General features: G+C 74.0%; 52 protein-coding genes and 1 pseudogene. 16 read left to right on the forward strand and 37 right to left on the reverse strand.

What is annotated here, in order from left to right; genetic code table 11:
• Positions 1-388: pseudogene (locus tag AB0G11_RS34925) on the forward strand (FAD-binding monooxygenase); the annotation flags it as partial.
• Between the two features lie 25 nt (positions 389-413).
• On the opposite strand, the gene AB0G11_RS34930 reads toward AB0G11_RS34925, so the two are convergent.
• Together AB0G11_RS34930 and AB0G11_RS34935 are read right to left on the reverse strand one after the other, a co-directional pair.
• Entirely contained in the window at positions 414-1,613 is a 1,200-nt protein-coding gene (locus tag AB0G11_RS34930) for a cytochrome P450 (RefSeq protein WP_357590973.1), read from the reverse strand.
• Positions 1,614-1,776: 163 nt separating this feature from the next.
• A complete protein-coding gene (locus AB0G11_RS34935) occupies positions 1,777-2,703 on the reverse strand; it encodes a hypothetical protein (RefSeq protein ID WP_357590975.1) in 927 nt (308 codons plus the stop codon).
• Between the two features lie 374 nt (positions 2,704-3,077).
• Between AB0G11_RS34935 and AB0G11_RS34940 the strand changes: the two genes are divergently transcribed.
• Positions 3,078-3,479: a hypothetical protein gene (locus AB0G11_RS34940; protein ID WP_357590977.1), complete on the forward strand. Its 402-nt coding sequence runs from the start codon at positions 3,078-3,080 to the stop codon at positions 3,477-3,479.
• Here AB0G11_RS34940 and AB0G11_RS34945 read toward each other — a convergent pair.
• The 5 genes from AB0G11_RS34945 to AB0G11_RS34965 form a co-directional block, all read right to left on the reverse strand.
• Positions 3,472-3,984 carry an SRPBCC domain-containing protein gene (locus AB0G11_RS34945; protein WP_357590979.1) on the reverse strand — a complete coding sequence of 171 codons (513 nt, stop codon included), beginning with the start codon at positions 3,982-3,984 and terminating at the stop codon, positions 3,472-3,474. The genes AB0G11_RS34940 and AB0G11_RS34945 overlap by 8 nt on opposite strands.
• Positions 3,981-4,331 (reverse strand): metalloregulator ArsR/SmtB family transcription factor, encoded by a 351-nt coding sequence (locus AB0G11_RS34950; RefSeq protein ID WP_357590981.1) that lies wholly within the window; start codon positions 4,329-4,331, stop codon positions 3,981-3,983. The genes AB0G11_RS34945 and AB0G11_RS34950 overlap by 4 nt, the downstream gene beginning before the upstream one ends.
• Positions 4,328-4,762: an SRPBCC domain-containing protein gene (locus AB0G11_RS34955; protein WP_219516673.1), complete on the reverse strand. Its 435-nt coding sequence runs from the start codon at positions 4,760-4,762 to the stop codon at positions 4,328-4,330. Before AB0G11_RS34955 ends, AB0G11_RS34950 begins: the two co-directional genes overlap by 4 nt.
• Positions 4,763-4,852: 90 nt before the next feature.
• Entirely contained in the window at positions 4,853-5,752 is a 900-nt protein-coding gene (locus tag AB0G11_RS34960) for a cation diffusion facilitator family transporter (RefSeq protein WP_219516663.1), read from the reverse strand.
• Positions 5,752-6,165 carry a metalloregulator ArsR/SmtB family transcription factor gene (locus tag AB0G11_RS34965; RefSeq protein WP_219516661.1) on the reverse strand — a complete coding sequence of 138 codons (414 nt, stop codon included), beginning with the start codon at positions 6,163-6,165 and terminating at the stop codon, positions 5,752-5,754. Before AB0G11_RS34965 ends, AB0G11_RS34960 begins: the two co-directional genes overlap by 1 nt.
• 97 nt (positions 6,166-6,262) lie before the next feature.
• Between AB0G11_RS34965 and AB0G11_RS34970 the strand changes: the two genes are divergently transcribed.
• From AB0G11_RS34970 to eda, 3 genes are read left to right on the forward strand one after another with little or no spacing between them, the layout of a single operon-like run.
• The gene (locus AB0G11_RS34970; protein ID WP_357590983.1) at positions 6,263-6,904 is read left to right on the forward strand and encodes an NAD(P)H-binding protein; all 642 of its coding nucleotides are present in this window, start codon (positions 6,263-6,265) and stop codon (positions 6,902-6,904) included.
• 49 nt (positions 6,905-6,953) lie between these two features.
• The gene (locus AB0G11_RS34975; protein WP_357590985.1) at positions 6,954-9,071 is read left to right on the forward strand and encodes an alpha-galactosidase; all 2,118 of its coding nucleotides are present in this window, start codon (positions 6,954-6,956) and stop codon (positions 9,069-9,071) included.
• A gap of 28 nt (positions 9,072-9,099) precedes the next feature.
• A complete protein-coding gene (gene eda, locus AB0G11_RS34980) occupies positions 9,100-9,747 on the forward strand; it encodes a bifunctional 4-hydroxy-2-oxoglutarate aldolase/2-dehydro-3-deoxy-phosphogluconate aldolase (RefSeq protein ID WP_357590987.1) in 648 nt (215 codons plus the stop codon).
• Positions 9,748-9,788: 41 nt separating this feature from the next.
• Here the strand turns inward: eda and AB0G11_RS34985 are convergent, their stop codons facing one another.
• Complete coding sequence (locus tag AB0G11_RS34985; RefSeq protein WP_357590989.1) at positions 9,789-10,760, reverse strand: carbamate kinase; 972 nt, start codon at positions 10,758-10,760, stop codon at positions 9,789-9,791.
• 139 nt (positions 10,761-10,899) lie between these two features.
• Positions 10,900-12,216 carry an aspartate aminotransferase family protein gene (locus AB0G11_RS34990; protein WP_357590991.1) on the reverse strand — a complete coding sequence of 439 codons (1,317 nt, stop codon included), beginning with the start codon at positions 12,214-12,216 and terminating at the stop codon, positions 10,900-10,902.
• A gap of 212 nt (positions 12,217-12,428) precedes the next feature.
• Between AB0G11_RS34990 and AB0G11_RS34995 the strand changes: the two genes are divergently transcribed.
• Both AB0G11_RS34995 and AB0G11_RS35000 read left to right on the forward strand, forming a co-directional pair.
• Entirely contained in the window at positions 12,429-13,766 is a 1,338-nt protein-coding gene (locus AB0G11_RS34995; protein WP_357590993.1) for a HAMP domain-containing sensor histidine kinase, read from the forward strand.
• Positions 13,767-13,932: 166 nt separating this feature from the next.
• Positions 13,933-14,505: a hypothetical protein gene (locus AB0G11_RS35000; RefSeq protein ID WP_219516601.1), complete on the forward strand. Its 573-nt coding sequence runs from the start codon at positions 13,933-13,935 to the stop codon at positions 14,503-14,505.
• A 36-nt stretch (positions 14,506-14,541) separates the two neighbouring features.
• On the opposite strand, the gene AB0G11_RS35005 is transcribed toward AB0G11_RS35000, so the two are convergent.
• From AB0G11_RS35005 to AB0G11_RS35050, 10 genes are all read right to left on the reverse strand, one after another.
• On the reverse strand, positions 14,542-15,900 hold the full coding sequence (locus AB0G11_RS35005) for a glycosyltransferase (RefSeq protein WP_357590995.1): 1,359 nt from the start codon (positions 15,898-15,900) through the stop codon (positions 14,542-14,544).
• A complete protein-coding gene (locus tag AB0G11_RS35010; RefSeq protein WP_357590997.1) occupies positions 15,897-18,140 on the reverse strand; it encodes a glycosyltransferase in 2,244 nt (747 codons plus the stop codon). Before AB0G11_RS35010 ends, AB0G11_RS35005 begins: the two co-directional genes overlap by 4 nt.
• Positions 18,141-18,266: 126 nt before the next feature.
• Positions 18,267-19,730, reverse strand: coding sequence for a benzaldehyde dehydrogenase (locus AB0G11_RS35015; protein WP_219516583.1), 1,464 nt, complete (start codon positions 19,728-19,730; stop codon positions 18,267-18,269).
• On the reverse strand, positions 19,727-21,049 hold the full coding sequence (locus AB0G11_RS35020) for an amidase (protein ID WP_357590999.1): 1,323 nt from the start codon (positions 21,047-21,049) through the stop codon (positions 19,727-19,729). Before AB0G11_RS35020 ends, AB0G11_RS35015 begins: the two co-directional genes overlap by 4 nt.
• The gene (locus AB0G11_RS35025; RefSeq protein ID WP_219516566.1) at positions 21,036-22,067 is read right to left on the reverse strand and encodes a branched-chain amino acid ABC transporter permease; all 1,032 of its coding nucleotides are present in this window, start codon (positions 22,065-22,067) and stop codon (positions 21,036-21,038) included. Before AB0G11_RS35025 ends, AB0G11_RS35020 begins: the two co-directional genes overlap by 14 nt.
• A complete protein-coding gene (locus tag AB0G11_RS35030) occupies positions 22,064-22,930 on the reverse strand; it encodes a branched-chain amino acid ABC transporter permease (protein WP_219516550.1) in 867 nt (288 codons plus the stop codon). The genes AB0G11_RS35025 and AB0G11_RS35030 overlap by 4 nt, the downstream gene beginning before the upstream one ends.
• A gap of 1 nt (position 22,931) precedes the next feature.
• Complete coding sequence (locus AB0G11_RS35035; protein WP_219516541.1) at positions 22,932-23,663, reverse strand: ABC transporter ATP-binding protein; 732 nt, start codon at positions 23,661-23,663, stop codon at positions 22,932-22,934.
• On the reverse strand, positions 23,660-24,418 hold the full coding sequence (locus AB0G11_RS35040) for an ATP-binding cassette domain-containing protein (protein ID WP_357591001.1): 759 nt from the start codon (positions 24,416-24,418) through the stop codon (positions 23,660-23,662). The genes AB0G11_RS35035 and AB0G11_RS35040 overlap by 4 nt, the downstream gene beginning before the upstream one ends.
• Positions 24,418-25,713, reverse strand: a complete 1,296-nt coding sequence (locus AB0G11_RS35045) for an ABC transporter substrate-binding protein (protein ID WP_219516522.1) — start codon at positions 25,711-25,713, stop codon at positions 24,418-24,420. The genes AB0G11_RS35040 and AB0G11_RS35045 overlap by 1 nt, the downstream gene beginning before the upstream one ends.
• Before the next feature lie 210 nt (positions 25,714-25,923).
• A complete protein-coding gene (locus AB0G11_RS35050; protein ID WP_357591003.1) occupies positions 25,924-26,757 on the reverse strand; it encodes an IclR family transcriptional regulator in 834 nt (277 codons plus the stop codon).
• Between the two features lie 64 nt (positions 26,758-26,821).
• Between AB0G11_RS35050 and AB0G11_RS35055 the strand changes: the two genes are divergently transcribed.
• Together AB0G11_RS35055 and AB0G11_RS35060 are read left to right on the forward strand one after the other, a co-directional pair.
• Complete coding sequence (locus AB0G11_RS35055) at positions 26,822-28,342, forward strand: aldehyde dehydrogenase family protein (protein WP_357591005.1); 1,521 nt, start codon at positions 26,822-26,824, stop codon at positions 28,340-28,342.
• Between the two features lie 260 nt (positions 28,343-28,602).
• On the forward strand, positions 28,603-29,640 hold the full coding sequence (locus AB0G11_RS35060) for a nitronate monooxygenase (RefSeq protein WP_357591007.1): 1,038 nt from the start codon (positions 28,603-28,605) through the stop codon (positions 29,638-29,640).
• Between the two features lie 555 nt (positions 29,641-30,195).
• Here the strand turns inward: AB0G11_RS35060 and AB0G11_RS35065 are convergent.
• Positions 30,196-30,762, reverse strand: coding sequence for a TetR/AcrR family transcriptional regulator (locus tag AB0G11_RS35065; protein WP_357591009.1), 567 nt, complete (start codon positions 30,760-30,762; stop codon positions 30,196-30,198).
• A gap of 66 nt (positions 30,763-30,828) precedes the next feature.
• Here AB0G11_RS35065 and AB0G11_RS35070 point away from each other — a divergent pair, with 66 nt between their 5' ends.
• Together AB0G11_RS35070 and AB0G11_RS35075 are read left to right on the forward strand one after the other, a co-directional pair.
• Complete coding sequence (locus AB0G11_RS35070) at positions 30,829-31,233, forward strand: nuclear transport factor 2 family protein (RefSeq protein ID WP_357591011.1); 405 nt, start codon at positions 30,829-30,831, stop codon at positions 31,231-31,233.
• Positions 31,234-31,270: 37 nt separating this feature from the next.
• Positions 31,271-31,969: a helix-turn-helix domain-containing protein gene (locus AB0G11_RS35075; RefSeq protein WP_357591013.1), complete on the forward strand. Its 699-nt coding sequence runs from the start codon at positions 31,271-31,273 to the stop codon at positions 31,967-31,969.
• Here AB0G11_RS35075 and AB0G11_RS35080 read toward each other — a convergent pair.
• On the reverse strand, positions 31,937-32,593 hold the full coding sequence (locus AB0G11_RS35080; protein ID WP_357591015.1) for a class I SAM-dependent methyltransferase: 657 nt from the start codon (positions 32,591-32,593) through the stop codon (positions 31,937-31,939). The two genes, AB0G11_RS35075 and AB0G11_RS35080, sit on opposite strands and share 33 nt — an antisense overlap.
• Before the next feature lie 70 nt (positions 32,594-32,663).
• Complete coding sequence (locus AB0G11_RS35085; protein WP_357591017.1) at positions 32,664-33,362, reverse strand: histidine phosphatase family protein; 699 nt, start codon at positions 33,360-33,362, stop codon at positions 32,664-32,666.
• A gap of 161 nt (positions 33,363-33,523) precedes the next feature.
• On the opposite strand from AB0G11_RS35085, the gene AB0G11_RS35090 reads away from it, so the two are divergent.
• Complete coding sequence (locus tag AB0G11_RS35090) at positions 33,524-34,891, forward strand: MFS transporter (protein WP_357591018.1); 1,368 nt, start codon at positions 33,524-33,526, stop codon at positions 34,889-34,891.
• Positions 34,888-35,718, forward strand: a complete 831-nt coding sequence (locus AB0G11_RS35095; RefSeq protein ID WP_357591020.1) for a ChbG/HpnK family deacetylase — start codon at positions 34,888-34,890, stop codon at positions 35,716-35,718. The genes AB0G11_RS35090 and AB0G11_RS35095 overlap by 4 nt, the downstream gene beginning before the upstream one ends.
• 88 nt (positions 35,719-35,806) lie before the next feature.
• Here the strand turns inward: AB0G11_RS35095 and AB0G11_RS35100 are convergent, their stop codons facing one another.
• The 13 genes from AB0G11_RS35100 to AB0G11_RS35160 form a co-directional block, all read right to left on the reverse strand.
• Positions 35,807-37,264: an MDR family MFS transporter gene (locus AB0G11_RS35100; protein ID WP_308126095.1), complete on the reverse strand. Its 1,458-nt coding sequence runs from the start codon at positions 37,262-37,264 to the stop codon at positions 35,807-35,809.
• Between the two features lie 187 nt (positions 37,265-37,451).
• On the reverse strand, positions 37,452-38,672 hold the full coding sequence (locus tag AB0G11_RS35105) for an ROK family transcriptional regulator (protein ID WP_357591022.1): 1,221 nt from the start codon (positions 38,670-38,672) through the stop codon (positions 37,452-37,454).
• Positions 38,673-38,691: 19 nt separating this feature from the next.
• Complete coding sequence (locus AB0G11_RS35110) at positions 38,692-40,518, reverse strand: glycoside hydrolase family 9 protein (protein ID WP_357591024.1); 1,827 nt, start codon at positions 40,516-40,518, stop codon at positions 38,692-38,694.
• Positions 40,515-41,483 (reverse strand): BadF/BadG/BcrA/BcrD ATPase family protein, encoded by a 969-nt coding sequence (locus tag AB0G11_RS35115; protein WP_357591026.1) that lies wholly within the window; start codon positions 41,481-41,483, stop codon positions 40,515-40,517. Before AB0G11_RS35115 ends, AB0G11_RS35110 begins: the two co-directional genes overlap by 4 nt.
• Positions 41,480-42,712: a 6-phospho-beta-glucosidase gene (locus AB0G11_RS35120; RefSeq protein ID WP_357591027.1), complete on the reverse strand. Its 1,233-nt coding sequence runs from the start codon at positions 42,710-42,712 to the stop codon at positions 41,480-41,482. Before AB0G11_RS35120 ends, AB0G11_RS35115 begins: the two co-directional genes overlap by 4 nt.
• Positions 42,709-43,536, reverse strand: a complete 828-nt coding sequence (locus AB0G11_RS35125) for a carbohydrate ABC transporter permease (RefSeq protein ID WP_308126096.1) — start codon at positions 43,534-43,536, stop codon at positions 42,709-42,711. Before AB0G11_RS35125 ends, AB0G11_RS35120 begins: the two co-directional genes overlap by 4 nt.
• Entirely contained in the window at positions 43,533-44,474 is a 942-nt protein-coding gene (locus AB0G11_RS35130) for a sugar ABC transporter permease (RefSeq protein WP_219513192.1), read from the reverse strand. The genes AB0G11_RS35125 and AB0G11_RS35130 overlap by 4 nt, the downstream gene beginning before the upstream one ends.
• 1 nt (position 44,475) lies before the next feature.
• Positions 44,476-45,831: an extracellular solute-binding protein gene (locus AB0G11_RS35135; RefSeq protein ID WP_357591029.1), complete on the reverse strand. Its 1,356-nt coding sequence runs from the start codon at positions 45,829-45,831 to the stop codon at positions 44,476-44,478.
• Between the two features lie 137 nt (positions 45,832-45,968).
• Entirely contained in the window at positions 45,969-46,601 is a 633-nt protein-coding gene (locus AB0G11_RS35140; protein WP_357591031.1) for a hypothetical protein, read from the reverse strand.
• A gap of 168 nt (positions 46,602-46,769) precedes the next feature.
• Positions 46,770-47,552, reverse strand: a complete 783-nt coding sequence (locus tag AB0G11_RS35145; RefSeq protein ID WP_357591033.1) for an HNH endonuclease family protein — start codon at positions 47,550-47,552, stop codon at positions 46,770-46,772.
• Between the two features lie 182 nt (positions 47,553-47,734).
• A complete protein-coding gene (locus AB0G11_RS35150; protein WP_219513208.1) occupies positions 47,735-47,986 on the reverse strand; it encodes a hypothetical protein in 252 nt (83 codons plus the stop codon).
• Between the two features lie 23 nt (positions 47,987-48,009).
• Entirely contained in the window at positions 48,010-48,255 is a 246-nt protein-coding gene (locus AB0G11_RS35155; protein ID WP_219513210.1) for a hypothetical protein, read from the reverse strand.
• Positions 48,256-48,426: 171 nt separating this feature from the next.
• Positions 48,427-49,677: a beta-ketoacyl-[acyl-carrier-protein] synthase family protein gene (locus AB0G11_RS35160; protein ID WP_357591035.1), complete on the reverse strand. Its 1,251-nt coding sequence runs from the start codon at positions 49,675-49,677 to the stop codon at positions 48,427-48,429.
• A gap of 331 nt (positions 49,678-50,008) precedes the next feature.
• Here AB0G11_RS35160 and AB0G11_RS35165 point away from each other — a divergent pair, with 331 nt between their 5' ends.
• Both AB0G11_RS35165 and AB0G11_RS35170 read left to right on the forward strand, forming a co-directional pair.
• Positions 50,009-51,019: a beta-ketoacyl-ACP synthase III gene (locus tag AB0G11_RS35165; protein ID WP_357591127.1), complete on the forward strand. Its 1,011-nt coding sequence runs from the start codon at positions 50,009-50,011 to the stop codon at positions 51,017-51,019.
• A 627-nt stretch (positions 51,020-51,646) separates the two neighbouring features.
• A complete protein-coding gene (locus AB0G11_RS35170; protein WP_219513214.1) occupies positions 51,647-52,153 on the forward strand; it encodes a response regulator transcription factor in 507 nt (168 codons plus the stop codon).
• A gap of 82 nt (positions 52,154-52,235) precedes the next feature.
• On the opposite strand, the gene AB0G11_RS35175 is transcribed toward AB0G11_RS35170, so the two are convergent.
• Both AB0G11_RS35175 and AB0G11_RS35180 read right to left on the reverse strand, forming a co-directional pair.
• Positions 52,236-53,198, reverse strand: coding sequence for an alpha/beta fold hydrolase (locus tag AB0G11_RS35175; protein WP_219513230.1), 963 nt, complete (start codon positions 53,196-53,198; stop codon positions 52,236-52,238).
• A gap of 55 nt (positions 53,199-53,253) precedes the next feature.
• Positions 53,254-55,737: an MMPL family transporter gene (locus AB0G11_RS35180; protein WP_357591037.1), complete on the reverse strand. Its 2,484-nt coding sequence runs from the start codon at positions 55,735-55,737 to the stop codon at positions 53,254-53,256.
• 184 nt (positions 55,738-55,921) lie between these two features.
• Between AB0G11_RS35180 and AB0G11_RS35185 the strand changes: the two genes are divergently transcribed.
• The gene (locus AB0G11_RS35185; protein WP_357591039.1) at positions 55,922-56,200 is read left to right on the forward strand and encodes a phosphopantetheine-binding protein; all 279 of its coding nucleotides are present in this window, start codon (positions 55,922-55,924) and stop codon (positions 56,198-56,200) included.
• Positions 56,201-56,236 lie beyond the last annotated feature (36 nt).

Here is a 56,236-nt window from a genome sequence, read left to right on the forward strand (position 1 = left end):
CGGCCCGATCCCGGTCGGCGGCGTGCTGCGCCGGCTCGCGTGCCCCGCCGGGCTGCTCGTCGGCGACGCGGCCGGCGCGGTGTCGCCGCTGACGGCGGGCGGGCTGGACCCGTGCCTGCGGATGGCGGCCCTGGCCGCCTCCGTCACCGCCGCCTACCTGCGCACCGGCGACCGGCGCGAGCTGGAGCGGTACGACGGCGCCGCGCTGCGCGCCCGGTACCGGACCCGGCTGATGCTGCGCCGCGCCTTCGCCGGCATCCGGTCGCCCGCCGCCGCGGAGGCCGCCGTGACCGCCCTGCGCGGACGCGCCGGGCGCGCCCTGGCGGCCCGCATCCTCTTCGGCGACGGCTCCTTCCCGAACGTGGAACCGGCGCCCGCGACAGGCTGACGCGCGCCCCCGCTCGCGCTGGAGGTCAGGCCAGGGCGAGACGGCGTACGCCTGTCATGGTCGGGGCCGGCATCAGCTCCGGCGGGTCGTCCGGGTCGGTGCGCAGGGACGGGAGGCGGTCGAGCAGGATGTTCAGCGCGACCCGCCCCTCCAGCCTGGCCAGCGGCGCGCCCAGGCAGAAGTGGATGCCCCGGCCGAACGCCAGATGCGGGTTCGGGTCGCGGCCCGGGTCGAACATGTCCGGATCGGGGAACTGCCTCGGGTCCCGGTTGGCCGACCCCAGCCACGCCATGACGAGCTGGTCGGCCGGGATCTTCACGCCGCCCAGCTCCACCTCCCGGGTCGTGGCACGGCCGAGCGCGGCGAACGGCGTGAGGTAACGCAGCGACTCCTCGATCACGGCCGGGATCGTCGACCGGTCGGCCCGCGCCCGATCCTGCTGCTCCGGGAACGCGTCCAGGCAGAGCACCGTGTTGCCGAGCAGCATCGTCGTGGTGACGTGCCCGGCCAGCAGCAGGACGATCGCGAAGTTCACCACCTGGGTGTCGGGCAGGCGCTCGCCGTCGACCTCAGCCTCCACCAGCAGGCTCAGCAGGTCGCCGCGCGGCCGGGCCCGGCGCTCGGCCGCGTGACCGGCGAGGTAGTCCGACATCTCCTTCCACGGGCGCAGCGACTCCTGCCGTTGCGCGAGCTGCCTCTCGTCGGGCTCGGTGAGCGAGATCTTGGTGTCACGCTGGAACAGCGCGTCGGCCCACCGCTTGAACAGCGCCCGGTCGGTGGCGGGCACCCCGAGCAGCTCGGCGATGACGATGACCGGCAGCGGGTAGGCCAGGTCGGTCACCAGCTCCAGCCGGCCGCGCTCGCGGGCCGCGTCCAGCAGCTCGTGGGTGAGGGCGGCGATGCGCGGCTCCAGATCCGCGACGATCTTGCGGGTGAAGGCGCTGCTGACCAGCCTGCGCAGCTTGCCGTGCGCCGGCGGGTCGATCTGCGTGATGAAGCCGTCGAGCGAGAACTCCTCGACCTCGGGCACCAGGCCCTTCGGCACCACCCGCATGGTGTCGGAGGAGAAGGTCGCGGGGTCGCCGAGAACCTCGTGCAGCTCCGGGTAGCCGTAGACGTTCCACATCCCCGAGGCGGGGTCGAACTCGACGGGCGGGCCCGAGCGCGGGCCGTGCAGCCAGAAGTGCTGTTCGGGGATTCCGTACCGTTCGGCGAAGTCGGCCATCGCCTCTCCTTGGTCGTAGATCCGCGTCGGCGTGGGGCGGCCACCCCAGGTCCCTACCCCGCCTTGGCAGCCGGGGCCCCTGCTCGTGCGGGGTGTTTTCGCGTACGTACGAGATCCGCGCGGTCGTTAACGGAAGGGCGGTCGCTCACGGAATCGCGGTCGTTCACGGGAAGGGGAGGAGGCCGGACAGCGGGGCGGACGGTGAGGGGGCGGGCGGCGGCGGCTCGGTGGGCTCGGCGCCGGTCGGCGGCGGCGTGGCGGGCCGGTCCGTGGGCTCCTGGGCGGGCGGCGCGGCCGGCTGATCGGTGCGCGCGTCCGTGGGGGAGGGCGCGGTGGCGGTCACGGTCGCGGACGCCGACGGCGTGGCCAGCGGGCCGGTCGCGGACGGCGTGGGCGACGGGGTGCCCGGCGGCGTCGGCGAGACCGGGAACGGGCGGGAGTGGCGCAGGGCGGGTTCGGTGCGGCGGTCCTTGGCGGCGTCCCGGCCGGCGGGCTCGGCCTTGCCTTCCGTCGCGCCCTTGAGCTGCTCGGACACCGTCTGCCCGGCGATCGCCTGGTAGATCAGGATGCCGCCGAAGCTGAGCGTGAACACCAGCGCCGCCGCCCCGCCCAGCCGGAGCCACCCCACCCGCCCCCGCCCCGCCCGCGCCTGGTCCGAGACATGGGCCGGGCGGGAGGGGCCGGCCTGGTCCGACGGGCGGTGCCGCCTGCCGGTGACGGTGTGCTGCCTGACCTTGGCGCGGGTGCGGCGCAGGTAGTGGGTGTACAGCTCGGTGCCGACCGTGGTGGCCACGCTCATCACCGCCGCGCCGATCACGGTGCCCGCCACCCCGAGCCACGAGGCCGCCACCGCCGCCGTGAGCGCGGCCATCGCGCCCCCGGCCACCTGCACGACGCTCACCCGCCCCCGCCACTTCCCGGGCGCGTCCGGATCCGGGACGGCATCCGCGCGGACGGCCGCGCCCGTACGCGCCCCGGCGACCGCGCCGGTGGCCGCCTCGGTGGCCGCGTCGGTGGCCACGCTGGGGGCCGCCCCGGTGGCCGCGTCGGGGGTGGTGAGGTCGGTCGGGGTGTGTCGCCTGCCGGTCATGCTTACGCTGGCCAGCCTTCCTCGTGGTCGGGCGCGAGCGCGCCGCGGGTGTGGGATCGTGATCCGCCGAACCGGGCCCGGCCACGAGCGTGGCGCGCGGCGCGCCGGTCAGGGCCTGGGACGGCCGAGCGACGGCCTCCCGGGGGGCGGCTGCTGGGACGAGTCACGATGGCATACCCGGGCAAAGCCGGTCAGCGCGCCACGCGGCGTACGGCGACCTTCTGGGAAGGACATTGCCATCTCCGACCACACCCCTGACCTGGCGGAAAATGAGCGATATGTGACGCATTTATGGACTTATGGTCACAGCCCGGTGATTGATAGGTTGCGCGAGAAAAAGTTGCCATTGATCGTCGGGGGAATGCGCGGTGGGCATGAACGTGCGCGCGAAAGGGCAGGGCCTGGCTGGGGAAATCCAGGCCGAGCTCGCCCTGTGGACGGACCGTACCGGCTCGGCGGCCGAGGTGTGGGCGCTGCCGGCCGGGGCCGTGCCGCCGCGCGCGAGCCAGGCGGTGCTGTCGGTCGTCCGCCCGGTGCTGTCCGCCGCCGAGGCGCACGACCCGGTCCCCGTGGTGTCGCTGGCCGTCACGCTGTCGGCGTCCGGGCTGCGCCTGACGGTCAGCTTCGAGGCGAGCGGCGCGGCGGACGGGACGCCGCTGCCCGAGGCTCGGATGCGTGCCGCGTTCGCCGAAGCGGGCGGCACGCTGAAGGTGGCGGTGTCGCAGTCCGGCGGCGTCACGGTCAGCGCCGCCGTCGCCGCCGATCGGCTCAGGTGACGGCGGGCGAGCCCAGCAGGGCGGCGTCGATCCGGGGGCCGAGCACGTCGGCGCCGTCGGTCACCTCGTTGGGCCGCCCCACGCCGGTGGTGACGAGCTCGCGCAGGCTGTGGCCCACGTAGAAGCCCCAGCTCCGGTGGCAGACCTCGTAACACTCGAACTCCGGCAGCAGCCCGACATGGGTGAAGCGCAGCTCGGCCGGGCCGTCGCCGGGGCCGGAGATCTCGAAGCGGATCTCGGTCCCGGTCCACTCCGCCTGGTCCTCGGTGAAGGAGAAGGCGTTGTCGAGGACGCGCCAGACCACGCGCCGGCCGGGGACGACCTCGGTGAGCCGGATGCGGCACCGGTGGACGCCGGGCACCTCGTAGCCGAACTCGTCGCCCTCGGCGGCGGTGGCGCCGGTGACGTTCCTCGACCACCAGCCGCGCACGTCGAGGACGGCGGCGAACACCTCGGCGGGCGGCCGGGGCAGCTCCAGGGTGATGGTCGTGCCCTGATCGGTCATGATCCCTCCGTACGGTCCGCGGTGCGCTGGATCTCCTCGGCGATGCGCTTGACGCGCCGGAGCCTGGCGTCCCATGCCGCGCCGACGGAGGAGAGCTGGGCGACGGCTCGGGCCAGTTGCGCCTCGTCCACCCGATACTTCCTCTCCCGCCCGGCGGGTGAGGCGTGCACCAGCCCGGCTCGGTCCAGCGTGCCGAGGTGCTTGGTGATCGCCTGGCGGGTCACGGGCAGCCGCTCGCTGAGGCTGGTGGCGGTGCCGTGGCCGTCGGCCAGGAGCAGGTCGAGGATGCGCCGCCGGGTCGGGTCGCCGACGGCCGACCACAGCTCGTCGTCGACGGCCGCCGTCACGGTGTGGCCACCAGGCGCGTGACGTACTCGCCGAGCCGGGGCACGAACGTGTCCCAGCCCTGGCTGTGGTCGCGGTGGCACTCCGCCAGCTTGGCGGCCTCCCAGCCCAGCTCGCGGAAGCCGGTCTCGGTGAGCCGGATCCGCGTGCCCGCGCCCGCCGGGGTGAGCTCGAAGGTGACGAGCAGCGAGGCCGATCCGGTCTCGCACCAGCGGAAGGCGAACAGCCGGGGCGGCTCGGCGGTCACCACGGTGATGGGGGCGACCTGCTCGCGGTCGCCCCAGATCAGCTCGCCGGTCGCGCCGGGGACGGGCTCGATCGAGGCGTCGTCGCTCCACCAGCGGGAGATGTGCTCGGGGCGGCTGACGACCTCGAAGACGACCTCGGGGGTGGCGTCGACGTGGATCTCGCGTTCGATGCTGCCGTACTCCATGCTGAACTCTCCAGACCTTACGTGCAACCTTTGGTTGCGTGTAAGGCTAGCGCGTACGGCCCGGATCGCGCAACCAAAGGTTGCGCATGTTCACCAGCCGACCTCGTCGCAGCCCCGGTGGTCGGCGGGCTCGACCTGGAGGGTCGCGTGGGCGATGTGGTGACGCCGGCTGAGCACGTCGCGCGCCTGGTCCAGGACGGCGTGGTGGTCGGCCGGCTCGGCGGTGACCAGGTGGGCGGTGGCCACGTTCATGCCCGAGGTGAGCGTCCACAGGTGCAGGTCGTGCACGTCCCGTACGCCCTCGATGGCGGACAGGTCGGCGGCCACGGCGTCGGGGTCGACGCCCTCGGGCACGTGCTGGCCGAGCACGGCGAAGACCTGGCGGCCCAGGGAGACGGCGCGCACGGCGACGAACAGGCCGATGGCCAGGGCGACGAACGTGTCCCAGAACGGCTGGCCGGTGGCCGACACCAGCCAGCCCGCGACGATCACGCCGACCGAGCCGGCCGTGTCGGCGACCACCTCCAGGTACGCGCCGCGCACGTTGAGGCTCTCGCCCGCGCCGGAGCGCAGCAGGAACAGCGCCACCAGGTTGACCAGCAGGCCGATCGCACCGACGATCATCATTGGCCCGGACGACACCTCGGCCCGCTCGCCGATGCGCCCGATGGCCTCGATCACCACGTAGAGCGCGACGCCCAGCATCATGACGACGGCCAGCAGCGAGGCGAACACCTCGGCCCGGTAGGAGCCGTAGCTGCGCCGGCCGGTCGTGTCGGGACGGGTGGCGATGCGGGTGGCGACCAGCGCCGCGCCGAGCGTGACCACGTCGGCGGCCATGTGCCCGGCGTCCGACAGCAGCGACAGCGAGCCCGACAGCAGGCCGAAGACGAGCTCGACGACGAAGAAGACGCCGATCAGCACGAACGAGACGGCCAGCCGCCAGCGGTGGCGGCCCGCCGCGTGCCCGTGCCCGTGGCCGGAGCCCATCACGACCTCCCGTCGCGCTCGGGGTGGATGGCCTCGGTGTGCTCGGTGTGCGCGAGCGCCACGTCGAGCAGCATCCGCACGTGCGGGTCCTCCAGACGGTAGTACGCCATCCGGCCGGAACGGCGTGCCGCCACGATGCGGTGCGCGCGCAGCAGCCGCAGCGCGTGGGAGACGGCCGACTCGCTCTGGCCGGTCACCGCCGCCAGGTCGCACACGCACAGCTCGCCGTCCAGGAGCGCGACCAGCAGCCGCAGCCGGTTGGGGTCGGCCAGCAGGCCGAAGACGTCGGCGGTGTCGGTCACGTCCTCGGCGGCCGGCATCCGCTCCCGCACGGCGCTCACCCGGTCGGCGTCGACGACCTTGACGGCGCACCCGTCCACCATCAAGATGCCTTCATCTGAAGAGGTGTTCATATGTACAAGATAGCGAAGAGCGCGGAACGACTGTCAACCCCCGGTTCGCCGCAGCGCATTTCACCGGCCGATGAATCGGTTGGCTAGCATCGTCGGCGTGAGGATCACCGTCTTCGGCGCCACCGGCGGCACCGGCAGAGCCGTCGTCCAGCGCGCCCTGGCCGCGGGCCACGAGGTCGTCGCCGCCGTCCGCGACCCGGCCAGGCTGCCGCTCTCCCACCCCGCGCTGGAGATCGCCACCGCCGACGTCTTCGCCCCGCGCACCCTCGAACCCCTCCTGACCGGCAGCGACGCGGTCCTGTCCGCGCTCGGGCCCAACAGCCGCAACGACACCTCGCGGGTGTGCTCGGCCGGCATCGCCGCCATCCTGACGGCCATGGACGCCACCGGCGTCCGCCGCGTGCTCGCCCTCAGCGCCCAGCCGGTGCTGCGCACGGGCGCGGGGGAGTCGCTGCTGTGGCGCAGGCTCGGCATGCCCGCCGTCCGCGCCGTCTTCGGCACCGTGTACGCCGACCTCGAGCGCATGGAGCGGACCCTGGCCGCGAGCACCGCCGACTGGACCGTGCTGCGGCCTCCCCGGCTGACCGGCAAGCCCGCCACCGGCCGCTACCGCAGCGCCGTGGACGCCAACGTGCCCGGCTCCATGACGCGCGGCGACCTGGCCAGGGCGATGCTCGACATGCTGCCGGACCCGTTCACCGTGAGGCGGGCCATCGGGGTCGCCGGGCCGCGCCGCTGACGTACGATCTCCGCACGTCCAGCAGGCACCGTCCAGCAGAAAGCGCCCCATGCACCTCCACCACTTCAGGGCCGCCGGCGTGTCCGTGGTCCTCGAATGCCCTCCCGACGCCCTGCCCGCGATCCTGCACTGGGGGCCCGACCTCGGCCCGCTCGCCGACGACGCCCTGGAGCACCTGGCCGCCGAGCTGAGGCCGCGCCCCGACCAGACCTCCGACGCGCCGATCCGCACGGCGCTCGTCCCCGAGGCGCGCACCGGCTGGGCCGGCCTGCCCGGCCTGTCCGGCCACCACCAGGGCGAGAACTGGTCGCCCGCGTTCACCGCCGTCACCTGCGAGACGGCCGGGCGGCGCCTCACCGTCACCGCCGCCGACCCGCACGCCCGCCTCGCCCTCGCCCTCACCGCCGAGCTCGACCCGTACGGGCTGCTGCGCGCCCGCGCCGAGCTGCGCAACGAGCACGACCTGCCCTACACGCTCGACGCGCTCAACCTGGCCCTCCCGGTCCCCGGGCACGCCACCGACGTGCTCGACCAGGCGGGACGCTGGTCCAAGGAACGCGTCCCGCAACGCCGCCCGCTCACCGTCGGCGCCCACCTGCGGGAGAACCGGCGCGGACGCACCGGCGCCGACGCCGCCACCGTCCTGTTCGCCGGCACCGCCGACCTCGGCTTCCGGCGCGGCGAGGCGTGGGGGCTGCACGTCGGCTTCAGCGGCGGCCACCGCCACTACGCCGAGCGCACCGCCACCGGCCGCACCCTGATCGGCGGCGGCGAGCTGCTGCTGCCCGGCGAGATCGTCCTCGCCCCCGGCGACACGTACCGGACGCCCTGGATCCACGCCACGTACGGGCGCGGCCTGGACGAGGCGGCCCGCCGCTTCCACGACCACCTGCGCGCCCGCCCCGCCCACCCGGCCTCGCCCCGGCCCGTGGTGCTCAACACGTGGGAGGCCGTCTACTTCGACCACGACCTGGACCGGCTGCTCGACCTGGCCGCCCGTGCCGCCAGGGTCGGCGTGGAGCGGTTCGTGCTCGACGACGGCTGGTTCCTCGGCCGCCGCCACGACCGCGCCGGCCTCGGCGACTGGCACGTCGACCCGGCCGTCTGGCCCGACGGGCTGCACCCGCTCGTCAAGCGGGTCAGGGAGCTCGGCATGCAGTTCGGCCTCTGGTTCGAGCCCGAGATGATCAACCCGGACTCCGAGCTCGCCCGCGCCCACCCGGACTGGATCCTGCGGACCGGTGACCGCCTGCCGCCCACCGCCCGCCACCAGCAGGTGCTCGACCTCACCAACCCCGCCGCGTACGCCCACATCAAGGAACGGCTGCTCGCCCTCGTCGGCGAGTACGAGCTCGACTTCGTCAAGTGGGACCACAACCGCGACCTCGTCGACGCGGGGTCGCCCCACCGGCAGGGCCGCGCCGCCGTGCACGCCCAGACCCACGCCGTCTACCGGCTGCTCGACGAGATCCGCGCCGCCCACCCCCGGCTGGAGATCGAGTCCTGCTCCTCCGGCGGCGCCCGCGTCGACCTCGGCATCCTCGAACGCACCGACCGCGTGTGGGCCAGCGACTGCATCGACCCGGCCGAACGCCGCCAGATCATGCGCTGGACCGCCCAGCTCCTGCCGCCCGAGCTCATCGGCAGCCACATCGGCGCCGGCCGCTCCCACACCACCGGCCGCCGCCACGACCTCGCCTTCCGCGCCGCCACCGCGTTCTTCGGCCACTACGGCGTCGAATGGGACCTCACCGCGCTCACCGACGCCGAGCTCGCCGAGCTCGCCGGGTGGATCGCCCTGCACAAGGAGCACCGCGAGCTGCTCCACGGCGGCGTCATGGTCCGGCTCGACGACGTGCCCGACGGCGTGGAGGCGCACGGCGTCGTCGCCCCCGACGGGCGCGCGGCCCTCTTCGAGATCGCGCTGCTCGACCGCCCCGCCACCTGGCCGCCCGGCCTCCTCCGCCTGCCCGGCCTCGACCCCGGCACCCTCTACCGCATCCGGCCCCTGGTCCCCGTCGACTCCCACGGGGCCGCCCCCGCCTGGACGTCCGGCGGCGCCGTGCTGCCCGGCTCGGCGCTGGCCGCCTCCGGCATCGCGGTGCCGCCCCTGTTCCCGGACCGCTCCGCGCTGCTCCACCTCACGGCCGTGGACGCGCCGCGATGACCGGGGCCGCGGCTTCCGGGGGCGCCGCGTGACCGGGCTGGAGGAGGCGCTGGCCGCCGTCCCGGTGATCGCCGTCGTCCGGGCCGCCGCCTCGCGCCGCCTGGCCGCCGTGCTGGCGACGCTGGCCGGCGGCGGCATACGGGCGGCCGAGGTCACGATGACGACGCCCGGCGCGCTGGAGGCGATCCGGTGGGCCGCCCGGGGCGGGACCGAGGGGGTCGCGGTGGGCGCGGGCACCGTGCTGACGGCCGAGGCCGCCCGGGAGGCCGTCGACGCCGGAGCGGGCTACCTGATCACCCCGGCGGTCCTGCCCGAGGTGATCGAGGAGGGACGCAGGCTCGGCGTCCCCGTCGTGCCGGGCGCGTTCACGCCGACGGAGATCCTCCAGGCGTGGCGGGGCGGGGCGGCCCTGGTCAAGGTGTTCCCCGCGAGCGCGGCGGGCGGCCCCGGCTACGTCAGGGACGTGCTCGCGCCGCTGCCGGAGGTGCCGCTCGTGCCGACCGGCGGCGTCCGGATCGAGGACGTGCCCGCCTACCTGCGCGCGGGCGCCCGCGCCGTCGGCATGGGCGCGCCGCTGCTCGGCGACGCCTGCGCGGACGGCGACCTGGCCGCCCTCGCCTCCCGCGCCCGGCGGCTGATCGGCGTCGTAGCGCAGCACCTGGAGGAGCAGGGCTGAGCCTCAGGAGGAGCGCTGAGCCTCAGGATCGCGCGAGGCGGTCAGCCGCCCGGCTCGCCGACGCCGTGCGACGTCGTGACCGCCGGCCCGCAAGCGCCGGGCGAGGCTGTGATCGTGGTCCCGGCCTGCCCGGCGAGCACCGCCGCCGCGTCCCGCAGCGCGCCGATGGCCGCGGGCCGCCCGGTCGCGGTGACGAACCGTACGCACGCCTCCGCCTTCGGCCCCATCGACCCGGCCGGGAACCGCATCGCGCGCAGCTCGCTCACGTCCACCGACGACAGCGGCCGCTCCCGCGGGGTGCCGAAGTCGCGCCGGACCGCGTCGACGTCGGTGAGCACCACGAGCCGGTCGGCCCCCAGCTCGATCGCCAGCAGCGCCGCCGTGAGGTCCTTGTCCACGACGGCCTGCGCGCCCTCCAGCCGCCCGCCGGGCCGGGGCAGCACGGGCACCCCGCCTCCGCCGCCGCAGATCACCGACGTGCCGGCGGCCACGAGACGCCGGATGGTCGGCAGCTCGACGACGCGGCGCGGCGCCGGGGACGCGACGACCCGCCGCCACGCCCCGCCCTCGCCCTGCCGGGCCACGGTCCACCCGTGCTCCACGGCCAGCCTGCGCGCCTCGGCCTCCGGGTAGCTCTGGCCGACGAACTTCGTGGGCGCGGCGAACGCCGGATCGTCCGCGCCCACCTCCGTCTGCGTGACGATCGTGACCACCGGGCCGGGCAGGCCCGCGTTGGCCAGCTCCTGCGCCAGCCAGTAGCCGATCATGCCCTGCGTCTGGGCGCCGAGCGTGTCGAGCGGGAACGGGTGGGCCAGGTCCGGGTCGTTCGCGCTCTCGACGGCCAGCATGCCGATCTGCGGCCCGTTGCCGTGGCAGAGCACCAGCGTGTGCTCGGCGCCCAGCGGGGCGAGCGCGCGGGCCGCTGCCCGCACGTGCCGCCGCTGCACCGCGGCGTCCGGGCGTTCGCCCCGTTCCAGCAGGGCGTTGCCGCCCAGCGCGACGACGAGCAGCATGTCACTCTCCCAGCGCCGCGACGAGCACGGCCTCGACGGTACGGGGCGCTTCTCCGCAGGGTGCCACCCGAGAAGGCGCCCGGGCCAGCCCGGCACGCCGGACGTTCCCGGCCGGGCGGAAGCCGTTCGGCCGGGGGACTCAGCCGGTCGTGGCCTTGAGGGCGGCTTCGAGGATGTCGACGCCCGTGTGCAGGTCGTCCTCGCCGATCGTGAGGGGCGGGGCGATGCGGAAGATGCCTCCCATCCCGGGCAGCTGGACGATGTTCATGTGCAGCCCGCGTTCGAGGCAGGCGCGGGTGACGGCGGCGCCGAGCGCGTCGGCGGGGGCCTTGGACGACTTGTCACGGACCAGCTCGACGCCCTGGAGCAGGCCGCGGCCCCGGACGTCGCCGACGACCTCGTAGGCGTCGCGCAGTGCGAGCAGCCGCTCGGTGAGCTGGTCGCCGAGCCGGGCGGCCCGCTCGACGAGGCGCTCGCGCCCGATCACGTCGAGCACGGTCAGCGCGACCGAGGCGGCCAGCGGGTCGGAGACGTGCGTGGTGTAGAAGAGGAACCCGCGCTCGTGGCAGACCCGCTCGATCTCCGTGGTGGTGACGACGGCCGCCACCGGCAGCCCGGCCCCGAGGGTCTTCGACAGCGTGAGGATGTCGGGCGTGACGCCGTCGCGGTCGAAGGCGTACATCGTCCCGGTGCGGCCGAGGCCGGTCTGCGCCTCGTCGAGGACGAGCAGCATGCCGCGCTCCTCGCACAGGTCCTTGAGGCGGCGCAGGTAGCCGGGAGGCAGGTCGATGATCCCGCCCGAGGACAGGACGGGCTCGACGAGGCAGGCGGCGAGGCTGCCGGAGGACTGCCGGTCGACCAGGGCGAAGCCGTAGGCGAGCTCGGCCTCCCAGTCGTAGGAGCCGTCGGGGGAGCGGAACGGCGACCGGTAGGCGTTGGGGGCGGGCAGGGCGAGGTTGCCCGGCGTGGGCGGGCCGTAGCCGCGCCGCCCGGCCGAGTAGGTCGCGGCGGCGGCCCCCTGGGTCATGCCGTGCCAGGAGCGGTCGAAGGAGACGATCTCGTAGCCGCCGGTGGCGAGCTTGGCCATCTTGATCGCCGCCTCGTTGGCCTCGGCCCCCGTGGTGAGCAGCAGCATCTTGCCGAGCTCGGGCGGCAGGGTGGCGGTGAGCCTGGCGGCCAGGTCGAGGACGGGGGCGCTGAGCATGCCGCTGTAGAGGTGGTCCAGGGAGGCGACCGCCGCCGAGACGGTCGCGACGATGTCCGGGTGCGCGTGGCCGAGGATGGCGCTCATCTGCCCGGAGGTGAAGTCGAGGATGGGCGTGCCCTCGCGGTCGTAGACGTACGAGCCGGAGGCCCGTTCGATGAGGCGCGGGGTGAAGGCGGCTCCGTAGCGGATGAGGAGCCGGTCCGCGTCCTCCAGGAAGGTCGTGTCCAGGTCCATTGTGTCCATGTCCATTGACGTCGTCACCCTTTCCCACCGGGCGTACGCCGATGTATTCGCCCGGCGAAACGGAGCATATGCCGGAAAGAGGATCAAATGGAGGGGCGGCGGCGCCTTGACCGAATGCTGGGTTATTCCACGGTGAAGGCGAGGAACGTTCACCGGGTGTATCCGGCGGCGCGTGGGCGGCGGCGGGCGTGAGGGCCGCGCCCGCCGGCAGGTTGTCCGTGCAGGCGACGCTGGCGCTGGCCGCCGGCGTGTTCTCCCTGGTCGTGCTGAGCGCGATCGGCGTGCTCGCCGACGTGGCGATCCGCGCCGCCATCGAGCGCGGCGTCTTCGAGGAGACCGAGCGGGCGGCGACCGACTGGATCGGGTCGATGACCACGAGGCGGCCGTCGCCGCCGGTCACCGCCTCGGACGTCGACCTGATGCAGCTCGTCGACTCGTCCGGGAACGTGGTGTCGGCCAGCCGGGCGGCCGCCGGGCGTCCGCCGCTCAGCGCGTTCTGGCCGCGGTCGGAGGACCGGATCGAGCACCGGACCGAGTGCTCGCCGGCCGGGTGCGTCATGTTCACCGCCACCCGGCCGTCGCCCCAGGAGGAGCAGGTGCTGTGGGGCGGCGAGTCGCACGTGGTCTACGCCGGGCGGATGCAGCCGGAGATCCTCGCCACGCACCGGCTGGAGCTGTTCCTGGGCGCGGGCGTCCTGGCGGCGAGCGCCCTGATGGTGGGGGTGGCCTGGGTCCTGACCGGCCTGGCGCTGCGGCCGGTGGAGGCGATGCGGCGCCGGCTGGCCGAGGTGACCGTGACGGACCTGAGCCTGCGCATCCCGGAGCCGCACGGCAGTGACGAGTTCGCCCGGCTGGCGCGTACCGCGAACGTGACGCTGGCCCGGCTCCAGGCGGCGGTCGAGCAGCAGCGCAACTTCTGCTCGATGGTGTCGCACGAGCTGCGCACGCCGCTGACCGGGATACGGACGCAGCTGGAGGAGGCGCTGCTGTATCGGGAGGTGGACCCGCACCAGGCCATCCGCGACGCGCTCGGCACCGCCGACCGCTGCCAGTCGATCATCGACGAGATGCTGATGCTGGCCCGGGTCCGGGCCGCCCCGCACGGCGCGGAGCGGGTGGACCTGGCCGAGCTGGTGCGCGGGGAGGCGGCGGCGCGGCGCTCGGGGGTGCCGGTCCGGGTCCGGGTCGAGGAGGGCGCGGAGGGCGTCCGGGTGCGCGGGAACACCGTCCAGATCTGCGAGGTGCTGGTCAACCTGATGGCGAACGGGCAGCGTCACGCCCGGTCGGGTGTGGAGGTCAGCCTCGCCCGGGTGGACGGCCAGGCGGTCGTCACGGTGCTCGACGACGGCGACGGCATCGCGGAGGCGGACCGGGAGCGGGTGTTCCAGCCCTTCGTCCGGCTGGCCGAGGCGCATCGGCGCGACCCGAAGGGCAGCGGTCTCGGCCTGGCCATCTCCCGTGCCATCGCCGAGGCGCACCAGGGTTCGCTGAAGGTCGGGGACTCGGAGGCGGGTGCGGCTTTCGTGTTGCGGCTGCCGCTCGCCGACGCCGATTGAGCCGTTCTTCCTTTCCCTTTTCTGTCAGGGAAAGGCGTCATGGCGTTTTTGGCAAGTGGAATACCCCAGGCTGGGGGGCGGCTTGTGTGGCGGGTGAAAGTGTTTCTTCGGCGGAGACGAGCTTTTCTCGTCCGGTCAACCCAATTTCCCGGAGGAATCCTTGAAAATGGCGAAAAACACCAATTTCGTCACCAGGAGCGCCGGAGCGCTCCTGGGCGCCCTGCTCGCGGTCTCGGCCGCCATACCCGCCGCCATGCCCGCCGCCGCGGCGGACACGCTGTCGCGGCCCGGCACCGACCGCGGGGACGTCTTCTACATCGTCGCCGAGCACAGCCGCCAGGCGATCACCGCCCAGACCCACGGCCCGCGCCCGCTCGGGATGATCCAGGTGCCCGTGCGCGGCCTGTCCACGCAGCAGTGGCGCGTCGTCCGCTGGGACCACGCCTGGCTCCTGGTGAACCGCCACTCCGGCCTGTGCGCCGCGATTCCCCGCGAGCGGCACGCCCGCCTCGTCCAGGACGTCTGCGGCCGGTTCGGGCACGTCAACCCGCGCGCGCTGTGGAACGCCGACCGGCCGGGCGCGCTGTCCGGCAGGCCGGTCATGTGGCGCTCGGCGTACAACAAGGAGTGCATCGACGTCTTCGGCCACTCCCACGACCACTACACGGTCGTCCAGCACCACCGCTGCCACGGCGGCGAGAACCAGACCTTCCGCCTGGTGCCGGTCGCCGACTCCTGACCGTGGGGCGGGGGCGCGTGATTCGCGCCCCCGCCGTCACGTGACGCCGGGGGAGTCGGGCACCAGCCCGTGCTCGGTCAGCTCCCAGTGGAAGCGGCGGCTCGGCCGCGCGAGCTGCACCAGCGCCCGGAACGCCGCCACGCTCATCAGCGCCCAGTAGAGCGGCACCAGCAGCATCGTGCGGACCGCCTCGTGCACCGAGCGTTCCAGGCAGCCCGCCATGTGTGCGAGCATCAGCAGCAGGTTGCCGGCCACCATGACCATCGTGCCCAGATAGAGCGCCACCCCCGGGAACAGCGCCTCGACCGCGCTGGGCCCCGCCACCAGATAGAGCGCCGTGAGCGCCCACAGCACCGGGTTGAGCAGCGTGCACAGCACCGAGAACCCGACCGTGAACTGGAAGCTCCAGAACCCGCGCGCCCCCAGCTCCCGCCACAGCCGCCGAGGCGAGCGCATGTGGACGAGCCACGTCTGCATGTAGCCCTTGATCCACCGGCTGCGCTGCCGCACCCAGTTGCCCAGCCGGCTGTTGGCCTCCTCCTCGGTGACCGAGTCCATCATGCGCACGCTCCACCCGCGCCGCGCGATCCGGATGCCCAGGTCGGCGTCCTCCGTGACGTTGTACGGGTCCCACGCCCCCAGCTCGCGCAGGGCGTCCGCGCGGAAGTGGTTGGAGGTGCCGCCGAGCGGGATCGGCATCCGGTAGCGGTCGAGCCCGCGCAGGAAGAGGCTGAAGTTCAGCGCGTACTCGGCGGTGAAGCACCGGGTGAGCCAGTTGGTCCACGGGTTCCAGTAGTGCAGCTCGGCCTGGACGCACACCACCCAGCGGGGCGCCCCGGCGAACGCGGCGACCGCCTTGCGCAGCTGCGACGGCTCGGGCCTGTCCTCGGCGTCGTAGATCACGCAGAACTCGCCGCGGGCCCGCTCCAGGCCGACGTTGCACGCCTTCGGCTTCGTCCTGGGCTCGCCCGCCGGGATCAGCACGAGCTCGAAGCCCGGGGGCAGCTCGCCGGGCAGCGCGGCGGCGGTGTCCTCGTCGTCCTCCTCGACCAGGAGCAGGACCTGCAGCCGGTCGGCCGGGTAGTCGAGCGCGGCCAGCCGCCGCAGCAGCGCGGGCACGACGCGGCCCTCGCGGTGCAGCGGCACGAGCACCGTGTAGGGCGGCAGGTCGTCGTCCCCGGGCAGCTCGGCGAAGCGCAGCACGTCGCCGCCCCGCGCCTGGAAGATCAGCCACAGCTTGTAGCCGACGCCCGCCGCGTACAGCAGGGTGACGGTGACCATGCAGGCGGCCAGCACCGTCACCACCCCGGTCAGCGCCATCGCCCCGGCCAGCACGAGCGCGCCCGCCCCGGCGGTGATCCGCTGCCCGCGGCTCAGCGTGACGTGCGCGCTCACCGGGCCGCCCCCGCCCGGTAGACGACGCGGTCGCCGTCGTCGTAGACCGGCGTGTAGCCGCGCAGAGCCGGGGCGCCGTTCAGCGCCTTCCACACCCGGTCGCGGTCGCCCGGCGTGCGGCGCATGTGGATCCACCGCACGCCGCTGCCCGCCGGGTCGTCCAGCGCCGCCCGCCACTGCCGGAAGCTGCCCTCGTACAGGATGGACCCGGTGGGCACCCGGGAGTGGAAGGTCAGCACCTCGTTGCCGAACGACTGCATCAGCACCCTGCCGCCGTCGTAGTGGGATCGGAGCCAGGCCGCGGCCCGCAGCCCGGACCGGACCGCCTCGCCCGACCGGAACGCCTCGGCCTCGCGCCGCACGTCCAGCTCGCCGGTGGCCAGCGGGCACACCAGCACGGCGACCGCGCCGGCCAGCGCGGCGACCGGCCGCCCGGCCCGCGCCGCCTCGGCGGCCAGTCCGCCCGCGAGCAGCGCCACCGGCAGGATCACGATCAGGCCGAAGCGCACGTTGTACAGGTCGCCGGCGATCTCCTCCACGTGCAGCGGACGCTGCCCGGCGTAGAGCGCGTAGACGAAGAACACCGCCAGCAGCAGCGGCGCCAGGCACACCGGATCGCGCCGCCGCAGCACGTGCGCCACCAGCCCGGCCAGCGCCAGCACGGGCAGCACCGGACCCAGGTTGCCCACCACCGCGTAGCCGTACGTCCTCAGCGACGTCCCCCAGTCGCCCACGGTCAGCTCGTCGCGCGACACCCACAGCGACGGCTTGGCGTACTCGCCGGCGTAGAAGTAGAGCGGGTCGCCGAAGATGACCACGTTCCACAGCAGCCACAGCGCCATCCCGGCGAACGCGAGCGTGCCGTAGAAGATCACGTGCGCCTCCGCGCGGGAGCGCCGGCGCGGGCGCGGCGAGCGCCGCCACACGGTCCAGCCCACGATCAGCGCCGCGACGGCGGCGATCACCCACCCCTCGTAGCGGGTGAGGGTCGCGAGCAGCGCCGCCGCCCCGGCCGCGGCCAGGCTCCGGTAGTCCTCGGTACGCCGCCACGCCGTGAGGTGGTAGACCGTCGCGGCCAGGCACGCCAGCAGCGGCAGCTCGGTCATGGGCGTGCTCTGCAGATACAGCACGGCGGGGCAGAGCGCGAGGACGGCCGCCGCCGTGACCCCGGCCCACCGGCTGCCGCTGAGCAGCAGCGCCGTCCGGTAGAGGTAACGGGTCGCCAGCACGTACGCGATCATCGAGACGACGGTCGCCGCCGTGCCCGACCGGTACCAGCCGTCGATCCACACCAGCGGCAGCGTCAGCAGGTGCGGCAGCGGCAGCCAGACGCCGCCGAGCTGCGCCAGGCCCGGCGTGGGCGAGCTGATCACCCGGCGGGAGATGAGCAGGTGCGAGATCGCGTCCGGGTACGCCAGCCGCGCCGCGCCGAAGTGCTGCCAGGCGACCATCGACAGCACGGCGGCCAGCACGGTGAGCACGGCGAGGACGGGGTCGCGCGGCCGGACCAGCCGGTGCGCGGCCCGGCCCACAGGGGTCGCGGGCGACACCTCGGCCCACAGCGAGAGCAGGCTGCGCAGTGACCGCAGCGCGACCGGCAGCCGGCCGCCGCTCTGCTCGCCGTGCAGCCTCGGGAAGTGCTCCACCGGCCGCTGGATGATCCGCGCGCCCAGGCCGCGGGCCTTGGCCAGCAGCTCGGGGGAGATCGTCGCGGCGTCGGCGCGCAGGTCGAGGCGTTCGAGCACGCGCCGGTCGAACAGCTTGTAGGCGCAGTCCACGTCGCGGGCCCTGATCCCGAGCAGCAGCCGGTTCAGCCACGTCCAGGCCCCGCCCGCCAGCCGGCGCCCCAGCGGGTCGGCGCGCGGCAGCCGGTAGCCGATCACCACGTCGGCGCGCTCCCGCTCGGCGTCCGCGACCAGCTCCGGCAGGCCGTGGGCGCGGAACTGGCCGTCGGAGTCGGTCAGGAAGATCCGCCGCGCCCCGGTCTCCGCCAGCGCGTGCGCGATGCCCGTGCGCACGGCCGCGCCGTAGCCCAGGTTGGCCTGGTGGTGCACGACCTTGACCCGGCCGGGGAAGCGGCTCGCCAGCCGGTCGGCGACCTCGCCGGTGCGGTCGGGCGAGCCGTCGTCGACGACGACCACCCAGTGCTCGTCCTCCTCCAGCGTCGTGAGGAAGTCCTCGACGGTCGCCGCCAGATTGGCTTCCTCCCGGTAGGCGGGCATCACCACGGCCACGCTCACGCGAGTCCCCCCATACGCGAAAGAAAGATGCCCTGACCAGCGGAAACTGGAGAATCACCGCCGACAGTACGCACCAGGCACGCAGGGTGTCAGGGAACACGCCGCAGGTTTTCCCCCAGAAGGGGTTCAGAAGGGGTAACGCGGCGGCTCGCCCCGCATGGTGATCCACCGGGTCTCGGTGAACGCCTCGATGTTGGCCGCCGCCCCGCCGAACCGCGACCCGGTGCCGGACGCGCGCACGCCGCCGAAGGGGGCGTTGGCCTCGTCGTTCACCGTCTGGTCGTTGATGTGCACGATGCCGGTCGGGATGCGCTCGGCCACGGCCAGCCCGCGCATCGCGTCGCGGGTGACGATGCCCAGCGACAGGCCGTACTCGCTGGCCGCGGCGATCTCGGCGGCCTCCTCGGCCGACGAGACGCGGGTGACCGGCGCGACCGGCCCGAAGACCTCGTCGGCGAAGGCCGGCGCGGTCAGCGGCACGTCGGCCAGCACCGTCGGCCGGTAGAAGAGGTCCTCGTAGGAGCCGCCGGAGGCGAGCCTGGCGCCCTGGCCGACGCTCTCGGTGACCAGCCGGTGGATCTTGTCGCGCTGCCCGGCGTCGATGACCGGGCCGAGCGCGACCTCGCCGGTGGCCGGGTCGCCGACGGTGAGCCCGCCCGCCTTGGCGGCCAGGCGCTCCACGAACTCGTCGTAGAGGCGGCCGTCGACCAGGTGGCGGCCGGTGGTCATGCAGATCTGGCCCTGGTGGAAGAACGAGCCCCAGGCGGCCAGGTTCACCGCGGACTCCACGTCGGCGTCGTCCAGCACCAGCAGCGCGGAGTTGCCGCCGAGCTCCAGGTGGGCCCGCTTGAGATGGCGGCCGGCCAGCTCGCCGATGCGCCGGCCGACCGGGGTGGAGCCGGTGAAGGAGATGACGCGCACGTGCGGGTCGGCGATCAGCGCCTCGCCCACGTCCGCGCCGCCGGGCAGCATCTGGAGCACGCCCGGCGGCAGCCCGGCCTCCTCGAACACGCGCGCCATCAGCGTGCCGCCGGTGACGGCGGTACGCGGGTCGGGCTTGAGGAGGACCGCGTTGCCGAGCGCCAGCGCCGGGGCCACGGACCGGATGCCGAGGATGATCGGCACGTTGAACGGCGAGATCACCGCCACCACCCCGGCCGGCATGCGCCGGGCCATCGACAGGCGCGGCTGCTCCGAAGGCAGCACCTCGCCGATCGCGCGGCCGGGCAGCGACGCCGCCTCGTAGCACTCCTCGGCCGCCACGTGCAGGGCGAACCCGGCCATGCCGGGCACCGCGCCCACCTCGCGGACGTTCCAGCCGCTGATCTCCTCGGCGTGCCGCTGCCACAGGTCACCGGCCCTGCGCAGCACGGCGGCCCGCGCGGTGTGCGGCAGGGCGGCCCACTCCCGCTGCGCCTCGGCGGCGGTGCGGGCGGCCTCGGCCACGTCCTCCGGGGAGGCCAGGCCCATGCGGCCGAGCTCGCCGCCGGTGGCGGGCTCGACGACGGCGTAGTCGCCGCCGCTCCCCGGCGTCCACGCGCCGGTCTTGAAGATCTTTCCTTGCCAGTCGGTGCCGTCGAGCAGTGTCACGGCCGTTCCCTTCTGTGTGAGTGTGGTGGTGCGGGCAGGGGCGGGGTCAGCCGCTCGACCAGGCGGGCGGCGTCGAGGACCAGGTCGTCCCGCCCGGCCGCGCCCGCCAGTTGCAGCCCGACGGGCAGTCCGCCGGCCAGCGCCACCGGCACCGAGACGGCCGGCAGCCCGGCGGCGTTGAACGGCGAGGTCAGCCGGGTCAGCAGCAGCTCGATCGGCCACTCGACCGGCCCGGCCGGCCCGGCGACCACGGCGGTCATCGCGCCGATCGGCGGCGCGGTGATCGGCACGGTCGCGCTGACCAGCACGTCGCAGGAGTCCAGGGCCCGCTCCAGCCGGGCCGTCATCCGGCGTATGGCCGCCTCCTGCCGTCCGGTCTCCTCGGGCGCGGGCGGCGGCATCCGCATCAGCTCGGCCACGTCGGCCCCGAACAGGGCGGGCTCCCGCTCGAACGCCCGCCGGTGGAACGCGCCCGCCTCGCGCACGATCCTGGCCAGCACCGCCTCGGGCATCAGCGGCTCGTCGGGCACGGCGACGTCCTCGACGGGCACGCCGTGCTCCTCCAGCCGCGTCCGGGCGGCCGCGAGCGCCGCCCGCACGCCCGGCTCCAGGACCGCGTCGAAGTAGCCGCCCAGCCAGCCCACCCGCGGCGGCCGGGACGGGCCCGGCCCGAGCGGGGCGGCCAGAGCGCTCATCAGCCGTGCCGCGCCGTCGACCGTCGGGGCGAGCACGCCGAGATGGTCCAGCGACGGCGCCAGCGGCAGCACCCCGTCGAGCGGGACGCGCCCCCGGGCCGGCTTGAACCCGACGCACCCGCTCAGCGCGGCCGGGATGCGCACGCTGCCCGCCGTGTCCGAGCCGAGCGCGCCGAGGCTGCTCCCGGCGGCGACCGAGGCCGCCGACCCGCCCGACGACCCGCCCGGCACGTGCCCGTGACGGTAGGGGTTGTGGGTGGGCCCGAAGAACGCGCTGTCGGTGCGCCCGCCCCAGGCCAGCTCGTGCGTGGCGTGCTTGCCGAGGATCACCGCGCCGGCCTCGCGCAGCGCGCGCACCGCGCTCGCGTCCCGCTCGGGCACGTGATCGGCGAACCGCGGCGAGCCGTACGCGGTCCGCACGCCCGCTGTGTCGATCAGGTCCTTGATCCCGATCGGCAGGCCGTGCAGCGGCCCGCGCACCGGCCCGGCCTCCAGCTCGGCGGCCCTGGCGCGGGCCTGCCCGGCCGTGACGAGGGCGTACGCGTTCAGGTGCGGCTCGGTCGCCTCGATCGCCACCAGCATGCGCTCGGTCAGCTCGACCGGCGACGGCTCACTCGCGGACATCGGGCCTCCTCACGTGATAGCCGACGGGGAACAGGCTCAGCCCCGTACGGGAGCGCACCAGCCCCCACAGCCCGCCGGGCAGCCAGAGCGCCACCGCGATCCCGACCGCTCCCAGAACGACCAGATACCAGGAACCGTAGTCGGCGAGGAACTGCTGCATCGTGAAGAACACCAGCGCGCCGATCAGCGGGCCCTCGATGAACCCGATCCCGCCGATCACCACGATGAAGATCATGTACGCGGACCACTGCACACTGAAGATCGCGTCGGGGTTGACGCTGAGCGAGCTGACCGTGATCACCCCGCCGGCCGCGCCGCACCCGGCCGCCGAGACGAGATAGACCAGCCGCTTGGCCCGCCCCACGTCGATCCCCGCCGAACCGGCGGCGGTCTCCTCGTCCCGCACCGCCATCAGCGACAGTCCCAGCCGGCCGCGCAGCAGCAGGTAGCAGCCCGCGATCGTGGCCAGCGCCAGAGCCAGCGCGATCCAGTACGTGAGCGCCCCGCGCAGCGTCTGGTCCAGCCCCGACAGCCCGGTCAGTCCCTTGCCGCTGCCGCCGCCGAGGCTGTCCACCCGCACCACCAGGAGCCGGTAGACCTCGGCGATCACCCAGGTGCCGACGGCGAAGTAGTCGCCGCGCAGCCGGAACGCCAGCCACGACGTCGGCACCGCGAACACCGCGCAGGTCAGCGCCGCCAGCGGGACCGCCAGGTACGGCTGCACGCCCAGGTCGGCCAGCGCGATGACCGTGTAGGCGCCGATGCCCACGTAGGCCTGCTGGCCCACCGACACCAGCCCGCCGAAGCCCGCGAGCAGGTTCCACATGCTCGCCAGCGCGACCAGCACGAACAGGTTGACCAGCGTGTCGGTCACCGTGCTGAACACCAGGAACGGCAGCGCCGCCAGCAGGGCCGCGCCGGCCGCCATGACCAGGCCGGACAGCCGGGAGGCGCGGGCGGCCCGGCTGACGTGCGGCCCGCCCGCCGCGCGGGCGGTCACGAAATCGGAGAGCGTCATGCGGTCCGTCCAGCGAGCAGGCCCTGCGGCCGGAAGGCCAGCACGGCGAGGAAGACGAGATGGCCGGCGAGCAGGGTCAGCGCCGGGTCGGCCTGCGCGCTCAGCGACTGCGTGATGCCGAGCACCATGCCGCCGAGCAGCGTCCCCCACAGCGACCCGAGCCCGCCGATGACCACGGCCTCGAACGCGAAGATCAGCCGGGACGGGCCGATCGACGGGTCGAACGAGGAGCGGATCGCGAACATCAGCCCGGCCAGCGCGACCGTCGCGAACGCGATGGCCGTGGCGATGCCGTAGACGTGCCGGCTGTCGGCCCCCATGAGCCTGGCGGTCTCCGCGTCGTCGGACGAGGCGCGCAGCATCCGGCCCAGCCCGGTACGCGACAGGAACAGCTGGATGCCGATCAGCACGGCCCCGGCCAGCACGAACGTCGTCAGCGACAGGTAGCCGACCGAGATCGCGCCGGACAGCTCGAACGAGCCCGTGGCGAACGCGCCGCCGTCGAGCGTGCGCGTGTCGGCCGAGAAGATCTCCAGCAGCACGTTCTGCAGCACGATCGACAGGCCGAACGTGACCAGCAGCGTCGCCAGCGGCCCGGCCGCCAGGCTCCGCTGCAGCAGCACCCGCTGCGTCAGGTAGCCGAGCAGCGCGAACAGCGGCACCGTCACCACCAGCACCACCCACAGCGGCAGCCCCGTGCCGCCGACCAGCGCCAGCGCCAGGAACGAGGCGACCACGGCGAGGTCGCCGTGCGCCAGGTTGACGATGCGCATCACGCCGAACATCAGCGACAGGCCGGTGGCGAACAGCGCGTACAGGCCGCCCAGCAGGATTCCCTGGACGACGGCGTTGAGCCAGCCCATGTCAGTCGTGTCCTTCCTGGCCGGCAGGCCGGGCGTCGAGGCCGAAGTAGGCGTGTTCGACCTGTTCGGCGGTCAGGTCCCCGGGCCGCCCGTGCAGCACGGACCGGCCTTCGAGCAGGCAGTGCACCCGGTCGGCGACCCGCATGGCCTGGGAGACGTCCTGCTCGACGATGAGCGCGGTGGTGCCCGCGCCGACGATCTCCGGCAGCGCCTCGTAGATGCGGCGCACGATCACCGGCGCGAGGCCGAGCGACAGCTCGTCGATGAGCAGCAGGTCGGGGTTGGCCAGCAGCGCCCGGCCGATCGCCACCGCCTGCTGCTCGCCGCCCGAGAGCTGGGCGGCGTTCTGGCCGCGCCGCTCGGCCATCCACGGGAACAGCGCCTGCACGGCGCCGAGCGTCCACGGGCCGGGACGGCGCCGGTAGCCGCCGGCCAGCAGGTTCTCCTCCACGGTGAGGGAGCGGAACAGCCTGCGCCCCTCCGGCACCAGCGCGATCCCCGCCGAGACCCGCCTGTGGGCGGGCAGCCGGGTGATGTCGCGGCCGGCGAAGCCGATGGTGCCGGACGTCGGCAGGATCAGCCCGGCCAGCGCGCGCAGCAGCGTGGACTTGCCCGCGCCGTTCGCGCCGATGATCGCCAGCACCTCGCCCTGCCGTACCTCCAGGCTGAGGGCGTCCACGGCGCGCAACTGCCCGTGGTGGACGGTGAGGTCGCGGATGGACAGCAGGGTCACGGCCGCTCCTCCTCACCGGTGGTCGTCTCGGTCTCGGGTCCGCCGCCCAGGTAGAGCTCGCGCACCTTCGGGTCGGCCAGCACCCGCATCGGCTCACCGTCGGCGACGACGGCCCCGCCCGCCAGGCACACCATCCGGCCCACGGTCTTGACCAGCGCGTGCACCACGTGCTCGATCCAGACCACGGCCAGCCCGTCGGCGTGCAGGCCGCGTACGACCGCGACCAGCTCGGCCACCTCCGGCTCGGTCAGGCCGCCCGCGACCTCGTCCAGCAGCAGGAGCCGGGGCGCGGTGCCCACGGCCCTGGCCACCTCCAGGCGCTTGCGCTGCAACAGCGTGAGCCGCCCGCCCGGGGTGTTGGCCAGCGCGGCCAGCCCGGTGCGCTCCAGCACGTCCATGGCGTGCGCCTGCGCCCGGCCGCCGCGCAGGCCAGCGCCCTGGTGGGCGCAGACCAGCACGTTCTCGAACACCGTGAGGTGCTCGAACGGCCTGGGCACCTGGTAGGTGCGGCCGATGCCCGCCCGGGTGCGCGCGTACGGCGGCGCGCCGGTGACCTCCCGGCCGCCGAACCACACCGCGCCCCCGTCGGGACGCAGATCACCCGAGATCATCGCGAACAGGCTGGACTTGCCCGCGCCGTTCGGGCCGACGATCCCCAGCGCCTCGCCCGCCTCGACCGACAGCGTCAGCTTCTCGGCGACGGTCACCCTGCCGAAGCTCTTGGTGACGCCGTCCAGCCGCAACAGCGCCGCCATCACGGGTTGGTGGGCAGGAGGTCGCCGCCGACGGGAACGTCCTTGTTGGCGGAGTTGTCCACGATGACCACGTCCCACGGGAAGCGCTCACCCTTGCGCCACTGGCCGCCCACCGGGTGCTGGATCGCGATGCCCGGCTGCGGCCCGGCGGTGAAGTCCAGCTTGCCGCTCATGCACTCGATCTTCATGCCGCGCAGCTTCGCCGCCACCTCGTCGCGGTCCTTGGGGTCGTCCGCCTCCTTGAACGCCTGCACCGCGATCTCGAACAGCGAGTACACCGAGCCCAGCGCCTGCGTCCACTGCTTGCCGGTCGCGGCGGCGAAGTCGTCGGCGAGCTGCTTGGCGCTGCGGCCGTCCAGCGTCGAGGCGTACGGGTGCGCCGGGCTCCACCAGAAGTCGGTGGCGATGTTGTCCGTCAGATCGCCCAGCGCCTCCGCCTCGGACGGGAACAGCATCACCTTCGCCACCGTGGCCAGCTTCGGCCTGAACCCCTGCTGCCTGGCCTGCTTCCAGAACGTCTGGAAGTCCGGCGGGATCGGCGCGCAGGTGAACAGCTCGGCCTCGGCCTCCTTGAACGCCGCGATCTGCGCGGTGAAGTCGGTGGCGCCGTTCTGGTACGCGCCGCCGTCGACCGGCGTGTAGCCGGACTTCTTCATCATCGGGCCGAGCCCCTGCCGGAAGGCGTTGGCGTCGGTGTCGTTCGGCCACAGCGCGGCCACGTTCTTGCCGGTCACGCCCATGCGGTCCCACATGGGGAAGAAGCAGTCGGCGAACTCCTTCATGCCGAAGAAGAACAGCGTCGTGTACGTGAACCCCTCGCCGTCCTTGCCGCCCCGGCCGTGGAACCACGCCTCCCAGGGGGCGATCGTGGTCACGTTCGGGATGCCGTTGGCCTCGCACTGGTCGGCGACCGGGTTGGTGGTGTCGGGCGTCGACGAGCCGACGATCAGGTCCACCTTGTCGCTGTTGATGAGCTGGCGGGTGACCTCCGTGGCGCGGTTGGCGTTCGACTGGGTGTCCTTGACGACGATCTCGATCCGCCGCTTCACTCCGCCCGCGGTGAAGCCGTTGCGCAGCGCCTCCTGGATCTGCTTGACCACGAAGTTGTCGGCGGTGGCGAACCCGGCCAGCGGACCCGTCTGCGGGCTCACGTACCCGATCTTGAGGACGTCGGAGGACGAGCCGCCGGTGCCCTTCAGCCCGCCGCACGCGCCCACCAGGGACGTCCCGCCGAGCGCGGCGGCCGCTCTGAGGAAGGAACGGCGGTTCAGGCCGCCCGTTGAGGTGTCGCTCACGCCAAACTCCTTGTGTCGACGGTGCTCGGCGGGCATGAGGGGGCCGCGAGCACCGCGCTCGCTCTGGGGGTGGTTCGCTCGGCCACCTCGTCGCCGGGGGACGGCGCTGACCTGCGGTGGCGGGAAGTTGAGGCGACCGTACGGCCGCGTCAGCACCAGAGCAACACTCTGTTTCACGGGTTCGAACGCGATTTTCCTGGTCCGAACGCGCTATCCGTTCGGGCGGTACCCCAGGCGGCGGGAGATCTCGGCCGCCGTGCGGCGCAACGGCGGTTCGAGCCGCCCCGACAGCGTCTCCAGCGTGGTCGGCGCGATGGTCAGGTGCACCGCGACGTTCACCGCCGCCACCACCTCGCCCGTCCGGTCACGCACCGGCGCCGAGAACGACCGCAGCCCCGGCGCCAGCTCCTCGTCGTTCACCGCCACGCCGCTCTGCCGCACCTTGGCCAGCGCCGCGATCAGCTGCTCCCGGTTCGTGATCGTCCTCGGGCCGCGCCGCGCCATCTCCGTCCGGTCCAGAATCTGCCGCAGCGCCGCCGGATCCTTGTACGCCAGCAGCACCTTGCCCATCGACGTGCAGTAGGCGGGCAGCCGGGAGCCCACGTGCAGGTTGAGATCCATGGCCAGGGCGCTGCGCCGGCCGCTGCGCCTGCGGTCCACGTACACGACGTCCGGGCCGTCGCACAGGCCCATGCTCACGGTGCAGCCCGTCTCGTCGGCCAGCGCCTGGAGCAGCGGCGCGGCCACCCCCGTGAGCTCCATCGAGTCGATCGCCGCGAATCCCAGGTCCACCACCCTGGGGCCGAGGAAGTACTTCTTGCTGTCCGGGTCCTGGCGGAGATACTCCAGCTTGACCAGGGTCGTCACGTACCGGTGGGTCGTGCTCTTGTTCAGCCCGACGACCCGCGCCAGGTCGGCGATGCCCAGCACCGAACGGTCCGCCGTGAAGGCGGACAGGATGCGCAGCCCGCGCTCCAGGGACACCGAGAACGTGGCGGAGGCGCCCGTGGCGGCCCGGGGGCGGGCGGAATCGTCAGCGGTCACGGTTGGAATATAGTTCCAGCGTTTCGCAGGTTCGAACACATCCGAGCAAGGAGAGCGGGGCTCCATGCACAGCGAGAGCGCCCGGCCCGCCCAGGGCACCGGCACCGGCGGTCCCACGGGCGACGGCACGGGCGGCTTCACCGGTCATTTCATCGACGGCGAGTGGGCCGCCGCGCGGTCCGGCCGCTCCTACCCCAACCGTTCGCCCTGGACGGGCGAGGTGCTCGGCGCGGTCGCCGCAGGCGACGCCGACGACGCCGACCGCGCCGTCGACGCCGCCCACCGCGCCTTCCCCGGCTGGTCCCGCCTGCCACCCGCCGAACGCCAGCAGATCTTCCTGCGCGCCGCCGACCTCCTGCTCGCCCGCCGCGCCGAGGTCGCCGCCGCCCTCGCCGCCGAAACCGGCTGCGGCCGCCACTTCGGCGACGTCCAGATCGACTTCTCCGTACGGCTGCTCCGCCAGGCCGCCCAGCTCGCCTACCGCCCCACCGGCGAACTCCTGCCCTCCGACCTGCCCGGCACCCAGGCGATGGCCGTACGCCGCCCCGTCGGCGTCGTCGGCGCCATCGCGCCGTGGAACTCCTCGCTCGCCCTCGGCGGCCGGGCGAGCATCGGGCCCCTCGCCCTCGGCAACACGGTCGTGCTCAAACCCTCCGAGGAGTCACCCCGCACCGGCGGCGCCCTGTGGGCCGAGATCCTGCACGAGGCCGGGCTGCCCGCCGGCGCGTTCAACGTCGTCACCCACGCCCCCGGCGAAGCCGCCGCCGTCGGCGACGCATTGCTGGCCTCCCCGCACGTCAAACGCGTCAACTTCACCGGCTCCACCGCCACCGGCCGCCGCCTCGCCGAGAAGGCCGGACGCCACCTCAAACGCCTCGTCCTCCAGCTCAGCGGCCAGAACCCGCTCATCGTCGCCGCCGACGCCGACCTCGGCCACGCCGTCGACGCCGCCATCTACGGCGCCTTCGTCCACCAGGGCCAGGTGTGCATGTGCGCCCGCCGCGTCTACGTCGAACGCCCGCTCGCCGACGCCTTCACCGCCCGCTTCGCGGCCAGGGCGGCGGCGCTGCCCACCGGCGACCCGGCCGACCCCGCCACCGTCGTCGGCCCCGTCATCAACGAATGGGCGCTGGCCCTGCTCGACCGCCGCGTCAAGGAGGCCGTCGCCCTCGGCGCCCGCGTCCTCGCCGGCGGCCACCCGCGCCCGCCCTGCTACCCGGCGACCGTCCTCACCGACGTCCCCGCCGAGGCCGAGCTCGCCCAGGCCGAGACGTTCGGGCCGGTGGTGATCCTGGAGGTGGTCGACACCGCCGAAGAGGCGGTCGCCCGCGCCAACGCCTCCGACCTGGGCCTGGCCGCCTCCGTCATCACCGCCGACCCCCGCCGCGGCCTCCGCCTCGCCGCCGCCCTGGAAGCCGGCATCGTGCACGTCAACGACCAGCCCGTCAACGACGAGCCGCACATGCCGTTCGGCGGCGTCAAGGACAGCGGCTGGGGCCGCTTCGGCCTCGGCTTCGCCGCCGAGGAGTTCTGCGACCTCCAATGGATCACCACCCGCGACACCCCCCGCCCCTACCCCTTCTAACCCCACCCTCGCCGGGCCCGCCTCGCCCGGGTCCGCTCCCGCTCGGGCCGTCCCCACGCCCGGGTCCGTCCCCCTCGCCTCCGACTGCGCTCTCCGAGGCCAGGGCCGCCTTCGCCCTCGGAATCCGCCGCCGGAACCGGCCTTCGCCCGGCGCCCATGCCCGCCTCAACCCCCGACTCCGCGCCCGCGTTCGCGCCACTTCGGAGCGGGGCCTGACCCCCGGGCCTGGGGTTGGGGGGCGGTGCGGGGACAATGCGGGCATGAGCGCTCTGCTGTCCCACCTCGGAGCCGGCCTGCCGATCCTCGCCGCGCCGATGGCCGGTGGACCGAGCACCCCCGACCTGGTGGTCGCCGCCGCACGCGCAGGCGGCCTCGGGTTCCTCGCCGCCGGCTACAAGAGCCCCGACCTGCTCGCCACCCAGATCCAGGCGGTACGCGCGGCGGGCGTGCCGTTCGGCGTCAACGTGTTCGCCCCCAACCCGGTCCCCGTCGACCCGGCGGCCTACCGCGCGTACGCGGCCGAGGTGCGGCGCGAGGCCGACCCGTACGGCCTCACCCTGCCCGCCGACCCGATCGAGGACGACGACCACTGGGCCGACAAGCTCGACCTGCTCGTCACCGACCCCGTCCCGTGGGTGTCGTTCACCTTCGGCCTGCCCGGCAGCGCGGCCGTCACGGCCCTGCGCGACGCCGGGACCACCGTCCTGCAGACCGTCACCACCGCCGACGAGGCCCGCGCAGCCGCCGACGCGGGCGTGGATGCGCTCATCGTCCAGGCCCCCGCCGCCGGTGGCCACTCCGCCACCCTGACCCCGGCCACCCCGCCGCCGCCGCCGCCCGTCACCCTCCCCGACCTGATCGCCCAGGTACGCCAGGCTGTCGGCGGCCTCCCGATCATCGGTGCGGGCGGGATCGCCACCGCCGCCGACGTGGCCGCCACCCTGCGCGCCGGAGCCGAAGCCGTCATGGTCGGCACCGTCCTGCTGCGCACCCACGAAAGCGGCGCCTCCGAACCGCACAAGAACGCCCTCACCGACCCGGCCTTCGACGGCACGGTCGTCACCCGCGCCTTCACCGGCCGCCCCGCCCGCGCCCTGCGCAACCATTTCACCGACCGCTACGACGCCGTCGCCCCGCCCGGCTACCCCGCCCTGCACCACCTCACCAGCCCGCTCCGCAAGGCCGCCACCGCCGCCGGCGACACCCGGCTCATCCACCTCTGGGCGGGCACCGGCCACCGCCACGCCCGCCCGGAACCCACCTCCGAAACCCTCACCCGCCTCGCCGCCGCGCTCTGACCCCTCCGCACGGGCCCGAACGCTCGTCCCCCGCAGCTTCCCCGCCGAGGCCACCAGCCGCCCGCCCTCCGTAGGCCGTCCCCCCGGGCTGGGCGCACCCGAGCCGGGCGCACCTGTGCGGGGCGCATCCCGCGCCGGGCCCGCCCTGAGCGGGGGCCCACCCCGTGTAAGGGGCGCACCCCCCGTGCAGGGTCTTCCCGTGAGGGGCCTTCCCGTCAGGGGGCTCCTCACCCGGGCCTCCCAGGGCGCAGCTTCCCCGCGTGGGGCCTTTCTCGTGCGGGCCTCCCAGGCCGGAGCTTCCCCGTGCAGGGGCGCACCCCGTGCCGGAGCGCACCCCGTGGGGCGCACCCCGGGGGGGCGCACCCCGGGGGGCGCACCCTGTGCGGGGCGCACTCCGTGCGGTCATCCCGTGCGGTCATCCCGTGCGGTCATCTCGTGCGGGGCCACTCCGTGCGGAGGTCACCCCTAACGCAGCGTGCCTCCCGGCGTCAGAGGTGTGGGCTGGAGGTCAGGTGGGGGCTGGGGTGACTGGGAGGAGGGCGTGTGGGCCGGGCATCAGGCGGGGGGTGGGAGGAGGGCGTCGCAGGTGGTGGTGATGAGGGTGTCGACCGTCGCGGGCGGGGGGCGGTGGTCCAGGAGGTGGCGGCGGACGGCGGCGTACGGGACGTCGATCGTGGCGAAGGTCAGGCGCTCCCGGTCCACGCCCGGGTGGCGGGCGGTGTAGGCGTCCAGGGCGTCGCCCACTTCGGCGTTGAGGGTGGCGAGGTCGGGGCCGAGTTCGGCGGGCCATCGGGCGGCCAGGTCGTGGCGCCGGTGGAGCAGCAGCAGGGCGCCTTCGGCGGGGTGGCGGCGGCACCAGCGGGGGGTGTGCAGTGCCGCCTCGCGGGCGTCGCCGGCGGTGAGCGCGTCGACGAAGCCGCGCTGGAAGCTCCGTACGGTGCGGATCCACAGGGTGGCGAGCATGAGGTCGCGGGAGCCGAACCGGTGGTACAGGGACCCGGTCGGCGCGCCGAGCCGGGCGGCGACGGCGCCCATGGTGGCGGCCGGGGGGCCGTCGGCGGCCGTGATGGCCAGGGCGGCGTCGAGGATCTGGTCGCGGTCGAACTTGGCTGCTCTGCCCACGCGGTGTACCTTCCGGTAATAATGGTGAGTGCGTTCTAGAATATCGCATCTACAAAGGGAGTCCGCATGTCCACGGCGTCCGAGGTCGTCCGAGGCTTTTACCGCGCCGCCCAGGCGGGCGACGGCGGCGCGATCCTCGCGCTGCTGCATCCGGAGTTCCGCGCCCGCACCGCGCCGGGGATGCCGTGCGGGGCGGGAGGCGCGTTCGAGGGGCCGGAGGAGACGCTGGTCCGGGTGTGGGGTGCGGTGTTCGCCGCGTACGACACCGCGCCCTACGCCGAGAGCTGGCACGAGACCGCCGACGGCCTGGTGGTGGTCACCGGCTCCTACCGGGGCGCGTCGCGCGGGAGTGGCCGCGCGTACGAGGCGGAGTTCGCCCATCTGTGGCGTGTCACCGACGGCCGGATCTCCTGGCTGCACCAGTACACCGACACCGCCCGCTGGCACGAGGCCCTGGCCGCAACCGCCTGAGCCGCCCCCGGCGGGGTCGCGGATAGGCTGCGCTGTCGTGGAAGCGGTAGCCGGGCGGTTCGTCATCGGCGAGGGGTACGCGTTCTACCGGGGGCCGTCGGCGGGCGTCGGCGAGCATCGGCACGCCGCCTACCAGGTGACCGCCGCCGACGTGGGCGAAGCGGTCGTGGTGGACGAGTCGGGCGCCTGCCATCGGGGCGCGGCGGTGATCGTGCCGCCCCTGGTGCGCCACCGCATGCCGGCGGCGGCCGGGCTGCGCACCTGGTTCGTGGAGCCGCAGTGCGCGTTCGCCGCCGTGCTGCGCGCCCGCTGCGGGACCGGCGTCACGGTGGCGGGCGACCTACGCGGGCTGCGGGAGGAGGACGTGCGGTTCGCCGGCCGGCCGTCCGGCGCGCTCGACCCCAGGCTGCTGGCGGCGATGGAGGCGCTGGCCCGCCCGGACGTACGGGTCGCCGCCGCGGCGGCCGAGGCCGGGCTGTCCCCGCAACGCCTGCGCGCCCTGGCCGTGCGGCAGCTCGGGATGCCGCTCGCGCGCTGGCGCATCTGGCGCTGCCTCACGCGGGCGGCCAGGGCGTTGAGCGAGGGACGCTCGATCGCCGAAGCCGCGGTCGACGGCGGCTTCGCCGACCAGGCGCACTTCCACCGGCGGCTGCGCGAGATGATCGGGCTCACCCCGGCAGCCGTGGTCCCGATGGTGCGCCGGTCAGCCCCGCGCGGCGACGTACACGGAGATTGAGCCGGTCACCGTGGGCACCACGGCGGCCTCCCGTACGTCATCGAACCCCGCGCCGGTCATCAGCGCGGGCAGCACGCCGTCGGCGTTGGGCTGGGTGTCCTGCCGCCCGTCGGCGAGCTGCACGGCGCGGAACGCCAGCCGCATCAGCGCGGTCCGCTGCAGCCCGTAGTCGGCGATCACCAGCTTGCCGCCGGGCCGCAGGACGGCGTGCGCCGAGGCGAGGATCGCCCGTTTCATCGGCAGCGGGCACTGGTGGAGGACCAGGCTCGACACGGCGGTGTCGGCGGAGCCGGGGGCGATGAGCTCGGTCAGCGCGTCGCCCATGCCGAGCAGCCAGCGCGGGGCGTGCGGGGCGTCGCCGGACTTGCGCCGGGCCAGCGCCAGCGTGTCCGGGTCGGGGTCGACGCCGACGATCCGGGCCTGGGGTTCGAGGCGGTGCAGGAGCAGCGCCTGGGTGCCGGTGCCGCAGCCGACGTCCACGATCGTGTCGCCCGGCCGGGGCGCCACCTGCGCGGCCACCAGGCGGCGCCAGAGCCGTTCCCGGGTGAGGGCGAGCAGCACCGGGTCGTACAGCCGGGTGAGGCCGAGGCGGCCCAGGGCGGGGGTGAAGGTCCGTTCAGACATGGGCGCAGTATCGGCCGCCCGGCGGCGCGCGGTCTTGAACGGAACGCTCGCCCCTGAGGGGAGAGGGGGCTCAGGCAGGCAGGGTCGCGGTGGTGGTGAACCCCGGCTCCAGGTGCGCGGTGTCGTTGAAGCGGCGCAGGACCCAGCGGGCGCCGGTCAGGACCAGGTGCGACACCGACCCGTTGTCCGCGCCGAGGAACGCGAACGGCCGCGACCCCGTGGCCTGGGCCAGCGCCTCGGCGATCACCCCGGCGTGGGTGACGACGACGATCCGCCCATCCGGGTGGGCGGCGGCGAGCCGGGCGAGCGCGTCGCGGACCCGGCCGGAGAAGGCCGCCGCGGGCTCAGCGCCCGGGATCGCGTCCCAGCGTTCCTCGGCCGTCATCCGCCGGGCGGCCGGATGCCCTTCGGCGACCATCCGCCGGAACAGGCCGCCCTCCCACTCGCCCAGGTGCACCTCGCGCAGCCCCGGCTCCACGACCGGCGTCAGGCCGAGCCGGGCGGCCAGCGGCGCGGCGGTCTGGACGGTGCGCCGCAGCGTCGTCACGTAGACGGCGTCGACGCGCTCGGCGGCGAGCCGCCGCGCCACCCGTTCGGCCTGCTCGCGGCCCTCGGGCGCGAGCTCCGGGTCGCCGTGGCCGTCCACCAGCGGGAACGGCCGGTCCGGGCGCGCCGGCTCGGACTCGCCGTGCCGCACCAGCAGAACCTCGGCGGCCCCGGGCGGCGTACGGAACCGGCTCTGCCGGTACGCGACCGGCTTGTCACTCACAGATCCCACAGCTACCGAACATTACTCTACTGATCGGTCCGCGCCCGAGCCCGTAGGCCGATTCGTTGCCGGATCCGGTCTTGACGCGCCCGAGATCACCGGCAAGCATCACCGCAACCGGACCGGCAGCCGCCGCCCGGCGCGGCAAGGAAGGTGATCGCGTGGCCCAGCCCGGCACGGCCTCCGCCCCGGCGCGGACACCCGCGTGGCGCTACGCCATCGGGATGTTGGGCACGTCCATCCCGATCAACATGATCAAGGGATCGATGATCCTCTTCTACGTCGACATCCTCGGGCTCGACGTCCGGGCGTACGGCGCGGTCATGGTGATCTACGCGGTCATCGACGCGATCGACAACCCGCTGCTCGGCCACCTCTCCGACCGCACCAGGACCCGGTACGGCCGGCGCCGGCCCTGGCTGCTCGCCGGCGCGCCGATGCTCGCCGCCTGCATGATCGCGTTCTTCTCCGCGCCGGAGTCGCTGGACGGCATCGGGCTCGTGCTGTGGTTCGCGGTGTTCGCGATCCTGTGCGAGGCTTTCGACTCGATGCTCAACGCCAACTACGGCGCGCTGCTGCCCGAGCTCTACCCGAAGGAGCGCGACCGGGCGGTCGCCAACAGCCTGCGCCAGGGCTTCCAGCTCGTCGCCCTGGTCATCTCGCTCGCCGTCACCCCGGTGCTCACCACCGGCGTGTTCGGCACCGAGGACAGCACCGAGGGCTTCCGGACCACCGCGATCATCTACGGCGTGATCGCGTTCGCCGTCATCGCGTTCATGGCGCTCGGCGCGCGCGAGCGGCCCCGCTACTCCACCCGGGAGCGGCCCCGGCTGCTGCCCAGCGTGTGGTCGATCGTGCGCAACCGGATGTTCTGGACGGTCGGGCTCACCGGGGCCTGCTACGGGATCGCGATGGCGCTCGTGCTCTCCGGCATCCAGCTCTACGTCCGCTACTCGCTCGGGCTGCCCGTCGGCAACGCCCTCTACCTCCAGGGCATCGTCATCCTCGTCACGGCGGGCGGCCTCGTCGTGTGGACGCGCGTCGTGGCCAGGCGCGGCGCCCTGCGGGCCTGGCGGCTCGCCTTCGCGGTCCTCGCGGCCGGCTTCGCCGCCCTGTTCCTCGCCACCGACCTCGTCACCGCCATCGCCGCCGGGGTGCTCGTCGGAGCCGGCTGGTCGGGGATGCTCGCCACGAACGACCTCATCGTCGCCCGGGTCCTGGACGCCGACGCGGTGCGCAACGGGGAGCACCGCGAAGGGCTCTTCCTGTCGGCGTTCGGGTTCTTCGGCCGGCTCAACGGGATCGTGACCGGGCTCGCGCTCACCTCGCTGGGCGTCTTCTTCGGCTACAACTCGGGCGACGACCCCGGCGCCGACCCGGGCCTCGCCTTCCGCGTCTACCTGTGCGTCTACCCGTTCGCCCTGACGGCCGCCGGCGCGGTCGCGGCACGCTTCGTCTCGGTCCCGCTGGAGACGGTTCCCCTGGAGACCGGCCCGGCGGGCGAGGCGGCGGGGGAGCGTTCCCCGTGAGGCGGCGGGTGGTGATCACGGCGGACGACCTCGGCAGGGAGCCCGGGACGACGGACGTCATCGCCGGCCTGCTCGCCGAGGGGCACGTCAGCGCGACGACGCTCATCTGCGTCTCGCCCGAGGCCGATCGGGCCGCCGCCCGGGTGCGCGACCTCGGCGTCGTGCCCCGGGTGCACGTGACGCTCACCAGCGAGCGCGGGCTCCCGCGCTGGCGGCCGCTGAACGGCGGGGCGAGCCTCGCCGACCCCGACGGCACGCTCAGCGACGACCCGACGGTGCTCGGGGCGCGCGGCGAGGCGGGCGACGTGATCGGCGAGGCGGACGCGCAACTGCGCTGGATGCGCGAGCGCGGCGCCGCACCCGTCGCGGCCGACTCGCACGCCGGCACCCTGTACGGGCTGCACGGCAGGTCATGGCTGGCCGAGGCGCTCGAGTGGTGCGCCCGCCACGGCCTCGCCTTCCGGCTGCCCCGCGACCCGGAGCCGTACTTCGGCGGGCCGCTGCCGCCCCCGCTGGCCGCGGCGCACGAGCGGGCCGTCGCGTACGCCGACGCCCTGGGCGTCGCCATCCCCCGGACGATCGCCACCAACCGGCGCACGGCCGCCGACCTGGGCGGCTACGAGCGGCTCCGGGACGACTACCTGCGCCGGCTCGCCGCCCTGCCGGAGGGCGCCAGCGAGCTGTTCCTGCATCCGTCGAGCGAGGACGCGGTCACCGGCCCCGACGGCGTCGTCCGCACGTGGGAGGCGCGGCTGCTGCGGGACCCGGTGTGGCTCGACGCCCTCCGCAGCGAGGACGTCGAGGTGGTCCCGGGCTGGTGGCCCTGATCCCGGCCGAGCTGGGCCTGGCCCCGTAAGGCCCAGCCGGCGTGCGGCCCGCTGCCAGTGCCGGCCAACTGCCGGCGCGGGCCCGCCGTCAGTGGCCGACGGGCTGGTGGCCGCCGCTGTTGGCGGCGCGGGCCGGCAGGAGCAGGGCCGTGGCGACCACGGCCACCGACAGCACCGCCCCGATGACGAACGCCAGCCGCATCCCGCCGAGCGCGGCGAGCGTGTCGGTGACCCCGGTCGCCTTCAGCGTCTCGGCCCGCGCGCTCATCACGGTGACGACGAGCGCGGTGCCGAACGCGGCGGCGACCTGCTGCAGCGTGCTCAGGATCGAGCTGCCGTGGGAGTAGAGCGGCGGCGGGACCGCGCCGAGCCCCAGCGTGAACACCGGCGTGAAGGTCGCCGCCAGGCTCACCATGAGCAGCGCGTGCAGGCCGAGCACCTGCCAATAGGGCATGGTCATCGACACCTGCGTGAACCCGGCGAGCGCGAGCATGATCCCGATCGCGCCGGGGACGACGAGCACCCGGCCGCCGAACCGGTCGAACATGCGGCCGACGGTCGGTCCGAGCAGCCCCATCGCCAGCCCGCCCGGCATGACCAGCAGGCCGGTCTCCAGGGCGCTGAGCCCCCGGACGCTCTGCAGGTAGAGCGGCAGCAGGATCATCGAGCCGAGCATCGCCATGAAGGCCACCGACATCATGATCAGCGCGACCGTGTAGGTGCGGTGGCGCAGGGTGCGCAGGTCGAGCAGCGGCACGCCGCGCTTCTGCAGCGAGAGCTGGCGCAGCACGAAGACGCCGATGGTGACGAGCCCCGCCACCACGATCGCGGAGGCCACCCGGGCGTCGCCGCCCTCGAACCGGCTGAGCCCGTAGACGAGGCCGCCGAAGCCGGCCGCGGCGGTGACGGCGCTGAGCCAGTCGATGCTGCTCACCTGGCTCTCGCCGACGTTCTCCAGGCGCTTGAGCCCGCCCCAGGTGATCAGGGCGGCGATCGGCAGCACGACGGCGAACAGCAGGCGCCACGACCCGAAGTGGAGGATGATGCCGGACACGGTCGGGCCCATCGCGGGCGCGACCGACATGGCCAGCGTGACGTTGCCCATCACGCGGCCCCGGTCCTCCTCGGGCACCACTCTCATCAGCGTGGTCATCAACAGCGGCATCATGACGGCGGTGCCGGCCGCCTGGATGATCCGGGCCCCCAGCAGCACCTCGAACGTCGGCGCCACGATGGCCAGCGCGGTGCCGGCCAGGAACAACCCCATCGCGGTGGCATAGGCGCTGCGGGTGGACACCCGCTGCAGGAACCAGCCGGTGATCGGGATCACCGCGGCCATGGTCAGCATGAAGGCCGTCGAGAGCCACTGCGCGGTCTGCTCGGTGATGTGCAGCGCGGTCATCAACCGGGGGATCGCGTTGATCATGATGGTCTCGTTGAGGATGACCACGAAGGTGGCCAGCACCAGCAGCCGGATCACGGGCGGCGTGCGGCCTTTCCTGGTGGCCGCGGGCGTGGCGGGTGGATCGAGCAGTCGGCTGGACACGGTACCTCGTTCGGGGTCGTGGGGCGGAAAGCGGTCAGGGCCGGTGTCCCGGCCGTCGGTCTCACATGAAGATGCGGACATGTACAGACTGACCGGCGCCACTGACAAAACTCATCGACCGTGCCCAGCATTCCGGGATGTGCGGTGAAATGTCACCTGGTTTTCACCGCACGGTTCCCGGGAAAGATCAACGGCCCGCCGCCGGCGGCGCGTCGCGGGCGGCATGGCCGAACACCTCGTCCCGCACCCGGGCGAGCGCCAGATCCATCGCCCCGACCAGCACTGGGTTGCCCTCGACGGCCGACAGCAGCACCCGCAGCCGCTCGGCGTCGAGCACCCGCAACTCGCGCTCGACGAGGTCGCGCAGCCGTTCGCCACCGGCTGACACCAGGCTCCCGGCCAGCACGACGAGCCCCGGGTCGACGACCGAGGCGATGGTCGCCAGGCCGAGCGCGATCCGCGCGGCCACCGTGCGCAGCCCGGCGGCGGCCTCCTCGGCGGCCCGCCCGGTGCCGCCCGCCAGGCGCACGGCGGCGGCGACCGATTCGTGGAAGTCGGCGCCGTGGACGCCGTAGGAGCGCAGCAGGTCCTGCACGGCGGGCCCGCCGGCCAGCGCCTGGTAGCCGTGGTGACCGAACCTGCCGCCACCGTCGCGGGCGGTGGCCGCGCCCGGGATGGGCATGTAGCCGATCTCGCCCGCGCCGCCGAAGAAGCCGCGGTGCAGCCGCCCGCCGATCACCAGCGCGGCCCCCAGCCCCTCGCCCGCCCACAGCAGCACGAAGTCGGGGCAGCCGGCCGCAGCGCCGTGCGCCTGCTCGGCGAGCGCGACGAGGTTGACGTCGTTCTCCACGTCGACGGTGACGCCGAGACCGGCGGTGAGCGTCGGCACCAGGTCGGGGATCTGCCAGCCGGGCATGTCCTCGGCGGTGGCGTAGTCGAGCCGCCCGGTCGTGGGGTCGACGGCCCCCTGCACGCCGATGACGACGCGGTGCAGCGGGCCGGGCGGACGCGCCGCCTCGACCGCCGCCCGCAACCGCGCGGTCAGGTCGCCGCCCGCCGGTGACGGCGCGGGACAGCGGGCCTCGCCGGCGACCGCGCCGGTGATGTCGGCCACCTGTACGTCGATCCGCTCCGGCGTGACGTCGAGCGCGGCCACGTACGCGGCGGCGGCGTTGACCCGGTAGACCTCGGCGGTGCGGCCGGGCTGGCCCGCCCGGACGCCGTCGCTGACCACCAGGCCCGCCTCCTGGAGCCGGGCCAGGAGCTGGAAGGCCGTCGGCTTGGACAGGCCGGTCAGCTCGCTCAGCTCGGGCCGGGTCAGCGGGCCCTTCTCCAGCAGGATGCGCAGCGCGGCGCGGTCGTTGATCGCGCGCATCAGCCTCGGAGTGCCGTGGACAGGCGGCTTCACGTCACCTCCCGCGTCGGCGTCACGTTGACGTCAACGTGAGAGCGTACAGGGCGATGGCCGCGAAATCGTCGGCCGGCTCGGAGGCCTGCCAGGAGCGGACGTCGTCGGCGAAACGGCTGCCGTGGCCGGTGAAGCGCTCGTAGCGGTCCTTGCCGTCGGCGGGGCAGGGCGGCATCTCCTCGAAGTGCCCGCCGAGGCCGTCCTCGAACAGTTTCGCGTCGTTGGGCCCGTTGACGACGGCGCCGGTGGCGGGCCTGCCGGTGATGTTGGCGATCTGGTGGTGCGGGCAGGCGATCGAGCGCTTGCCCACCCCGGCGACGAAGGAGACGCCCCACGGGTTCGCGCCGAGCGCCCAGTTGCGCTGCTGGGTGCCGAAGGCGTCGTAGGCGCGCGACCCGGTCGCCGACCGGTAGAGGCGGGCCGTGGCGGCCAGGCCGAAGGCGTGCGGCACCGAGTCGAACGCGTCGTAGCGCGCCCCGGCGCGGAACGGGTCGGCGGCGGCCCGGCGCGTCCCGAGGTCGAGCTGCGCCCGGAGCCCGGCGACGAGGTCGGCCTCGGTGACGGCCAGCCCGCCGGCGCCCGCCGCGCGCATGGCCTTGAGGAGGTCGGCGTGGGCCAGCGCGCTCACGTCGTACAGGTTGAGCGTGTCGCCCTGCTCCTCGTCGAGGTAGCCGCGCGCCCAGCGGGCCGAGTCGGCCAGCCAGCGCCCGGCGCGCGGGTCGCCCAGGCGCTGCGCGGCCAGGGCCAGCTCGGCGCCGCCGAGCTGCATGTCGTCGCGCCAGACGCTCTCGGGGTAGAAGGCGTGCGGCAGGGAGGTCACCAGCCGGTCCACGCCGGTCGTCCTGGCCATGCCGTAGACGGAGGCCGCCTTGGCCAGCAGCTCGCGGGCGCGTTCGAGCGAGGGTTCGAGCTGGGCGGCCAGGGCGAAGGCGGCGGCGGTGCGCCCGGCCAGGTTGGGGCTGATCGGCGTACCGGGGGCGGCGGCGCGGAAGACCGGGCGGTTGCGGATGAAGTGGTGGCCTTCGGCGGTGTCGCCGTCGTCGGCCTCGGGCAGGCGCCAGACGTCGTGGTCGCCGACGAACGTGCCCTCGGCGTTGCCGGCGCCGATGCCGACCTGGATGTAGAGGGTCTTCGACTCCTCATCCCACATCTTGTCCAGATATTTCAGCCCGTGGGTGGCTTCGGCCCGCAGGGCGGAACCGCGTACCTCGCCGTCCCGCTGGGCGGCCCACAGCAGCGTGTCCACGTACGCCAGGATGTGCGTGAACTTGAGATAGTCGCCCGCGTCGAACCAGCCGCCCTCGACGTCGACCGGCCCGCCGATCTTCTTCAGCTCGCCCTTGACCTGGTCGGTGTCGGGTCCGGTGAACTCGGGCCAGTCGTAGACCGTGGCGGCCCGGTCGTTGAGGTGGCTGGGCCTGCGCGTCGCCTCGGCGCCGTCGCGCTGGAGGCCGAAGAAGCCCACCACCTTGGCCGCCGTGTCGCCCTTCGGCGCGATCTCGAACTCGGCCGAGGTCGCCCCGCCCGCCTTGACCCGGTAGCGGCCGGGCGTGCGCAGCCGGGACAGGTCGAGGTCGTGGACGTGCGGGTAGCGGCTGTTCCAGGCGCCCCGGTCCCGGCCGGCGCGCCCGGTGAGCACCACCCGGCCCCGGTGGTCGACCACGGTGAAGCGCCCGGCGGCCCGCTGCCGCGTCATCAGGTAGGCGTGCTTGGCCTCCTCCGGCCAGTAGCCGACCTGGTCCACCCGGACGTGCGCGGGCGACGCGGCCTGGGCGTTGGCGTTCGTCGTCGCCAGCATGGTCACCAGCAGAGCCGGCGCGAGCGCGGCGGGGATCAGCTTTCTCATCCGCTCCTCCTGAAGTGATCGCGAACACGGGTCCGCGCGGTCTCGGCCGCGCCGAGCAGGTCGAGTCCGGCCAGGGCGGCGCCCGCGACAGGGGGGAGGGTGCTGACCACGACGCTCGCGTCCGGCGCGCTCACGCCGATCGCGGACTCGATCATCCCATGCAGGTACGGGTCCCGCGCGGTCAGCACGCTCCCGCCGAGCACCACCTCGGCGGGCGTGCGCAGCAGGCCGAGCCGGTCCAGGCAGACCGTGGCCATCACCGCGACCTCCTCGGCCTGCCGCGCGACCACGCCCCTGGCCACGGCGTCGCCGTCGCCGGCCACGGCGAGCAGGCCCGGCACCAGCTCGTGCAGCCGGGCCGGGTCCAGCTCGCCGAAGTGCAGGGCGAGCACCACCTCCGTGACGCTCGCCGTGCCGAAGTGCGTGACGACCAGGTCGGCCAGCGCGGTGGCCGGGCCGCGGCCGTCCTCCATGCGGGCGGCGTGCCACAGCACCCGGTCGGCCAGGTCCTCGCCGCCGCCCCAGTCGCCGCTGCGCCTGCCGAGCGCCGGGAAGCGCGCGACCTCGCCGGACGGGGAGACGCCCGCGGCGTTCATCCCGGCCCCGCACACGACGACGACGCCCCACGGCCTCGACGCGCCTGCGCGCAGCACCGCGAACGTGTCGTTGGCCACCGACACCTCGCCCGCGCAGCCGAGCGCCAGGAACTCGGCGCGCAGCGCGTCCTCCTCGGCGGGGAAGTCGGCCCCGGCCAGGAAGGCGGCCATCACGTCGGCGTACGGCGCGGCCATGCCGTCGCGCAGCGCCCGCGCGCCGCGCTCCACCACGCCGGCGGCGACGTCCACCCCGGCGCTCTGCGGCACGAACGGGCCGGTCCGGCCGGTCGCGAGCACCGCGCCGTCCTCGGCGACCAGCGCGAGGTCGGTCTTGCTGTTGCCGCCGTCGACCGCCAGGATCGTCCTCATCCGGCGGCCTCCAGCAGCCCCGCCAGCTCGCGCGCCAGGTGCTCCTGGCCGACGAGCGGGTGGGCGAGCAGCGCGTCGGTGACCCGGTCGCGCCCGCCGCACAGGGCGGCGCCGAGGGCCAGCGTCTCGTACGCCGACACGTGCGCGACCAGGCCGGCGTACAGCGGCTCCAGCGGGGCGACGGGCAGCGGCTCGGCCCCGGAGGCGGTGATCCTGGCCGGGACCTCGATGACCGCGTCGTCCGGCAGGAACGGCAGCGTGCCGCCGTTGCGCACGTTGACGACCTGGGTGTCGCCCCGGTCGCCCAGCAAAGAGGCGATCAGCGCGACGGCCGCCTCGGAGTAGAACGCGCCGCCCCGCCGTGCCAGCAGCTCCGGCTTGGCGTCCACCGACGGGTCGGCGTACAACTGCAGCAGCTCCTGCTCCATCGCGGCCACCTGCGCCGCCCGGGGCGGCTCCGCGCGCTGCTCGGCCACGACGAGGTCGTGGGCGTAGTAGTAGCGCAGGTAGTACGACGGCACCGCGCCGAGCCTCGACAGCAGCGCCCGCGGCAGCCCGACGTCGGCGGCGATCTCCTGGCCGCGCTCGCGGAGCAGGTCCGGCAGCACGTCCTCCCCGTCGAGCCAGACCGCGCGCACCCACGTCAGGTGGTTGAGCCCGGCGTGGCCGAGCGCCACCCGCGACGGCTCGACGCCGAGCATGGCGGCGAAGCGGCGCTGGAAGCCGATCGCCACGTTGCACAGCCCGATCGCCCGGTGCCCCGCGTCCAGCAGCGCCCGGGTGACGATCCCCACCGGGTTGGTGAAGTCGACGATCCACGCCTCGGGCGCGTGCGCGCGGATCTGCCGGGCGAGGTCCAGGACCACCGGGACCGTGCGCAGCGCCTTGGCCAGGCCGCCCGTGCCCGTCGTCTCCTGGCCGACGCAGCCGCACTGCAAGGGCAGCGTCTCGTCCGAGGCGCGGGCCGCCTGCCCGCCCACCCGCAACTGCAGCAGGACGACCGCCGCCCCGGCGACGCCCTCGCGCACGTCGCCGGTCGCGGTCACCGTCGCCGGGTGCCCGGCCGCGCGCAGCATCCGGCGGGCCATGCCCGCCACCAGTTCCAGCCGCTCCGCGGCCGGATCCACCAGGACCAGCTCCGTCAGCGGCAGCTCATCCCGTAACCGGGCGAACCCGTCCACCAGCTCCGGCGTGTACGTCGAGCCGCCCCCGACCACGGCGAGTTTCAACCCTTGACTCCCGTCAATGTGACGCCCTCGATGAAGACCCGCTGGGCGAAGAGGAAAACGATGATCACCGGCGCCGTCACCAGCAGGGTGGCGGCCATGGTGAGGTTCCACTGCACGCTGTGGAACGCCTTGAAGGTGGCCAGCCCCAGCGACAGGGTCCAGCCCTCCTGGTCGACCCCCGCGTACAGCAGCGGCCCGTAGTAGTCGTTCCAGCAGTAGAAGAACGAGAACAGCGCCACCGCCGCGATCGCCGGGCGGGCCATCGGCAGGATGACGGTGAACAGGATCCGCACGTCCGAGCAGCCGTCCACCCGGGCCGCGTCGGTGTAGTCGCGCGGGATCGTGATGAGGAACTGGCGCAACAGGAAGATCGAGAACGCGTCGCCGAACAGCATCGGCAGGATCAGCGGCCACAGCGAGTCCGTCAGGTCCAGCCGCGCCCACACCAGGTAGATCGGCACCGCGACGACCTGCGGAGGCAGCATCATCGCGCTGATCACCACGAGGAACGCCGCCCTGCGCCCCCGGAACCGGAACCTGGCCAGCGCGTAGGCCGCCGGCACCGACGACACCAGCATGAACAGCGTCGCCAGGGACGCGTACAGGAAGGTGTTGACCGTCCAGGTGAGCAGCTCGGAGCGGGCGAACACGTCGGCGAAGTTGGCCCAGTTCCACTGCCGCGGCCACAGCTCGCTCGTGAGCGCCTGCTCGTCGGTCATGAGCGCGGTCAGCGCCACGAACACGACAGGGCCGAGGAACATCAGCGCCAGCGCGATGGCCAGCGCGTGCTGGGCGATCCACATCAGCGTGCGCCTGCGCGTCACGACGCCGCCTCCGCCCGGCCGAACTGGCGCAGCAGCACCAGCGTGAAGCCCATCGCCACCACGAACAGCAGCAGCGCGTGCACGCAGGCCAGCCCCATCGACCAGTCGCGGAACCCGGTGTGGAACAGGTGCTGGGGCAGCGTGAGCAGCGAGCCGTCCGGGTAGCCCGGGGTGAACGTGGTGCCGGCCGAGTCGGTCGCCCCGGACGCCACCCGGGAGGCGATCATCGCCTGGGTGAAGTACTGCACCGCGTAGATCACCCCGGTGACCGCCGAGAACATCAGCACCGGCGAGATGACCGGCAACGTGACGCTGCGGAACTGCCGCCAGGCGCCCGCCCCGTCGATCGCGGCGGCCTCGTACAGGTGCCTGGGCACGTCGAGCAGCGCCGCCAGGAAGATCATGATGGTGTTGCCCGCGCCCCACAGGGCGAGCAGGGTGAGGCTGGGCTTGGCCCACGCGGCGCTGCCGAACCAGTCGGGGCCGGTGATCCCGAGCCGGGCCAGCGCCTGATTGACCGGGCCGGTCGCCGGGTTCAGCAGGTAGACGAAGGCGACCGTGCCGGCCACCATCGGCACCAGCGACGGCAGGTAGAAGATCGTCCGCAGCACGCCGCCGCCGCTCTTCAGCTTGGCCAGCAGTTGCGCCACGCCGAGCGCGAACACCACCTGGGCCGGGACCATGAACACCACGAGCCACAGCGTGTTGAGCGCCGACTGCAGCACGCGGGGGTCGGAGAAGGCGTAACGGTAGTTGTCCAGGCCGATGAACTCCAGCGTGAACAGGTCGTAGCGGTGGAAGGAGAAGTAGACCGTGGACAGCAGCGGGTAGACGAAGAAGAGCGCCACGCCGACGAGCCACGGCGACAGCCACAGCAGGGCGCGGGCGCCCTCGCCGCGCCACCACCGGGGCGGTGGCGCGATCCGGGTGGAGACCATCTCAGCCTCCGGCGAGCTTCAGCTTGTCGTTGATCCGCTTGTCGACCCCGGCCAGCCCGGCGTCGAGGTCGCTCACCGCGCCCTTCTCCCACTGGGTGAGGAACGTGGAGAAGGCGTCCTGGTTGAAGACGCTGTTGACGTTCGCGGGCAGCGTCGAGGTCTTCGGGTGGGCGAAGATGTCGAGGAACGTGCTGAAGTTGGCGTCCCTGGCCAGGTCCGGGTGCTCCATGGCGGCCTTGGTGGTGGGCACGTTGCGCAGCGCGTTCGACAGCGTCACCAGCGACTCGGTGTCGGTGGTCAGGTGCTTGACCAGCTCCCAGGCGTGCTGCGGGTGCTTGGCGCCGCGCGGCACGCCGATCACGGTCCCGGCGGTGAAGCCGCTGCCGTACAGCTCGGGCTTGTCGTCGGCGACGGGCAGCGGCGCGGTGCCGTAGTCCATGTCCTTGGCGTCGGGATCGGCGGCGATCATGGCGTTGCGCCACTCGCCGTCGAGCACCATGGCGACCTTGCCCTCGAAGAACGGGTGCTCGGCGCCCCACTCGTCGCCCAGGCCCTTGCGGAACTTCTCCAGCTTGTCGTAGCCGTACCAGTCGACGAGATCCTTCTGCCAGCGCAGGAGCTGCTTCCACGCCGGGTCGGAGCCGATCGCCGAGGTGCCGTCGGGGTTGTACCACTTCGCGCCGACCATCGGGCCGAGGTGGCTGGGGGAGTTCTCGTAGTACTGGAAGCTCGGGATGAACCCGGCGACCTTGATGGTGCCGTCGGCGTCGCGGACGGTGAGCTTCTTGGTCAGCTCGGTCAGCTCCGACAGCGTCTTCGGCGGCTGCTCGCCCTTCATCAGCGCCTTGTTGTAGTAGAGCCCGTACGCGTCGGCGAGCAGCGGCATCGTGCACCGCTTGCCCTCGAACTCGGTGTAGGCGCGGGAGGCGGCCGGCAGCACGGTCAGGTCGATGCCGTCCTGCTCGATGACCGGGGTCAGATCCTGGAACGCGCCGGACTTGCACCACTGGGCGACGTTGTCCGTGGTGAACGAGGCGGCCACGTCGGGCGCCTTGCCGCCGCGGATCGCCTGGGTGATCTGGTCGTCCTGGATGCCCTTCTTGGTCACGACCTTGATCTGCGGGAACTTCGCGGTGAAGGCGGCGACGGCCTCCTCGAACGCCTTCGTCTCGACGTCGGTGGAGAAGCCGTGCCACAGCTCCAGCGTGGCGGGGGGCAGGGCGGCGGCGGCCGGTCCGGTGCCGCTCGCGGTGGGCTTGGGCTGGGCGCCGAGCGACGGCGGCGCCTCCTTGCCCGCGGTGCATGCGGTCAGCGACAGGGCCAGTAACCCGGCCACCGCGAGAGGGACGAAGCGCACGGAGGTCTCCTATGAGCCGGGGAGTTAGTAAAGACTCCTAACTTTGAATGGGACCGTAGGCGGCGGAATCGGCGCGGTCAAGGTCCGAAACCAACTCGTGATGCCACTGCTTCTGGTTTGAGGGGCAGGAACCCTAACTAACTCTCCAGGGCGGCGATGACCGGCCACACGTGCGCGTTGAGCTCGGCGATCAGCGCCTCCAGCGCGGCCTGCGCGTCACCCAGGTTCGGCAGCCCGCCCGCGCGCGGCCGGGTTGGCACCGGCAGCCGGCCGGTGTCGAGCGGCAGCCGCAGCTCCAGCGACCACAGCGCGGCCTTGCGGTCGTACGGAGGCACGGCGAACGACTGGTCAGCGGCCATCGAGCTGCCCGTCGAGCTGCCCGTCGAGCTGCCCGTCGAGCCGCCCGTCGAGGTGCCCGGGGGCTGCCAGTCCTGCCAGCCGCCGGGCAGCTCGACCTGCTGGGGCGCGGCCAGCTCGACCACGGCCAGCAGCAGCGCCGTGCCCTCCGGCCGGTGGCAGGTGGCGTCGAGCACGCGCGGATGGCGGCGCACGTACGGCGGGTCGGCGACCGGGCCGGTGGCCAGCTCCCAGGCGGCCAGCGCGTAGTGCACCGGGTCGAGCCCGACGCCGCCCGCCTCCGGCTCGTCCCCGGTGGCGGCGAACGCCGTCCGCCAGGCGGCCAGCCGCTCCCCGTACAGCTCCTGAAGGGGCTCGCCGTGCGCGAACCCGGCCTCGATCCAGAAGGCGGTCGCGGGCATGTCGTGCGGCATCGTCGGTCCCAGGTCGGTCGGGCAGGCTCTTCCACCAGTCCGTCTACCCAGGTCAGACCCCTTCAGGCGGGGGAGGGGAGGTCAACCCCCTTCAGGCGGGGGCGGGAAGGTCGGACGCCCTTCAGACGGGAGGAGGAGGTCACCTGGCCTTCAGGCGGGCGCCCGTCGTCACGGGGAGCAGGTGGCGAGCATGTCCGTCAGGGCCGACTTCTCCGCCTCGGTGACGCGGAGCCCGTAGTGGTGCTTCACGCCGATCCAGGCGCGGGCGTAGGTGCACCAGTAGGCGGTGCGCGGCGGGCGCCAGGTGACCGGGGTGCGGCCGCCCTTGTCGAGGTTGACCGACTCGCTGACGACGACCAGCTCGGGGCGGGTGAGGTCGTTGGCGAAGGCCCGGCGCCGCTCGGGGCTCCATGAGTCCGCCCCCGACCGCCAGGCGTTGGCCAGCGGCACCACGTGGTCCACGTCGATCTGGTCGGAGCTGGTCAGCGTCCGGCCGTCGTACGGGCTCTCCCAGGTGCCGGCGACGGGCCGGCAGTCGGCGTCGGCCTGGACGCCGTGGCCGTCGCGCAGCAGGACCGTCTCGCGGGTGTCGCAGGTGCCCTCCTGGGCGGCCCACTCCGGCATGAACGAGCTGTGGCTGTAGCCCGCCAGCGAGCCGCGCTGCCCGACGGTGAGCGCGTCGAGCTGCTCGCGCGCCTGGCCGGCGGTGGCCAGGCCGGGCAGCCTGCCGTGGTCGGCGAGCGCCGAGGCCGCCTGGCCGGGAAGCGCGTGGGCCGGGAGCGCGTGGATGGGGAGCGCGTGGATGGGGAGCGCGTGGATGGGGAGCGCGTGGACGGGGAGTGCGTGGACGGGGAGCAGGAGTGCCGTCGCGGCCAGGGCGCACGCGAGCCGCCGGGCCCGCCGCCCGCCGTGGTGGCCGTCGCGGCGTTCGATGAGCAGACGCTGCGCCATGCCCTGGTCCTCCCGAGGCTCGTGGGTGCTACCGGCGTGACGATAGCGAGGGTTGCGGTCACGGAACGTGTCAGTGGCGACTTGCGGTGATATGTCGCCGGGGGTCGCGCGGCGGAGGGGTATGCCGCCGCGCGAAAGGCTCCCGTGACGGGCCGGGACCGGGGCCCCGGCCCGTCACCGGCTCACAGGCCGAGCAGGCCGCCGAGCAGCCCCCGGCCGCCCCGGTCGCCGGGGTAGTGGCCGGTGTAGCTGTTGTAGCCCGTGTAGCAGTGGAGGCCGCCGTAGCGCGACCACAGGTCGCAGTGGTCCCAGTGCGACCCCGCCGGGTTCGCGGCCTCGGCGCCGGCCGCCGGGGCGGCGGCGAGCGCCACCGTCCCGGCCCCGGCGAGCGCGACGGCGATGGTGAGGAGCTTGGCAGCGGTACGAGTGAACATGTGGTTCCTTCCTGGTCCGGATGTCATCGGGTGAAGAGGGCGTAGCCCCCGCGCTCCCGCACGCAGCTGTAGTCGGTGGCGTCGGTGAACAGCACCAGCGCCTGGCCGCTCTGGCCGCACAGCCAGCCGGTCGGGAACTGGCCGACGTAGCGCCAGTGCCGCCCGTCCCCGTACGGGTCGGCCTGCGCGGCCACGGGCGCGAACATGAGGAGCGCCGCGACGGCCGCGCCGACCGTCGCCGTGCGTCGAATTGCCGTCCTGCTTTTCATGGATCCTCCTGAACGGCGGGCGGTCCCGACTGGCCTGCGGGCCACCCTCCGGCGTGCATCGTTCCTGCGGTTTCTCGTCGCGGGTCAGGTCATAGGCGGCCTCCTCGGCCGGGACGGACGGATCAGGGGGGCGGATCAGGGGGGCGGATCAGGGGGGCGGATCAGGGGAGCTCACGGGGGAGCCAGGGCGAGCACCACGTTGTGCCCCCCGAAACCGAAGGAGTTGCTCAGCGCGAGCCCGGTCCCCAGCGGGCGCGGCGAGCCGGTCACGACGTCGAGGTCGATCTCCGGGTCCTGGACGTCGAGGTTGGCGGTGGGCGGGATCAGCCCCTCGCGCAGGGACAGCGCGGCGCAGGCGGCCTCCACGGCGCCCGCGCCCGCGATCAGGTGGCCCAGTGTGCCCTTGAGCGAGGTGACCGGCACCCCGTGGGGCAGCACCCGGCGGATGACCCTGCTCTCGGCGGCGTCGTTGAGCACGGTCCCGGTGCCGTGGGCGTTGACGTGGCCGACGTCGCCGGGCCCGGCGCCCGCGTCGCTCAGCGCCAGCCGCACCGCCCGCTCGGCCCCGGCGCCGCCCGGGTCGGGGGCCGTGGGATGGTGGGCGTCGTCGGTCGCCGCGCAACCGGCGACCACGGCGTACGGGCGGCCGGCGCGGGCCCGGGCGTCGCCGAGGCGTTCGAGCACCAGCATGCCCGCGCCCTCCGCCATGACGAACCCGTCCCGGGCGGCCTCGAACGGGCGGGACGCCCCGGCGGGGTCCTCGCGGCGGCGCGACAGGGCGCCGAGCCGGTCGAAGCCGGAGATCACCATCGGGCTGATGTCGCAGGTCGCGCCCCCGGCGATGATGACGTCGGCGGCGTCGGACCGCAGGAGCTCGCGGGCCAGGTGCAGGGCCATCGCGCCCGACGCGCACGCCGCCGCGACCGCGAGGCAGGGCCCGCCGGCGCCGAGGGCGATGGCGATCTCCCCGGCGGCCATGTTCGGCAGCACCCGCGTCATCGCCAGCGGCGGCACCTTGCGCGGCCCGCCCTCCAGCATCCGCCGCTGGGCCTCCTCCCAGCTCGGCATGCCGCCGATGCTGGTGCCGACGATCACCCCGACGCGGCTGCCCTCCCAGGCCGCCGTGTCCAGCCCGGCGTCCGTGACCGCCTCGATCGCCGCGGCCATCGCCATCTGGGCGAAGCGGTCCATCCTGCGCGAGACCGGCCCGCCGAGGGTGGCCGCCGCGTCGAAGCCGGGGATCCAGCAGGCGAAATCCACCGTCAGCCCGGTCAGGGCCGGGTGCGGGCGGGCCGTGGGGCGGCCGTCGCACAGCCCTTTCCAGGTGGCCGCCGTCCCGATCCCCGCCGGGGTGAGCATGCCGATCCCGGTGATGGCGACGTCCGGGCGCGGGGTGCGCCGCCGGCCGGAATGGTGCGTCATCAGCGCCTCTCCTGAATCGCTTCTATGATTTCCGCGCCGGCTGCGGAGTGATTATCGAGTGGGCGGTCATGCCGCTTCCGCCGGCATCGTCAATTTTTCACGCGGGCTCCGGAGCGACAAGAGAATAAGGGCTCGGTTTAGCGGAAGAAATGCCGGAAATGTGCTGGAGGCCAAAGTCCCTGCGGGCTCGCGAAGTCGCCGGTAGTCCCGGTGCACAGGGACTTTCTGCACTTGTCACGCTGTCGAAAGAGTTCCAGAATCACATCAGGAACGACGTGTTATCCATCGGCAGGAGGTAGTCGTGACGGCCGAATCGGTCCCGAAAGGCGGCATGCGCGGATCGCGAATAGCCGCGGGTCCCAGGCTCGCCATTCCCGCGCGTATTCTCGCGGTGGGCGCGTACCGGCCCGGGCGAGGTGTCGCCAACGCCGAACTGAGCCGGACCCTGGACACCTCCGACGCCTGGATCGTCAAGCGGACCGGCATCCGACGCCGGTGCGCCGCCTCGCCCGGCGAGACGGTCGTGACCATGGGGGCCGCCGCGGCGGAGAAGGCCCTGGCGGCGGCGGGCCGGAGCGTCGACGCCGTGGACTGCGTCGTGGCGGCCACCATGAGCTACACCGGGCAGAGCCCGTCCGCCGCCGTGCAGATCGCGCGGGAGCTGGGCGCGAAGCGCGTCGGCGCGTTCGACGTCTCCGCGGCCTGCGCCGGCTTCAACTACGCGCTCGACGTGGCCAGGTCGCTGATCGCGGGCGGCTCGGCCAGGCACGTGCTGGTCGTGGCGAGCGAGCGGATGTCGGACCTGGTCGACCCCGGCGACCGCACCACCGCCGTGATCTTCTCCGACGGGGCCGGCGCCGCCCTCGTCGGCGCGTACGGGGAGCCGGGCATCGGGCCGATGACGTGGGGGAGCGACGGGTCGCTGGCGGGCGTGGCGGGACAGGACCTGACCTGGGCGCACTTCCGCGACACCCCCGGCTGCCGGGAGCCGTACTTCCGGATGCGGGGGCCCGAGCTCTACCGGTGGGCAATCAGCGAGATGCCCGCCGTGGCGCTGCGGGCCGTCGACGCGGCGGGCCTCGATCTGGCGGACCTGGCGGCGTTCGTCCCGCACCAGGCCAACCTGCGCATGATCGAGGCGATCGCCGACCGGCTCGGCCTGCCCGGCCACGTGGTCGTGGCGCGTGACGTCGAGGACCAGGGCAACACCTCGGCGGCCTCCATCCCGCTGGCGATCTCGCGGCTGAAGGAGGAAGGCGCCGTGGCGTCCGGGGCTCCGGCGCTTCTGCTCGGTTTCGGCGCGGGGGTCGCTTACGGGGCGCAGGTGATCCGGCTGCCCTGACTCATCCATTTACTGGAGGTAAATCACTAGAGTTGGCGGCTTATGCCGTATTTCAGGCAGCGGGGAGCGGCCGGACACAAAAGCATCTCGAGCCGCACGGGTTCTCTGGCCCGCGCCAGAACCGCGATGTTAAATGCAGTGGGTGGTCTGCCAGGCGTTTCTCGGCGCGGGGGCTAACGGGGCGCGCACGCCACCCGGATTGGAGCCGCATGAGACGACGTCACCATCGCACGAACAAACCCGAAGCGACCGCCGCCCACATGCCCCGCGCGATTCCGTACGGCAGGATCGGACCGGACTTCCGGGGGAAGGCCCCTGCCGCCGGAAGCCGGGAGCGCTCCCGCCGGTCCCCCCGGCACCACGAACGCGCCCGCCGCGGGATCGCGTACGCGACACGCTGCGCGCCGGCGATAGCGCGGGCGCGGGCCCGCAGGCGACGCCGCGCCGCCGCCCAGCGCCCTACGCGGGCACTGGAGGTGGGGCCCGGGAGGATGACCGGGCGACACCCCCGCCCGCGTGGCCCGCCTCCCCGGCGACCGGTGACCGCGCCCGCCCGCGGATCGCCTGAGGTGGGGCATCGGTACGGTCCGTCGTCCCCCCGACGGGCACAGACGAGAAAGCAGCCACATGACAGAGAACCAGAGCGCCAGCAGACGCGTGCTGAGCGGCTTCGCGAAGGTGAGTCCTTTCAGCGGGGCGCCAAGTGTCTCCTGGTCCCGGTCATCGGCCATCAAGGACATCGAGGAAGCGATCGAGTTCGTGCGCCACGGTCTGACCCGCCAGCGGGAGGCTCTGCGGATCCTGGAGCGGACGCGCGAGCAGATGCTGCACGAGGGGCCCGCCGCCGGGCCCCGCCAAGCGCGCCAGTACGGGAGCCCGGCGCCTACCCCGGTGGCAGGAGCCGAACGGCACGGGCTCACCAGCCAGGAGATCAGGGTCCTCTCACTCATCGGAAGGGGCATGTCGAACAGGCAGATCGCGGGCGCCCTCGACATCGCCGAGAAGACGGTCAAGAACTACGTGCACGCCATCTTCCGCAAGCTCGACGTGCGCAGCCGCACCGAGGCCGCGCTCTTCGCCCTCAGGGAGGGATGGGTGATCGCGGAGGAGTCACGGCTGCGCGACTCCGGCTAGCGGCCGCGATCCGAGCGGGGGCGAGGTCACCCGGGACCTCGCCCCCCACCCGCGCCCCGGCTCCCGTCCCTCCGTGCCCGGCTCAGGGGGTGAGCGGGGCGCCGGCGACGGGCACGACCGGCAGGCAGACCGGGGCGCCGCCGCTGCCGGGCGACAGCGCCTCCTTGACGTAGTGCAGCGCCCTCGGGTCGTAGATCATCGCCAGGTGCTCGGTCAGGTCGATCGCGCACCCGTCCTGCAGCACGATGTTGCGCACCTCGGCCCCCGGCCCCGCCGACAGGAACGTCGACCTGAACGGCGTGGCGATCTCGTCGTAGCGCGTCGCCAGCACCGTGTAGCGCACCCCGGGCATCGTGTCGCCGCCCCGGTTGAGCTGGATCATGAACTCCGACCCGGTCGCCTGCTGCACCGCGGCCCGGCTGATCGCGGCGCCCGCCAGATGCCGCACGCCGAGGACGTCCAGCGTGCTCATCACGCCGGACGCCGTCGTGCCGTGGTGGGTGGCGGCCAGCGACACGAGCTTCGACACCTTGTTGCGCCAGGGCCTGCGCGCGTCGGCGCCGCCTTCGTAACGCAGGTACCAGCGCGGCATCATCCCGCCCTGCGAGTGGCCGACCAGCGCCACCCGGCGGGCGCCCGTGGCCGCCAGCACCCGGTCGACGAACCGGGCCAGCTCGCGCGCCGAGCGCCGGATGTCGCCGGTGCCCTTGAGCGGGCTGCCGGGCGGCGCGCCGTAGTTGATCGCGAAGACGCAGTGGCCGGCCCGCCTGAGCTCGGGCGCCATGTAACGCCAGGAGTCGTACGCGTTGCCGAACGTGCCGTGGACGAGCACCACGGGCTCGGGATGGCGGCGCGACGGGCGGCACGACCAGTCGTTGGCGCCGGGCGGCGGCCGGTCCGGGTCGGTCAGGGAGAGTGCCAGGTGGACGGGGAAGACGCCCCGCAGGTCCGCGGCCCGGGCGGGCGCGGCGGGCAGGGCGGGCACAGCGGTGACGGCGACGGCGGTCGTCGCGGCGACCAGGAGCACGGTGAGGCCGAGGCGCATGACAGGTCCCGGGAAACTCGACGGTTACAGAAAGTAGAGGAATGGTAACCGTAGGTCAATGCCGGGGTGGCATCAGCGCGGCCAGCACCCGCCGGACCCCCGTGGGCCGGGGCGGCGGCCCGGCCGGCGGACCGGAGTCCGCGACGCCGAACCGCGCGTGCAGGCGGGCGAGCGGCGCGGGCGCCCACCAGTTGGCCGTCCCCGTGAGCCGCATGAACGCGGGCACCAGCAGGCCGCGTACCAGCGTCGCGTCCACCAGCACGCTGAGCGCCAGGCCGACCCCGATGATCTTCAGCACCGTGTTCGTGGAGAACGCGAGCACGCCTGTCGACACCGCCACCGCGAGCGCCGCGACGCTCACCAGCCGCCCGGTCCCCGCGATGCCCCTGACCACCGCCGCCGTGTGGTCGCCGGTCGCCCGATGGTGCTCCCGGATGCGCGACAGCAGGAACACCTCGTAGTCCACCGACAGCCCGAACGCCACCGTGACCGTGAGCAGGATGGACACCACCTCCACCTGGTGCGTCATCGTGAAGTCGCCGAGCAGGCCGCGCAGGTGGCCGTCCTGGAAGATCGCGACCAGGGCGCCGCAACTGGCCGTCAGGCTCAGCGCGCCCACGGCGACGGCCTTGACCGACACCAGCACGCCGCCGGTGAACAGGAACAGCAGCATCAGCACCGTGGCCGCGATGAGGCCGCCCGCCAGCGGCAGCCGGTCGCGCAGCGCCCGCAGCGTGTCGACGGCCTGCGGCGTGGGCCCGGCGACGAGCCGCCTGCCCGGCGAGCGCACGTCGCGGACCCGGTCGAGCAGCTCCCGGGCGTCCGCCGACTGGGCGTCGTGCGGGCTCGACACGCTGACCAGCGTCGCCGCGCTGCCGTGGTAAGCCCCGGCGAGCGCCTTCTCCGCCTCCGCCTTCCCGGCCTTCTCCCCGGTCGCCGGCTCGGCCGCGGGTGGGCAGGGGGACTTCTTCGGCGCGTCGCCTCGGTGGTGGACGCCCGTGGCCGTCCGCACGGCGGTCACGTCCGGCAGCGCCGCCAGCCTGCGCGCGTACGTCTCCAGCCGCCGGCACCCGGCGGGCCGCGAGCTGTCCAGGTACGGCAGGACGACGTGCAGGTCACGGTCGAACGGCTGGGCGAAGTCCTGGTGGATGCCGCGCGCCGTCCGGTGGGACTCGGTGCCGGCGGGCAGCACCCGCTCGTCGGCGATCCCGAAGCGCACCCACAGGAACGGGGCCGCCATCAGCAGCAGCACCAGCGCGCACACCCCGCCGACCAGCACCGGCCGCCGCGTCGACAGCGCGGCCACGCGCCGCCAGGCCGCGCTCTCCGGCACCGCGCACCGGTGCCGCGAGCGCCGGAACGCCACCCCGCGCAGCGCCTCCCCGCAGTGGGCGCACCGCTCGGCCCCCTGCCCGAAGCCCAGGACCGGCCGCCGCCGGCCGTTGCGCGCCCTGGCATGCCGCGCGCGTCGCAGCCACGCGATCGGGTCGCCCGCGGTGATGCGCTCGCCGACCACGGCCAGCAGCGCCGGCAGGATCAGCATCGTCGCGGCCGCCGCCATGAGCACCACGACGATCGTCGTCATCGCGAGCGACCGCAGCACGCCCAGGGGCAGCACCAGGAGGTTGGCCGTGGCCAGCGCCACCGTGAGGGCCGAGAACAGCACCGTGTGCCCGGCGCTCGCCATCGCCCGCTCGACCGCCTGTCCCACCGTGCACCCGCGGGCCAGCTCCTCCCGGTAGCGGGTGGTGATGAACAGGCTGTAGTCGATGGCGAGCCCGAGCCCGAGCGCCGTGGTGAGGTTCGGCGCGAACACCGAGACGGGCGTGAACTCGCTGAGCAGCACCAGCGCCGACAGCGTGGCCACGATCGTCAGGCCGCCGATCGCCAGCGGCAGCAGCGCCGCGTGCACCGACCGGAACGCCAGCAGCAGGATGAGCAGGAGCAGCGGCACGGTGACCAGCTCGGCCCGGTGCAGGTCGTCCTTGGCCAGCCGCAGGAACTGCACCGACGCCCACGCCGGCCCGGTCGCCTCCACAGTGAGCGATCCCGCCCGCTCGGCCAGCGCCGGGACGATCCGCTCGGCCGTGCGGGCGGCCCGCGCGTCGTCCCCGGACAGATCCACCCGCATCAGCGCCGACCGGCCGTCGCGGGCGCGCAGCGCCGGATCGCGGGCCGTCCAGTACGACTGCACCCCCGCGACGCCGGGCCGGTCGGCGAGCCAGCGGTCGAGCCGCGTGGCGGACCGGGCGACGGCCGGGGCGTCGACGTCCTCCTTCGCGCTCACCCGCAGCACGAGGTCGGCCGGCTTCACCGGGAAGCGCCGCGCCATCACCGCCTCGGCCCGCGCCGCCTGGGTGCCGCGGACGGTGTAGCCGCCGTTGGACAGCCGGTCGTCGAGCTTCATGGAGGCCAGTCCGAGGACCACGGCGAGCAGCAGGGCGAACGACAGCATGCGGCCCCGGTGTCTCACGCACCAGCGGGCGTAGGCGGCCAGCGCGCCCGCCCGGGGCGGCACCCCCGGCCGCCTCGCCGTCATCGGCCGTGAAGGGAAGCGACTGTGGGTGCTCAAACGTGTCCTCCGGATTTCGGCGGAAGCGGGCCGCACGCCTTTTGCGGCGACAATTAATTCTCCCCGCCGGGCCTGGAAAAGCGACAGGAACAAAGACACCGGGACTTTCGGCAGAATGGCCGGGCCAGGTCACGGATCATAAACTGCGGCCATGACCGAGGAATTCACGCTGGACCAGCTCAACCGAATCGTCGGGGAGGACTCGGACGTCCTGATCTCGCCGGAACAGGCGGGCGCCGCCTTCGCCGACCTGGGTCTCGACTCCCTGGCGCTGGTCGAGCTGGCCGAACGTCTCGTCGACGAATACGACGTGCCCGCCCCCGAGGACGTGTACCGGGACCTGGGCACCCCGGAACTCGTCCTCGACTATGTCAACCGACATCTCGGAAAAGGCAGGCAGGCCGGTGACGAAGAATTCGCGTGCACCTAGCGAGTCGATTCACGCGGACACGGAAGGGGCGCGTAA

The sequence above is a fragment of the Nonomuraea sp. NPDC023979 genome (genome assembly GCF_040639085.1).
GTDB classification, from domain to species: Bacteria; Actinomycetota; Actinomycetes; order Streptosporangiales; family Streptosporangiaceae; genus Nonomuraea; species Nonomuraea ceibae.

Bases quoted from the DNA above. Each gene is read 5' to 3' on its own strand.
- AB0G11_RS35170 (WP_219513214.1), top strand. From the start codon at position 51,647: ATGACAGAGAACCAGAGCGCCAGCAGACGCGTGCTGAGCGGCTTCGCG.
- AB0G11_RS35080 (WP_357591015.1), bottom strand. From the start codon at position 32,593: ATGTCTGAACGGACCTTCACCCCCGCCCTGGGCCGCCTCGGCCTCACC.
- AB0G11_RS34935 (WP_357590975.1), bottom strand. From the start codon at position 2,703: ATGACCGGCAGGCGACACACCCCGACCGACCTCACCACCCCCGACGCG.
- AB0G11_RS35055 (WP_357591005.1), top strand. From the start codon at position 26,822: ATGCACAGCGAGAGCGCCCGGCCCGCCCAGGGCACCGGCACCGGCGGT.
- AB0G11_RS35110 (WP_357591024.1), bottom strand. From the start codon at position 40,518: ATGAGAAAGCTGATCCCCGCCGCGCTCGCGCCGGCTCTGCTGGTGACC.
- AB0G11_RS35040 (WP_357591001.1), bottom strand. From the start codon at position 24,418: ATGGCGGCGCTGTTGCGGCTGGACGGCGTCACCAAGAGCTTCGGCAGG.
- AB0G11_RS35060 (WP_357591007.1), top strand. From the start codon at position 28,603: ATGAGCGCTCTGCTGTCCCACCTCGGAGCCGGCCTGCCGATCCTCGCC.
- AB0G11_RS35140 (WP_357591031.1), bottom strand. From the start codon at position 46,601: ATGCCGCACGACATGCCCGCGACCGCCTTCTGGATCGAGGCCGGGTTC.
- AB0G11_RS34930 (WP_357590973.1), bottom strand. From the start codon at position 1,613: ATGGCCGACTTCGCCGAACGGTACGGAATCCCCGAACAGCACTTCTGG.
- AB0G11_RS34965 (WP_219516661.1), bottom strand. From the start codon at position 6,165: ATGAACACCTCTTCAGATGAAGGCATCTTGATGGTGGACGGGTGCGCC.
- AB0G11_RS34955 (WP_219516673.1), bottom strand. From the start codon at position 4,762: ATGGAGTACGGCAGCATCGAACGCGAGATCCACGTCGACGCCACCCCC.
- AB0G11_RS35155 (WP_219513210.1), bottom strand. From the start codon at position 48,255: ATGAAAAGCAGGACGGCAATTCGACGCACGGCGACGGTCGGCGCGGCC.
- AB0G11_RS35020 (WP_357590999.1), bottom strand. From the start codon at position 21,049: ATGTCCGCGAGTGAGCCGTCGCCGGTCGAGCTGACCGAGCGCATGCTG.
- AB0G11_RS35185 (WP_357591039.1), top strand. From the start codon at position 55,922: ATGACCGAGGAATTCACGCTGGACCAGCTCAACCGAATCGTCGGGGAG.
- AB0G11_RS35130 (WP_219513192.1), bottom strand. From the start codon at position 44,474: ATGGTCTCCACCCGGATCGCGCCACCGCCCCGGTGGTGGCGCGGCGAG.
- AB0G11_RS35115 (WP_357591026.1), bottom strand. From the start codon at position 41,483: ATGAGGACGATCCTGGCGGTCGACGGCGGCAACAGCAAGACCGACCTC.
- AB0G11_RS34960 (WP_219516663.1), bottom strand. From the start codon at position 5,752: ATGGGCTCCGGCCACGGGCACGGGCACGCGGCGGGCCGCCACCGCTGG.
- AB0G11_RS35145 (WP_357591033.1), bottom strand. From the start codon at position 47,552: ATGGCGCAGCGTCTGCTCATCGAACGCCGCGACGGCCACCACGGCGGG.
- AB0G11_RS35165 (WP_357591127.1), top strand. From the start codon at position 50,009: ATGCGCGGATCGCGAATAGCCGCGGGTCCCAGGCTCGCCATTCCCGCG.
- AB0G11_RS34945 (WP_357590979.1), bottom strand. From the start codon at position 3,984: ATGACCGATCAGGGCACGACCATCACCCTGGAGCTGCCCCGGCCGCCC.
- AB0G11_RS35175 (WP_219513230.1), bottom strand. From the start codon at position 53,198: ATGCGCCTCGGCCTCACCGTGCTCCTGGTCGCCGCGACGACCGCCGTC.
- AB0G11_RS35070 (WP_357591011.1), top strand. From the start codon at position 30,829: ATGTCCACGGCGTCCGAGGTCGTCCGAGGCTTTTACCGCGCCGCCCAG.
- AB0G11_RS35160 (WP_357591035.1), bottom strand. From the start codon at position 49,677: ATGACGCACCATTCCGGCCGGCGGCGCACCCCGCGCCCGGACGTCGCC.
- AB0G11_RS34975 (WP_357590985.1), top strand. From the start codon at position 6,954: ATGCACCTCCACCACTTCAGGGCCGCCGGCGTGTCCGTGGTCCTCGAA.
- AB0G11_RS35180 (WP_357591037.1), bottom strand. From the start codon at position 55,737: ATGACGGCGAGGCGGCCGGGGGTGCCGCCCCGGGCGGGCGCGCTGGCC.
- AB0G11_RS35025 (WP_219516566.1), bottom strand. From the start codon at position 22,067: ATGACGCTCTCCGATTTCGTGACCGCCCGCGCGGCGGGCGGGCCGCAC.
- AB0G11_RS34940 (WP_357590977.1), top strand. From the start codon at position 3,078: ATGAACGTGCGCGCGAAAGGGCAGGGCCTGGCTGGGGAAATCCAGGCC.
- AB0G11_RS35150 (WP_219513208.1), bottom strand. From the start codon at position 47,986: ATGTTCACTCGTACCGCTGCCAAGCTCCTCACCATCGCCGTCGCGCTC.
- AB0G11_RS35030 (WP_219516550.1), bottom strand. From the start codon at position 22,930: ATGGGCTGGCTCAACGCCGTCGTCCAGGGAATCCTGCTGGGCGGCCTG.
- AB0G11_RS35000 (WP_219516601.1), top strand. From the start codon at position 13,933: ATGGCGAAAAACACCAATTTCGTCACCAGGAGCGCCGGAGCGCTCCTG.
- AB0G11_RS34985 (WP_357590989.1), bottom strand. From the start codon at position 10,760: ATGCTGCTCGTCGTCGCGCTGGGCGGCAACGCCCTGCTGGAACGGGGC.
- AB0G11_RS34990 (WP_357590991.1), bottom strand. From the start codon at position 12,216: ATGGACATGGACACAATGGACCTGGACACGACCTTCCTGGAGGACGCG.